56 protein-coding genes and 1 pseudogene (2 of these 57 cut by a window edge) are annotated in these 54479 nt (G+C 66.6%); 25 read left to right on the top strand and 32 right to left on the bottom strand.

The annotated features are described in order from the left end of the window. Window positions 1-335: the 5' portion of a fimbrial protein gene (locus MRS60_RS21915; protein ID WP_131946522.1), read on the bottom strand. Its footprint begins 229 nt before the window's first position; only the first 335 of its 564 coding nucleotides appear in the window; its start codon is at window positions 333-335; its stop codon lies off the left edge, out of view. Between the two features lie 417 nt (window positions 336-752). On the opposite strand from MRS60_RS21915, the gene MRS60_RS21910 reads away from it, so the two are divergent. The 3 genes from MRS60_RS21910 to MRS60_RS21900 are packed head-to-tail and all read left to right on the top strand — an operon-like array spanning window position 753 to window position 3752. Beyond that, window positions 753-1991: an ABC transporter substrate-binding protein gene (locus MRS60_RS21910; protein WP_243566662.1), complete on the top strand. Its 1239-nt coding sequence runs from the start codon at window positions 753-755 to the stop codon at window positions 1989-1991. 34 nt (window positions 1992-2025) lie between these two features. Beyond that, complete coding sequence (locus tag MRS60_RS21905; RefSeq protein WP_131946524.1) at window positions 2026-2895, top strand: carbohydrate ABC transporter permease; 870 nt, start codon at window positions 2026-2028, stop codon at window positions 2893-2895. Continuing rightward, window positions 2892-3752 carry a carbohydrate ABC transporter permease gene (locus MRS60_RS21900; RefSeq protein ID WP_243566661.1) on the top strand — a complete coding sequence of 287 codons (861 nt, stop codon included), beginning with the start codon at window positions 2892-2894 and terminating at the stop codon, window positions 3750-3752. Before MRS60_RS21905 ends, MRS60_RS21900 begins: the two co-directional genes overlap by 4 nt. 32 nt (window positions 3753-3784) lie before the next feature. Here the strand turns inward: MRS60_RS21900 and MRS60_RS21895 are convergent, their stop codons facing one another. Then, window positions 3785-4807, bottom strand: coding sequence for a LacI family DNA-binding transcriptional regulator (locus MRS60_RS21895; RefSeq protein WP_243566660.1), 1023 nt, complete (start codon window positions 4805-4807; stop codon window positions 3785-3787). Between the two features lie 6 nt (window positions 4808-4813). On the opposite strand from MRS60_RS21895, the gene MRS60_RS21890 reads away from it, so the two are divergent. Further along, window positions 4814-5812 (top strand): phosphatidylinositol-specific phospholipase C, encoded by a 999-nt coding sequence (locus MRS60_RS21890; protein WP_243566659.1) that lies wholly within the window; start codon window positions 4814-4816, stop codon window positions 5810-5812. On the opposite strand, the gene MRS60_RS21885 is transcribed toward MRS60_RS21890, so the two are convergent. Together MRS60_RS21885 and MRS60_RS21880 are read right to left on the bottom strand one after the other, a co-directional pair. Continuing rightward, window positions 5790-6065: a hypothetical protein gene (locus MRS60_RS21885; protein ID WP_131946527.1), complete on the bottom strand. Its 276-nt coding sequence runs from the start codon at window positions 6063-6065 to the stop codon at window positions 5790-5792. The two genes, MRS60_RS21890 and MRS60_RS21885, sit on opposite strands and share 23 nt — an antisense overlap. A 96-nt stretch (window positions 6066-6161) precedes the next feature. After that, window positions 6162-6773, bottom strand: coding sequence for a LysE family translocator (locus tag MRS60_RS21880; protein WP_105392651.1), 612 nt, complete (start codon window positions 6771-6773; stop codon window positions 6162-6164). A gap of 87 nt (window positions 6774-6860) precedes the next feature. Here MRS60_RS21880 and MRS60_RS21875 point away from each other — a divergent pair, with 87 nt between their 5' ends. Beyond that, window positions 6861-7388 (top strand): GNAT family N-acetyltransferase, encoded by a 528-nt coding sequence (locus tag MRS60_RS21875; RefSeq protein WP_243566658.1) that lies wholly within the window; start codon window positions 6861-6863, stop codon window positions 7386-7388. 18 nt (window positions 7389-7406) lie between these two features. Here the strand turns inward: MRS60_RS21875 and MRS60_RS21870 are convergent, their stop codons facing one another. The 6 genes from MRS60_RS21870 to MRS60_RS21845 form a co-directional block, all read right to left on the bottom strand. Further along, entirely contained in the window at window positions 7407-8468 is a 1062-nt protein-coding gene (locus tag MRS60_RS21870; RefSeq protein WP_243566657.1) for an alkene reductase, read from the bottom strand. An 82-nt stretch (window positions 8469-8550) separates the two neighbouring features. After that, complete coding sequence (locus MRS60_RS21865) at window positions 8551-8859, bottom strand: ArsR/SmtB family transcription factor (protein ID WP_034180436.1); 309 nt, start codon at window positions 8857-8859, stop codon at window positions 8551-8553. Between the two features lie 301 nt (window positions 8860-9160). Continuing rightward, complete coding sequence (locus MRS60_RS21860) at window positions 9161-9619, bottom strand: MEKHLA domain-containing protein (protein ID WP_131946531.1); 459 nt, start codon at window positions 9617-9619, stop codon at window positions 9161-9163. Between the two features lie 130 nt (window positions 9620-9749). After that, window positions 9750-11285: a phytoene desaturase family protein gene (locus MRS60_RS21855; RefSeq protein ID WP_243566863.1), complete on the bottom strand. Its 1536-nt coding sequence runs from the start codon at window positions 11283-11285 to the stop codon at window positions 9750-9752. Window positions 11286-11416: 131 nt separating this feature from the next. Beyond that, window positions 11417-11926: a pyridoxamine 5'-phosphate oxidase family protein gene (locus tag MRS60_RS21850; RefSeq protein ID WP_243566656.1), complete on the bottom strand. Its 510-nt coding sequence runs from the start codon at window positions 11924-11926 to the stop codon at window positions 11417-11419. A gap of 120 nt (window positions 11927-12046) precedes the next feature. Then, the gene (locus MRS60_RS21845; RefSeq protein WP_243566655.1) at window positions 12047-12436 is read right to left on the bottom strand and encodes a hypothetical protein; all 390 of its coding nucleotides are present in this window, start codon (window positions 12434-12436) and stop codon (window positions 12047-12049) included. 130 nt (window positions 12437-12566) lie between these two features. Between MRS60_RS21845 and MRS60_RS21840 the strand changes: the two genes are divergently transcribed. Together MRS60_RS21840 and MRS60_RS21835 are read left to right on the top strand one after the other, a co-directional pair. Beyond that, a complete protein-coding gene (locus MRS60_RS21840) occupies window positions 12567-13277 on the top strand; it encodes an HAD family hydrolase (protein ID WP_347814853.1) in 711 nt (236 codons plus the stop codon). Window positions 13278-13362: 85 nt separating this feature from the next. Next, a complete protein-coding gene (locus tag MRS60_RS21835) occupies window positions 13363-14517 on the top strand; it encodes an alpha/beta fold hydrolase (protein WP_243566653.1) in 1155 nt (384 codons plus the stop codon). Window positions 14518-14556: 39 nt separating this feature from the next. Here MRS60_RS21835 and MRS60_RS21830 read toward each other — a convergent pair whose 3' ends face one another. The 5 genes from MRS60_RS21830 to MRS60_RS21810 form a co-directional block, all read right to left on the bottom strand. Beyond that, on the bottom strand, window positions 14557-15696 hold the full coding sequence (locus MRS60_RS21830; protein WP_243566652.1) for a patatin-like phospholipase family protein: 1140 nt from the start codon (window positions 15694-15696) through the stop codon (window positions 14557-14559). A 120-nt stretch (window positions 15697-15816) separates the two neighbouring features. Then, window positions 15817-16278 carry a cupin domain-containing protein gene (locus MRS60_RS21825; RefSeq protein WP_243566651.1) on the bottom strand — a complete coding sequence of 154 codons (462 nt, stop codon included), beginning with the start codon at window positions 16276-16278 and terminating at the stop codon, window positions 15817-15819. A gap of 94 nt (window positions 16279-16372) precedes the next feature. Continuing rightward, the gene (locus tag MRS60_RS21820) at window positions 16373-16711 is read right to left on the bottom strand and encodes a cupredoxin domain-containing protein (RefSeq protein ID WP_105392659.1); all 339 of its coding nucleotides are present in this window, start codon (window positions 16709-16711) and stop codon (window positions 16373-16375) included. 19 nt (window positions 16712-16730) lie between these two features. Next, window positions 16731-17675, bottom strand: a complete 945-nt coding sequence (locus MRS60_RS21815) for a metallophosphoesterase family protein (protein WP_034180429.1) — start codon at window positions 17673-17675, stop codon at window positions 16731-16733. 204 nt (window positions 17676-17879) lie between these two features. Beyond that, window positions 17880-18200 carry a hypothetical protein gene (locus MRS60_RS21810; protein WP_217587758.1) on the bottom strand — a complete coding sequence of 107 codons (321 nt, stop codon included), beginning with the start codon at window positions 18198-18200 and terminating at the stop codon, window positions 17880-17882. A gap of 20 nt (window positions 18201-18220) precedes the next feature. Between MRS60_RS21810 and MRS60_RS21805 the strand changes: the two genes are divergently transcribed. Next, window positions 18221-19975 (top strand): ABC transporter permease, encoded by a 1755-nt coding sequence (locus tag MRS60_RS21805; RefSeq protein ID WP_243566650.1) that lies wholly within the window; start codon window positions 18221-18223, stop codon window positions 19973-19975. Between the two features lie 11 nt (window positions 19976-19986). Beyond that, complete coding sequence (locus tag MRS60_RS21800) at window positions 19987-21333, top strand: ABC transporter ATP-binding protein (RefSeq protein WP_243566649.1); 1347 nt, start codon at window positions 19987-19989, stop codon at window positions 21331-21333. Window positions 21334-21360: 27 nt separating this feature from the next. On the opposite strand, the gene MRS60_RS21795 is transcribed toward MRS60_RS21800, so the two are convergent. Next, window positions 21361-22239 carry a MurR/RpiR family transcriptional regulator gene (locus MRS60_RS21795; protein ID WP_034180425.1) on the bottom strand — a complete coding sequence of 293 codons (879 nt, stop codon included), beginning with the start codon at window positions 22237-22239 and terminating at the stop codon, window positions 21361-21363. Window positions 22240-22599: 360 nt separating this feature from the next. On the opposite strand from MRS60_RS21795, the gene ggt reads away from it, so the two are divergent. Next, window positions 22600-24351 (top strand): gamma-glutamyltransferase, encoded by a 1752-nt coding sequence (ggt, locus tag MRS60_RS21790; RefSeq protein WP_034180424.1) that lies wholly within the window; start codon window positions 22600-22602, stop codon window positions 24349-24351. 206 nt (window positions 24352-24557) lie between these two features. Then, a complete protein-coding gene (locus MRS60_RS21785) occupies window positions 24558-25886 on the top strand; it encodes a dicarboxylate/amino acid:cation symporter (RefSeq protein ID WP_034180423.1) in 1329 nt (442 codons plus the stop codon). Between the two features lie 2 nt (window positions 25887-25888). On the opposite strand, the gene MRS60_RS21780 is transcribed toward MRS60_RS21785, so the two are convergent. Next, a complete protein-coding gene (locus tag MRS60_RS21780) occupies window positions 25889-26278 on the bottom strand; it encodes a DUF3331 domain-containing protein (protein ID WP_243566648.1) in 390 nt (129 codons plus the stop codon). Between the two features lie 44 nt (window positions 26279-26322). Then, window positions 26323-27615, bottom strand: a complete 1293-nt coding sequence (locus MRS60_RS21775; RefSeq protein WP_243566647.1) for an NAD(P)/FAD-dependent oxidoreductase — start codon at window positions 27613-27615, stop codon at window positions 26323-26325. Between the two features lie 148 nt (window positions 27616-27763). On the opposite strand from MRS60_RS21775, the gene MRS60_RS21770 reads away from it, so the two are divergent. After that, on the top strand, window positions 27764-28417 hold the full coding sequence (locus MRS60_RS21770; protein ID WP_034180420.1) for a TetR/AcrR family transcriptional regulator: 654 nt from the start codon (window positions 27764-27766) through the stop codon (window positions 28415-28417). A gap of 56 nt (window positions 28418-28473) precedes the next feature. Here MRS60_RS21770 and MRS60_RS21765 read toward each other — a convergent pair whose 3' ends face one another. Together MRS60_RS21765 and soxR are read right to left on the bottom strand one after the other, a co-directional pair. Then, a complete protein-coding gene (locus tag MRS60_RS21765) occupies window positions 28474-28665 on the bottom strand; it encodes a hypothetical protein (protein WP_432206947.1) in 192 nt (63 codons plus the stop codon). Between the two features lie 52 nt (window positions 28666-28717). Next, the gene (gene soxR / locus MRS60_RS21760) at window positions 28718-29197 is read right to left on the bottom strand and encodes a redox-sensitive transcriptional activator SoxR (RefSeq protein ID WP_034180419.1); all 480 of its coding nucleotides are present in this window, start codon (window positions 29195-29197) and stop codon (window positions 28718-28720) included. Between the two features lie 80 nt (window positions 29198-29277). Here soxR and MRS60_RS21755 point away from each other — a divergent pair, with 80 nt between their 5' ends. The 6 genes and pseudogenes from MRS60_RS21755 to MRS60_RS35050 form a co-directional block, all read left to right on the top strand. Further along, the gene (locus tag MRS60_RS21755; RefSeq protein WP_243566646.1) at window positions 29278-30498 is read left to right on the top strand and encodes an efflux RND transporter periplasmic adaptor subunit; all 1221 of its coding nucleotides are present in this window, start codon (window positions 29278-29280) and stop codon (window positions 30496-30498) included. Window positions 30499-30511: 13 nt separating this feature from the next. Then, the gene (locus MRS60_RS21750; RefSeq protein WP_243566645.1) at window positions 30512-33685 is read left to right on the top strand and encodes an efflux RND transporter permease subunit; all 3174 of its coding nucleotides are present in this window, start codon (window positions 30512-30514) and stop codon (window positions 33683-33685) included. Further along, window positions 33682-35217, top strand: coding sequence for an efflux transporter outer membrane subunit (locus MRS60_RS21745; RefSeq protein ID WP_243566644.1), 1536 nt, complete (start codon window positions 33682-33684; stop codon window positions 35215-35217). The genes MRS60_RS21750 and MRS60_RS21745 overlap by 4 nt, the downstream gene beginning before the upstream one ends. A gap of 129 nt (window positions 35218-35346) precedes the next feature. Further along, window positions 35347-35802, top strand: coding sequence for a MarR family winged helix-turn-helix transcriptional regulator (locus MRS60_RS21740; RefSeq protein ID WP_034180415.1), 456 nt, complete (start codon window positions 35347-35349; stop codon window positions 35800-35802). A 226-nt stretch (window positions 35803-36028) separates the two neighbouring features. Beyond that, a complete protein-coding gene (locus MRS60_RS21735) occupies window positions 36029-36676 on the top strand; it encodes a glutathione S-transferase family protein (protein WP_105392042.1) in 648 nt (215 codons plus the stop codon). A gap of 121 nt (window positions 36677-36797) precedes the next feature. Further along, window positions 36798-36890, top strand: a pseudogene (locus MRS60_RS35050) (winged helix-turn-helix transcriptional regulator); the annotation flags it as partial. Window positions 36891-37409: 519 nt separating this feature from the next. Here the strand turns inward: MRS60_RS35050 and MRS60_RS21730 are convergent. Then, window positions 37410-37781, bottom strand: a complete 372-nt coding sequence (locus MRS60_RS21730) for a YXWGXW repeat-containing protein (protein WP_217587744.1) — start codon at window positions 37779-37781, stop codon at window positions 37410-37412. 611 nt (window positions 37782-38392) lie between these two features. Between MRS60_RS21730 and MRS60_RS21725 the strand changes: the two genes are divergently transcribed. Continuing rightward, a complete protein-coding gene (locus tag MRS60_RS21725; protein ID WP_105392044.1) occupies window positions 38393-39511 on the top strand; it encodes a porin in 1119 nt (372 codons plus the stop codon). Window positions 39512-39686: 175 nt separating this feature from the next. On the opposite strand, the gene MRS60_RS21720 is transcribed toward MRS60_RS21725, so the two are convergent. Continuing rightward, a complete protein-coding gene (locus MRS60_RS21720) occupies window positions 39687-40085 on the bottom strand; it encodes a GreA/GreB family elongation factor (RefSeq protein ID WP_105392045.1) in 399 nt (132 codons plus the stop codon). Window positions 40086-40602: 517 nt separating this feature from the next. Here MRS60_RS21720 and MRS60_RS21715 point away from each other — a divergent pair. After that, on the top strand, window positions 40603-40932 hold the full coding sequence (locus MRS60_RS21715) for a DUF4148 domain-containing protein (protein ID WP_034180411.1): 330 nt from the start codon (window positions 40603-40605) through the stop codon (window positions 40930-40932). 157 nt (window positions 40933-41089) lie between these two features. Here the strand turns inward: MRS60_RS21715 and MRS60_RS21710 are convergent, their stop codons facing one another. After that, on the bottom strand, window positions 41090-41551 hold the full coding sequence (locus MRS60_RS21710) for a CBS domain-containing protein (protein ID WP_034180410.1): 462 nt from the start codon (window positions 41549-41551) through the stop codon (window positions 41090-41092). A gap of 176 nt (window positions 41552-41727) precedes the next feature. On the opposite strand from MRS60_RS21710, the gene ribA reads away from it, so the two are divergent. The 3 genes from ribA to MRS60_RS21695 all read left to right on the top strand — a co-directional run bounded on the left by ribA (window position 41728) and on the right by MRS60_RS21695 (window position 43634). Further along, entirely contained in the window at window positions 41728-42378 is a 651-nt protein-coding gene (gene ribA, locus MRS60_RS21705) for a GTP cyclohydrolase II (protein WP_034180409.1), read from the top strand. Window positions 42379-42530: 152 nt separating this feature from the next. Next, window positions 42531-43097, top strand: coding sequence for a GNAT family N-acetyltransferase (locus MRS60_RS21700; protein WP_105392085.1), 567 nt, complete (start codon window positions 42531-42533; stop codon window positions 43095-43097). 246 nt (window positions 43098-43343) lie between these two features. Continuing rightward, window positions 43344-43634, top strand: a complete 291-nt coding sequence (locus MRS60_RS21695; protein WP_105392086.1) for a hypothetical protein — start codon at window positions 43344-43346, stop codon at window positions 43632-43634. Between the two features lie 192 nt (window positions 43635-43826). Here MRS60_RS21695 and MRS60_RS21690 read toward each other — a convergent pair whose 3' ends face one another. The 3 genes from MRS60_RS21690 to MRS60_RS21680 all read right to left on the bottom strand — a co-directional run bounded on the left by MRS60_RS21690 (window position 43827) and on the right by MRS60_RS21680 (window position 45894). After that, window positions 43827-44579 (bottom strand): hypothetical protein, encoded by a 753-nt coding sequence (locus MRS60_RS21690; protein ID WP_243566643.1) that lies wholly within the window; start codon window positions 44577-44579, stop codon window positions 43827-43829. A gap of 51 nt (window positions 44580-44630) precedes the next feature. Next, a complete protein-coding gene (locus MRS60_RS21685) occupies window positions 44631-45239 on the bottom strand; it encodes an acyl-homoserine-lactone synthase (protein WP_131949441.1) in 609 nt (202 codons plus the stop codon). 211 nt (window positions 45240-45450) lie between these two features. After that, window positions 45451-45894, bottom strand: a complete 444-nt coding sequence (locus MRS60_RS21680; RefSeq protein ID WP_034180405.1) for a DUF4902 domain-containing protein — start codon at window positions 45892-45894, stop codon at window positions 45451-45453. Between the two features lie 73 nt (window positions 45895-45967). Here MRS60_RS21680 and MRS60_RS21675 point away from each other — a divergent pair, with 73 nt between their 5' ends. Continuing rightward, window positions 45968-46687: an autoinducer binding domain-containing protein gene (locus tag MRS60_RS21675; RefSeq protein WP_131949442.1), complete on the top strand. Its 720-nt coding sequence runs from the start codon at window positions 45968-45970 to the stop codon at window positions 46685-46687. Window positions 46688-46732: 45 nt separating this feature from the next. On the opposite strand, the gene MRS60_RS21670 is transcribed toward MRS60_RS21675, so the two are convergent. The 5 genes from MRS60_RS21670 to MRS60_RS21650 all read right to left on the bottom strand — a co-directional run bounded on the left by MRS60_RS21670 (window position 46733) and on the right by MRS60_RS21650 (window position 52650). Further along, on the bottom strand, window positions 46733-47440 hold the full coding sequence (locus MRS60_RS21670; RefSeq protein WP_034180403.1) for an MgtC/SapB family protein: 708 nt from the start codon (window positions 47438-47440) through the stop codon (window positions 46733-46735). Between the two features lie 307 nt (window positions 47441-47747). Continuing rightward, window positions 47748-49292: a TolC family protein gene (locus MRS60_RS21665; protein WP_105392089.1), complete on the bottom strand. Its 1545-nt coding sequence runs from the start codon at window positions 49290-49292 to the stop codon at window positions 47748-47750. Next, window positions 49279-51330 carry an FUSC family protein gene (locus tag MRS60_RS21660; RefSeq protein ID WP_243566642.1) on the bottom strand — a complete coding sequence of 684 codons (2052 nt, stop codon included), beginning with the start codon at window positions 51328-51330 and terminating at the stop codon, window positions 49279-49281. The genes MRS60_RS21665 and MRS60_RS21660 overlap by 14 nt, the downstream gene beginning before the upstream one ends. Next, complete coding sequence (mdtN, locus tag MRS60_RS21655; protein ID WP_105392091.1) at window positions 51311-52360, bottom strand: multidrug transporter subunit MdtN; 1050 nt, start codon at window positions 52358-52360, stop codon at window positions 51311-51313. Before mdtN ends, MRS60_RS21660 begins: the two co-directional genes overlap by 20 nt. Further along, the gene (locus MRS60_RS21650; RefSeq protein ID WP_034180399.1) at window positions 52357-52650 is read right to left on the bottom strand and encodes a hypothetical protein; all 294 of its coding nucleotides are present in this window, start codon (window positions 52648-52650) and stop codon (window positions 52357-52359) included. Before MRS60_RS21650 ends, mdtN begins: the two co-directional genes overlap by 4 nt. A 517-nt stretch (window positions 52651-53167) precedes the next feature. Between MRS60_RS21650 and MRS60_RS21645 the strand changes: the two genes are divergently transcribed. Beyond that, window positions 53168-54316, top strand: a complete 1149-nt coding sequence (locus MRS60_RS21645) for a metallophosphoesterase (RefSeq protein ID WP_217587735.1) — start codon at window positions 53168-53170, stop codon at window positions 54314-54316. A gap of 9 nt (window positions 54317-54325) precedes the next feature. On the opposite strand, the gene MRS60_RS21640 is transcribed toward MRS60_RS21645, so the two are convergent. Next, window positions 54326-54479, bottom strand: partial view of a malonic semialdehyde reductase gene (locus tag MRS60_RS21640; RefSeq protein ID WP_131949446.1) — the 3' end only. 434 nt of this gene lie beyond the right edge of the window; the window shows 154 of its 588 coding nt (coding positions 435-588); its start codon lies off the right edge, out of view — the gene reads right to left on this strand; it ends in the stop codon at window positions 54326-54328.

Genomic DNA, 54479 nt, shown 5'->3' with positions numbered 1-54479 from the left:
TCGAGCTTGAGACGGCCGGATGCCTGGTCGACGTTCGAGCCCGACTCGAACACGGCGCTGACCTTCGTCGGATTGCCGGCGCCCGTCGCGCACCCTTGCAACGACAGCGTGAACGGCGTACGGCCTGCCGTCGAACCCGGTGCTTCGAGTGTGTTGGCGCCGACGTGCGGAAGCGCGACAGCCACATTGCCGCCGTTGTCGACCTTGCAGGTCGATGCCATGACATTGCCGGTGAAGGTGATCGTGCCGTCGGATGCGTGTGCCGCCGAAGCAGCCGCGAGGCCGGCCGACACGACGAGGAGGGAGAGCAGTTTGCTGTTGGTCGCGATCTTCATTGATTTTTTTTCCGAGAGGAAAGGAGGTTTGAAATAGTGAAATGGAAATGCGGTTCAGATGAATTGCATTCCGGAAATGATTATCTCGATTTATGAGAAAGTTGTTTATTGGACGAGTACTAGATTATTTAATTGCCGAATAGGACGCGTACTAATTCAAATTAAGACGAGTATTGGGGCGGGTACGGGAATGTCATGGGACTGGTTCGATATCGCGCAACCGATCGCAGCCAGGGAGCGGTCGATGTCGTGCCCCGCGGGAATGCGGACCTACGGGCCGCCTCGGCGCGCTGCCATAAATTCTTAACGATCGGCGTGAACAATGGCGTTCGCTTCAGGCAGCCGGAAGCGTCGCCCGCGTTGCACACGTGTGCAACGCCCGGCTGTCCCGCCACCACGCCGAACGAGAGAGACCTCATGACCTTGCTGAGCCGCCTGCGCGCGCTGTCCGCCGCCCTTGCGCTGTCCTTCGCCGCCACGCACGCCGTTGCCGCGGATCTCGTCATCGCAGGCCGCGACGACATCTACGGCAAGGGGCTGGCCGACGCCGTCGCCGGCTTCAACAAACTGCACCCGGGAACCGAGATCGAGCTGCTCAAGCTGCCGAACGCGAACCTGTACCAGAAGCTCAAGCTGTCGATGCGCGAAGGCACCGGCGGGTACGACCTCGTGATGATGGACGACACGTGGGCGCCCGAATTCATCGGCAACGGCTGGCTGAAGCCGCTGCCGGCGTCGCTCGCGGACGCCGATCTCGTGCCGTCCGCCGTCGCGCTCGGCCGCAACGCAGCCGGCGCGCTGTATGCGCTGCCGATCGTCGGCAACATCGAGATGTTCGCGTACCGCAAGGACCTGCTCGCGAAATACAAGCTGCAGCCGCCGCGCAACTGGGACGACGTGCTGAAGATCGCGCAGACCGTCGGCGGCGCGGACAAGAGCGTGTCGGGCGTCGTGTTTCGCGGCACGAAGGGCAACCCGGTCGTGACGGGCTTCCTGCCGATCCTGTGGGCGTACGGCGGCGACGTGTTCGACCATGCCGGCAACGTGACGATCGATTCGCGCGAGGCGCAGGCCGCGCTGAAGACGTTCCTCGCGCTGAAGGCGTCCGCGCCGAAGGACGTCGACGTGTACGGCGCGGCGGAAGTGCGCGATGCGCTGCAGCGCGGCACGGCCGCGCAGTCGATCGAGGTGTGGCCCGCTTGGGTGCCGGCGCTCGACGATCCGAAGCAGTCGCGCGTGGTCGGGCAGATCGCGCTGCAGCCGCCGCCCGGGCAGACCGCCGGCCCGGCACCGATGCTCGGCATCTGGCAGATGGGCATTCCGAAGGACGCGCCGCATGCGAAGCTCGCGCAGGACTTCCTGGCTTACCTGAGCTCGCGCGACACGCAGACGCGCCTCGCCGGCATCGGCATTCCGCCGACCCGCCGCAGCGTGTTCGCCGATCCGGCGCTGGTGCGCCAGTACCGCTGGTATCCCGATCAACTGAAGGCGCTCGAGGCCGGCCGTGCGCGACCGCGCGTGAAGGACTGGCAGCAGGTGGAAAGCATTCTCGGCGACCAGCTCCAGCTCGCGCTGACCGGGCAGGCTGCGCCCGACACCGCGCTGCGTCAGGCGCAGCAGAAGATCGCACAGGCGATGGCCGCGGCCGGCAAGTGACGGCCCGCCTCGATACGCCGCCCGGAACCCGCGCATGAAAGCCTTCGGCCGCAGCCTGCCGTTCGTCGCGCTGCTCGGTCCCGCGCTGCTGGTGCTCGCCGCGCTCGCGCTGTATCCGGTCGCGCAGGTGCTGATCGACTCGTTCTGCCGGGTCGACTACGCGGCCGGCCGCCGCGCGTTCGCGGGGCTCGCGAACTATCGCGCGGTGCTCGGCGACGACGCGTTCACGGCCGGCTTCGGCAACACGCTGCGCTTCACGATCGTCGCGTCGCTCGCCGAGGTCGCGCTCGGCTTCGGCCTCGCGCTGCTGTTCGTGCGTGCGTTTCCGGGGCGGCGCATCGCGCTGCCGCTCGCGATCCTGCCGATGATGCTGTCCACGCTCGTGTGTTCGGCGATCTGGCGCAACTGGCTCAACTTCGACGGATTCCTGAACAAGTTGCTCGCGGCGTTCGGCATCGAAGGCGTGCGCTGGCTGTCGGATCCGCATCTCGCGCTGTGGTCGCTCGCGCTCGTCGACGTATGGCAGTGGACGCCGATGGCGTTCCTGATCGTGCTGGCCGGGCTGCAGTCGATTCCGACCGAACTGTACGAAGCCGCGCGCACCGACGGCGCGAGCGAGTGGCAGTGCCTGCGCGACATCACGCTGCCGCTCGCGGCGCCGCAGATCGGCCTCGCGCTGCTGCTGCGCTCGATCGACACGTTCAAGCTGTTCGACAAGGTCTATGCGCTGACGGGCGGCGGCCCCGGCAACGCGACGCAGACGCTGTCGACCTATATCTACGACACGGGCTTTCGCTTCTTCAACGTCGGTCCGGCGAGTGCCGCGTCGGTGCTGATGCTCGCGGCGTCCGCGCTGCTGGTCTCGGGGTATGTATGGAAGACGGTTCGCAAGCGGCGCGCATGACGGCGCAACCCGCTGGCATCTCACGCGCGCGAGCGGGCGCCGCATTCGGTCGCGCGATGCCGTGGGCGCTGCGCAGCGCCGCGCTCGCGCTGTTGCTGCTGCCATGTCTGTGGATGGCCGGCGCGGCCTTCATGCCGACGCTCGAACGGCTCGATCATCCGTTGCGGATCTGGCCGGCCGCGCCGACCTTCGAGCATTTCGCGTCGGTATGGTCCAACGGCATCGGCGCGCCGCTCTTCAATTCGCTGCTGGTCGGATTCGGCACGACGCTGCTCGCGCTGGCGCTTGCGTTTCCGGCTGCGTATGCGCTCGTGCGGCTGCGGTTTCCGGCGAGGCTCGACCTGCTGTTCCTGGTGCTCGTGCTGGCGTTGAAACTGATGCCGCCGATCACGATCGCGGTGCCGCTGTTCGCGCTCGCGAAGCGGCTGCACCTGCTCGATTCGACGCTCGGCCTGATGCTTGCGTATCAGATCTACGCGTTGCCGATGGCGATCTGGATGCTGCTCGCGTTCGTGCGCGACGTGCCGGTCGAATACGAGGAAGCGGCATGCATCGACGGCGCGGGGCTGGCCCGACGGCTCGTGCAGATCGTGCTACCGCTGTGCGCGCCTGGGCTGATCGCGACCGCGATCTTCGTGTTCATTGCCGCATGGAACGAGTTCCTGATCGCGCTGCTGTTCGTGTCGACGCCGAGCCGCTTCACGCTGCCGCTCGCGATCGCCGGTTATGTGACGGAGAACGGCATCGACTGGGGCGACCTGATGAGCGCGGGGCTGATGGCGTCGCTGCCCACGCTGGCCGTGGCCGGTTATGTGCAGCGCTACCTGTTGCGCGGGTTCGCGGGCGGGTTGAAGTGATGCGCGGCAACGCCGCGCCCGATTTCACCGTGTCATGCGCAGCTATGCCGCACCACCTGTGTGACCGGCACGACGCGCGTGCGCGACGGGCCGTCGAACGTCTGCATCCGGTCGGCAAGCAGGTCGACCGCCGCATGCGCGAGGCCGCGCGTGTCCTGCCGGAGCGTCGTCAGCCGATAGGCGTCGTATTCGGCGGCCGGGATGTCGTCGAAGCCGATCACGCGCAGGTCGTCCGGCACGCGCAACCCGAATTCGTTGCGCGCGGCGTCGATCACGCCGAGTGCGAGCAGGTCGGACGAACAGAACACGCCGTCGGGCCGCTCGCCGGACGCGAACAGTTGCCGTGCAGCGTCGATCCCGCATGCATGCGTGTCGGACGGCGTGTCGAGCACGCGCGCGAGCGTCGCGTCGTATGCATCGCCGCGCCCGATCGCATGCTCGAACGCCGCGGCGCGCGACTGCGCGCTGTAGCTTGCGCCGCGCGGCCCGACGAACGCGAGCCGGCGCGCGCCGGCCCGCACGAGCCGCTGCGCCGCATGAGCGGCGCCCGCCGCGTTGTCGCTGACGACGACATCCGCGCCCGGCAGGTTCGCGTCGCGGTTGATCATCACGACGGGGATCCGGTGTTCGAGATACTGATGCGCCACCGACAGCGGCGGCGACGCGGACGTCATCACGAGGCCCGCGATCCGGTAGCTGAGCAGTTGCTCGAGCGATTGCCGCACCTGGCGCGGGTCTTCCGCGTTGGTCACGAGCGGCGTGAGTGCACGCTGCCCGAGCGCGGCCATCAGGTCCGTCAGCAGCCGCGCGCGAAACGGATTCTCGAAGCCGGCCGTCACGACGCCGATCATGCTGCTGCGCTGCGTGATCATGTCGCGCGCGATCAGGTTGACCTGGTAGCCGAGCGCACGCGCGGCGACCATCACGCGTTCGCGCGTTTGCGGCGCGATGCTTGCCGTCGGCGAGAACGCGCGCGATACCGCAGAGCGCGATACGCCGGCGCGTGCCGCGACATCCGACGCCGTTACCCACGGCTTTCTTTCCTTGTCATTCATTGAGTCATGATCCGTTCGAGCCACGAAACGTGCACGCCGCCCGCCGACTGGATGTCGGCGCTCGACGATGCGCGACTGCTGCATACGCTGACCCTACCGGGCAGCCATGACACCTGTGCGTATACGGTCGACGATCGGCTCGTGCGCACGCAGCGCGCGCCGCTCGACGCGCAGCTCGCGCACGGCGTGCGGCTGCTCGATATCCGCTGCCGGCACGTGCGCGATGGGTTCGACATTCATCACGGCGGCGTCGCGCTCGGCATGACGTTCGACGACGTGCTGGCAACCTGCACGCGCTTTCTCGATGCGCATCCGCGCGAATGCATCGTGATGTCGGTGAAGGACGAATGGCCGGCGCACGCGTGCACGCGCGGCTTCGATGCGACGTTCGACGCGCATCGCGCGCGCCACCCGCGGCTGCGCTGGCATGCCGGCGGCACGCTGCCCGCGCTCGGCGACGTGCGCGGCGCGGTCGTGCTGCTGCGGCGCTTTCGCAGCGGCAGGCCGCTCGGTATCGACCTGACCGCGTGGCCCGACAACGCGACGTTCACGATCGATCATCCCGACGGTGCGTTCGTGATCCAGGACGAATACCGCGTGCCGGTGGCCGCGTCGATCGGCTGGAAGTGGCGCGCGATCGACACGTTGCTCACGCATCTGCCGACGCCGGAAAGCGGCCGATGGGCGATCAACTTCTGCAGCGGGACGGGGATGGGCGCGAATCCGTCGACGGTCGCGCACGGCGACGGCCGGGTGCAGGGCATTCATGCACGGCTGGCCGAACGATTGCGCGAGCAGCGCGGTTCGTGCGGTGCGATGCTGCTTGATTTCTGCGATGACGACGACTGGGCGCTGGTGCGCGCGCTGATCGGGTGCAACGACCATGCGCCAGGTTTTCATGATGAATCCCTACGGGGGCAACGATCGGATTGCCGTTGCGGATCGCCGGCCGGGTGCCGGTGCGATTGCACGGTTACGACGATCAGCGCGCGTTGCCGATCGTGATGCAGAAATGGAGCCGGTCGGTCGTTTCGGGGTACTCGTCGCGCCACGCCTGTGCGTCGGACACCATCGTGCTGCGGCAGAACGCGGCGGCATCTTCAAGCGGCAAGTCTTCAAGACTCACGGTGCCCTGCGGCGCGCTGCCATGTCCGACTCGTCCGTCGGCAGTCAGAACCCAGCCTTCCCACCCGTAGATCGGAATGCGATGACGCTCGCAATAATCAATGCATTCGAGCGCGGCGTCGAGCGGAAGCACGATCTCGCGACGGGAAATCGATTGCGCGGCGAGTGCGGCAGGAATCTTCCCGAGTTGCGACATGGCGGGCGGTAGGGGGGGCGCGGGATCGGCCGGCTACCGCGTCGCGATCGCCACCGCCGCACCGGCCATCGCGGTCGCGCTCGTGCGGTTCGCGATCCGTTTCGCGCGCGCCGAAGTGAGAAAAGCCCGCGCGCGCACCGCGAGCAGCGACCAGAAACAGTCGGCGAGGATCAGCACCGCGAGCATCGTGCCGACGAGTTCGGCCCACGCGAGAACGCCCACGTGCGTCAGATCGACGATGGTCGGCAGCAGCGCGAGATAGAACAGCATGATCTTCGGATTGCCGAGCGTGACCAGCATGCCCGCGACGAACATGCGCCACGGCGACTGACCGCGCGGCAGGTCGTCCGCGCCCGTCCCGGTAGGCGCGGTCCACATCTTCCACGCAAGGAACAGCAGGTACGCGACGCCGAGCAGTTTCAGCACGATCAGGCCCGTCTCGAACGTGCGTGCGAACGCGGACAGCCCGGCGACCGCGAGCGTGAGCCACAGCGCTTCGCCGAGCCACATCGCCGCGAGGAACGGCAGTACGTCTCGCACGCCGTTCGTCAGCACGCGCGCGACGAGCGCGGCAACGCTCGGGCCGGGCGTGCCGGCGGTGACGAGCAGGGCGAAGGCGAAGACGGCAAGCGCGGACAACGTCATGACGGACCTCGTGGGTAGAGCGTTCGAAACGTATGAAGTTTCGATTATAGTGACGGCCGTTCCAGACTGTCTGCCTGAATTGCCGTCATGACTGCATCGATCCTGATCCGTCCCGCCACGCGGGAAGACGCGGCTGCAATGGCCGCCGTGGAAGTCGCCGCCGCGCAGCGGTTTCGCGAGATCGGCATGACCGGCATCGCCGATGGCGAGCCGACCGATACGGCCGACGTGCTCGCACGCATCGACGACGGCCGCGCGCTTGTCGCGGTCGATGCGCAGGGCGCGTGCGTCGGGTTTGCGTTCTACCGGCTGCTCGATGCGCAGCGGCTGTATCTGGAGGAACTGGATGTCGCGCCGTCGCATGCCGGACAGCGGATCGGCGCGCGCCTGATCGAAGCGATCAACGCGCGCGCGGCGGCGGGCGGGATCGCGCAGGTCGTGCTGTCGACGTTCCGCGATGCACCGTGGAACGCGCCGTACTACGCGCGCCTCGGTTTCCGGATCATCGACGACGCATCGCTCGACGACACGCTGCGCGCGGTCCGCGCGCATCACGTCGCGCGCGGGCTCGACGAGACACAGCGCGTGTTCATGCGCGCGGACGTGCGCGCCTGAACACGTGCTGCCCGGCCGTCAGGCCGCGTCGCTCAGCGCCGGGTAGTCGGTGTAGCCTGTTTCGCCTTCCGCGTAGAACGTCTCCGGCACCGGCTGGTTCAGCGGCGCGCCGAGTTCGAGGCGGCGCGGCAGGTCGGGATTCGCGATGAACAGCTTGCCCCATGCGATCGCGTCGGCGCTGCCGCTCGCGAGTGCGGCCTGCGCGGTGTCGAGCGTGAACTGCTCGTTCGCGATCAGCGAGCCGCCGAACGCTTCCTTCAGGCGCGGGCTCAAGTGGTCGCCCGAATACGATTCGCGCGTGAAGATGAACGCGATCTTGCGGCGGCCGAGCTCGCGCGCGACATAGCCGAACGTTGCCGCCGGATCGGAATCGCCCATCGTGTGCGCGTCGCCGCGCGGCGCGAGGTGCACGCCGACACGGCCGGCGCCCCACACGTCGATCGCCGCGTCGACCACTTCGAGCAGCAGGCGCGCGCGGTTCTCGATCGGGCCGCCGTAGGCATCGGTGCGGCGATTGGTGCTGTCCTGCAGGAACTGGTCGAGCAGGTAGCCGTTCGCGCCGTGGATCTCGACGCCGTCGAAGCCGGCCGCCTTAGCGTTTTCGGCACCCTTGCGGTATGCGGCGACGATGCCCGGAATTTCGTCGAGTTCGAGCGCGCGCGGTGTCACGTACGGACGCTGCGGACGCACGAGGCTCACGTGGCCGCCCGCGGCGATCGCGCTCGGCGCGACCGGCAGGTCGCCGTTCAGGAATACAGGATCGGAGATGCGGCCGACGTGCCAGAGTTGCAGCACGATGCGCCCGCCGGCCGCGTGCACGGCCTGCGTCACTTGCTTCCAGCCTTCGACCTGCTCGTCGGACCAGATGCCGGGCGTGTCCGCGTAACCGACGCCCTGCGGCGTGACCGAGGTCGCCTCGGTAATGATCAGGCCGGCCGATGCGCGTTCGGCGTAATAGCGGGCCATCAATGCGTTCGGCACGCGCGTCGCGCCCGCCCGGGAGCGGGTGAGCGGCGCCATCACGATGCGGTTCGGCAGGGTCAGGTCGCCGAGGGTAACGGGATCGAACAGCGTGGGCATGACAGATAACCTCTTCACGAAAGGCGGGCACGCCATCGCGTCATGCGCAACGCGGGCCCGCGTGGCCGATACGGCCGGTTGGCTAGAGATCGCGGCGCAAAGCGTCGTGAAATGCGTCGATGACGGCCTCGTTGCGCCGGAAGAACGCCCACTGGCCGATCCGCGTCGACGTCACGAGCCCCGCGCGCTGCAGCGTCGCGAGGTGCGCGGAAACGGTCGACTGCGACAGCCCGCAGCGCGCGTCGATCTGCCCCGCGCAGACGCCGTGGTCGTACGGCAGCGTCTGCGCCGGAAAATGCTCGCCCGGCGTTTTCAGCCAGTTGAGGATTTCGCGGCGCACGGGGTTCGAGAGCGCTTTCAGGATCGCGTCGATGTCGATTTCGGTCGGCATGGATGGAGCGGTTGTTTCGGTCGGGCAGACGGGTATCGTCGATGGGCGAATCATATATCGGAATTTGACGATATGTTTGAAAGCCCTGCTGGCTATGGGGGCGATAGCTGTCGATCGAGGCGATTCGCTATCGCCGCGCGAGGTTGACCGGCACATGCCATGGGGCCAGAGCCAACCAGCGATCACGATGCGCCGGGTGGTCGGACGCTGCACGCACGATCGCCGCACGTGCTCCTTCTCCGGTTGGGGGCGCAATCAAGTCCGGCTTTGCGTTGTGTCGCGCGGACCGCGGGTAATGCAATCAGATGTCACGTGTACGGGGAATGACGACTGCCTGGCCGTGCAATCCGCCATCCGTATCGAGAAGTTGCCACAGGGTTGCTTCCTCGATCATGAAGCGCTGGCCGGATTTCGTGATGCGAACCCCTTTGTATCCGGTCTCGTAACCGAGCCGCTGTACGCGTGCGAGGAATTGCTGCCGTTCCTCGCGATTCGGCGCTTCGGCGGAGAGCCGGGACGGAAGCCGGGTGATTTCATCCCAGCCATATCCGAATCGGCGCTGCGCGGCCTTGTTGGCATAGATAAAAAGCGGATCGGGGTCGGTGTTGTGTGCAAGCACTGCGAACGGGGCGCTCTCATAGAGCCACTCGGTTGCGTCATTCTCGGGAACGGTGGCCGGCACGAGCGGGCGACCGAGCAGTCGAGCATGGCTGTCGGCAAGCAACTGATAGAAGGCTGGATTGCGAAAGAGCGGAGTCATCTGACACATCACACCCGGAAATATCGGAAGCCGTTACGATACAGCAGCTTCGTTCGACGCTGGGGTGGTCACCGATTCTCCCGGATAGTTCGAAAACGCCCGGATGAAGATCCTGCTCAAGTTTTCCGCTTCACTGGATCGACCTGCCCGAAGTCATGCAAGGCGCAACCCGCACATGCCCCCGCATGTCCTGCACGACCGCTTCCGCAGCCTGGACGCCGGAGAAAATTGCCGTGGGTACGCCATACCCCGGGAACGTCGTTTGTCCTCCGAGATAGAGGCCGCGCAGCCCGGTCCGATGCGGAAAGAACTTGTCGGGCGTGGTGCCCGGCGCAATGCCGTAGAGCGCTCCTTCGTATAGGTGCCGTCCGTGCGCGAAATCCTGCGGATCCGATACGCGGACGTCTTCCAGGCAAAGGCCGGGGAGATGGGCCTGTATCGCGTCGAGATAGTCGCCGACCACGGCCTGCGTCATCGCGTTCGTCCAATTCGATGCAGAGTCGACTCCCGTTGCCGGCGCATACAGTTCCAATACTGCCTTGCCGTTTGGCGCAAGCCCTGGCAGCACCTGTGACGGACACGTGTAGGCGAGCCAGCGAGGAACCCCGGGCGTCGATACATGCATGGCCGCCTGTTGTGGCATCGGGGGAACATGATTGGTAATGAAGGCGCGTGGCAGCACGGCTCCGGAGCAACCGATCTGGATTGAAATCGCGCGATGCGAGAGCGGTGCCGCTCGAGCCTTGTGCGCTAGCCGCCGAGGGAGGGCGTGGGCGGGCAACAGGTGGCGGACCACTTCGAAACCTGAACACGTCGCCACGACGCAATCGGTCGAGATGCGCTCGCCGTCTGCAAGAACGATGCCCCGGGCGGCCCCGTTCTCTACGAGGATTTCGCGTACATGGGCACCGAACCTGATCGGCACCGACCGTCTGGACAGTTCGCGAGCCATCACGGAGCTGATGGCGCCCATGCCTGCGCGAGGCAAATGGAATCCCTCCTCCAGCATGGCCAGCAAGCCGATGATCTGCGTTGCCGGAAGGCGATCGGGCGGTTGCCCGGTGTAGAGCAGTGTCGATGCAACCGCCGCCTGCAGGTCCGCATCGGCGAAGTGCGACGTGATCAGGTGGCTGACATGCCCGTTCATGCGGGGCAGGTAACGCCACAGTTTGCTTAACGTCCGTAGAAGCGAAGGCTCCTGCGGCAGAACTTCGTCAACCAGCGTGCGGTAGACAGGGCCCCATTGCTGTTGGAGCCTGCCAAGGCCGTCACGCAGTTGCCGTGTCCGCGTATCCTCCCTGTCGCCTTCCACATACGACGTGCCGGCACTGGATAGATGAACGGCCGTTCCATTCTCCAGATGCGTAACGTGAGGCCGTTCAATGGCCACCATCGGAACCTCGCGATCGAAGTCGAGACCAAGGCGCCGGAACGACGCACGAATGAGCGAGGGCACCGCGACATACATCGCGCCGTTATTGAATGTGAACCCATTGGCCGTCGTGGTGGAACAGCAGCCGCCGGCCTCGTTCGAGGCCTCCAGTACGACGACGGGTCTGTCATTGCGTGCCAGCGTCAGCGCGGCAGCCAGGCCGGCCAGGCCTGCGCCGATCACGACGACGGGTTCCTTGCGATTGCTCGTCATACGATCCTTCATGACTTGCACGATGAGCAATATTGCGTATCGTGCATAAATAGTGAAGTTGCGGCAAGTCTCGACCGCATCGAACGCCAGCGAACAGAACTTGCCGCCACAGGGCAGCGATCGACGCGTAGCTCGCCGCGTCGAGAGGGCGGTCAGGGATGCAACGGTTCGCCTTCGGTCGGGAACGTATGCCGGGCGTGCCAACCACCATCGTTCCGAGTCAGCCGGACCGAGTTGAGGCCCAGCGGATCAGGAGCAACCCCCCGCATGTGCGACCACAGTTCAACCCAGGCGGGCTCACAGGTAACGGTCACTACATAAGGATCGTCCGGCCCGTTGGGGAACCAGGTGCGCAGTGATTCTTTCCAGATGCGTTGCTTCAGCGCAGTCTCCGCGGAGACTGTCGGGACGGTCCCGATCGTGACGTATCCTCGGTCAGCCATGCTGAGGAAGGACAGACTGATCGTCTTCCCCTGGCGAATCTCCAGCGCTTTGCGCGTTCTCGGGTCGGTCATGAAACGAATCGTGAGGTCCTTCCCGATCTCCAGAACCTCGACGACTCTGGAGTTGATCTGACCGGACGCGTCGTTCGAAGAGACAAAACAGAAGGCGCAATGACTGGCGATTTCAGTTGCTTGTTGAAAGAGTTCGCTTGCATTCATGATGATGTGCGACAGCGTTTCAGGAAGCCCCGGAAACCGGGGAAACCCGGTGGAAAAAGGTCAGTTGGCGCATGTTCGTGCACCTCGATCTCGATACGTCGTCAGTTCTCGAAGCCGCTTTCACGACAGCGATCTACCGGACGACAGTATTCCGATGCCCGCCTCCATGGAGGTAAGGTACGTGGCGACGTGCAGGCCTGCGCCAAGAGCGAACACTGAAACCAAGCCGAGCGACACCCCATAGGCGAAGAAATGCACTACATACAAATGTATACGACGTGCATTATTGTGGCAACATGCATTCGAGGTGCCGGCCTGATTTTCCGTGCGCGCTGCAATCCGGGAGCCAATCACGTCGCCTTCTTGATTCACCGAGCTGCGCACGTAGCTTGTGGAGCGTTTTCGGGTCGTCGCTTGACGTGCCGCGAGTTCCGACGGCTGCCGCCCGGTAATGGCTGCGCCGGCATCGGTGTGGTGATCGACGGTATGCGTTCGCAGTGGCGGCCGCATACTTGAAGCACACGTGTTTCAGTACGGACGTCTGCACCTCGATATGCGAACCGTTCGCTGACCTCTTTGGCTATGCTGTGAAATGGTCTGTGCGTCGCGCGCGGGCCTTTCTTGTTTGAGGGGATCTTTCATGCCTGTTCGGGCCGTCATATTCGACTTCGATCTGACGTTGGCGGATTCGTCCGCCGCGATCATCGAATGCACGGAGTACGCGTTGCACCAGCTTGGCGCCGCCGGCGCGACGCCTGCGCAGATCGGCTTCGTGATCGGGCTGCCGCTGCGCGAAATGTTCCGTTCGTTGACAGGCGAAACCGACCCCGCGCGGGCCGACGCGTTCGAGCGGCACTTCGTGGCGCGCGCCGACGAGATCATGGTGCACGGCACGCGCATCTATCCCGAAGTCCCGCCGCTGCTCGCGCGTCTGCGCGAGCAGGGTCTCGCGGTCGCGATCGTTTCGTCGAAGTTTCGTTACCGGATCGACGCAATCCTCGCGTTGAACGGATTGCAGTCGCTGGTCGACGTGCTGATCGGCGGAGAAGACGTGCAGTGTCACAAGCCGGATCCGGAAGGGCTCGAGCTGGCGCTGGCACGGCTTGGCTTGCCGGCCGCTGCGGCGATCTACGTGGGCGACCATGCGGTGGACGCGCAGGCGGCCGAGCGCGCCGGCGTGCCGTTTGTCGGCGCGGTGAGCGGGATGACGTCGTTCGACGCATGGGCGCGCGCGGGCAAGCAGGCGGTGACCGCGCATATCGGCGAACTGGCCGCGATCGTGCGGCGGATGCAGCGTGCTCCGGGTGAAGCCCGCGTCGACGCCGAACATGGTGCAGAACCGGCCGACTGAACCGCTTTCCGCAACGGGTCGGCAGCGCGCGACGGATTCTGCGACCATCGCCGTTAAAGTCATATCCGCATCCAGGTCCGTCGCCATGTCACTCATTTCCGTCGCCTTTGCAAGAATCCGGCTCTCGCGCGTGCTGCCGGCCGTCCGAAACCTGTCATACGCGATTACGCTCGCGGCAGCCGGTGCCGTAATCGGCGTGCTGGGCGGCGCGCGTCCGGCCGATGCCGCCACGCAGCGCGAACGTCTCGAGGCCCCGGTCAAGGCCGTCGCCGACCAGCGCGTGGCCGTCGCTACGCCGCAGGGCAGCGCAGTGTTGCCCGTCTACGCCGATCATCCGCTCGACACGGTCGCGCCCGATGTCACGCGCGTGTTCATCGTGATTCACGGCACGCTGCGAAATGCCGACGCGTACTATGCGTCGGGGCTCAAGGTCGTCGAGAGGGCCGGCGCGGCCGGGCAGGGCACGATGGTCGTCGCCCCGCAGTTCCTGACGCGCGCCGATACGCGCGCGTTCTCGCTGCCCGCGCAGACGCTGGCCTGGACCCAGGAAGGATGGAAGGGCGGCGAACCGGCGCGCCAGCCGGGCCCGGTCAGTTCGTTCGCCGCGCTCGATGCATTGCTCGCGCATTTCGCCGATCGCAGCCTGTATCCCGCGCTGTCGACCGTGGTCGTGATCGGTCATTCGGCCGGCGCGCAATTGTTGCAGCGCTACGCGGTGGCCGGGCACGAAGGCGATGCGCTGGTGCAGGCCGGCATCGCCGTGCGCTATGTGGTCGCGAACCCGTCGAGCTACCTGTATTTCGACGACGAACGGCCGGACGCGCAAGCAATCGCGGGCGGTGCCTGCCCGCGTGCGACGGAATGGAAATACGGGCTGAAGTCGGCGCCGCCTTACGTCGCGTCGCAGGACGTGCGCGATCTCGAAACGCGCTACGTCGCGCGCCATGTCGTGTACCTGCTCGGGCAGGCCGACACGAACCCGTACACGCATTTCATCGACCGTTCGTGCGCAGCGATGGCGCAAGGACCGTACCGGCTCGCGCGCGGGCTCGCGTATTTCGACTACCTGAAGAAGCGGCATCCGGACGATCTCGCGCAGCAGGTCGTCGAAGTGCCGGGCGTCGGGCACGACAATCTCGGCATGTTCACGTCCGCTTGCGGGCTGGCCGTGCTGTTCGGCCGGGCGTTGCCGCAAGCGTGTCCGGTCGTCGCCGGAACCGCGCCGGCCGCGCCCACCTGATCGCGCCGATGCAACCGGCGCGCGGTGCGACGCCGCACGTCATGCCGTTTTTTCAGCAACCGGCGGCGCGTCCGGATCGAATACCGTCAATCCTTCCGTCGGGTCCATCGGCAGGTCCCACGGACGGGCGGCGATGGCCCGTTTCGCGGCGTCGTAGCCGGCCTGCCGGCGGGCCGCGATGCCGGCCGGCGTGAAATCGATGTCCTTCAACTGATTGTCGCCGTCGAGCCGCGGCGCGGCGAGCTTGATCAGGTGCATCGTGGTTTCGCACCCCCACGCGGCCAGCCGGTGCACGGCCGGCGACGCGCGTTCGGCTTCCGGCACGTGCCGGACCAGCTCGCGGATCACGTGGCGCAGCCGGTGGATCTGCTGCTGGCGCGCGATGTGGCTGTCGGTGCGGCTCGCGTACTGGATGTCCTTCTGCCGTTCCGACACCTGCCAGATGCTCTCGGGCTCGGGGCCGGCCGGATTCCACATCTGTACCGAGAAGATGATCGAACTCCGGCGCGGATTGTCGTCGAGCACGACCTCGACCGGCGTATTCGAATACACGCCGCCATCCCAGTACGGCTCGCCGTCGATCCGTATCGCCGGGAACGCGGGCGGCAGCGCGCCCGAGCTCATGATGTGGTCGATGCCCAGGTGCGTGTCGCGCGAATCGAAATAGCGCATCGTGCCCGTGCACGCATTGACCGCGCTGACGGTCAGGCGCGGGTGGCCCGCGTTCAACAGGCCGGGATCGATCAGCGACGCGAGCGTGTCGCGCAGCGGCGCGATCCGGTAGTACGACGCGCGATCGACGCCGAGGCGGACCATCGGCCCGAGCCACGACGCCGGATTGGGCTGGAAGAAGCCCGTGATGCCGCCGCCGATGATCATCAGCTCGGCCAGCATCTTGTCCCAGCCGGGCAGCAGCGCGGGCACGTCGAAGCGGGTCCGCTCGGTCACGCGCCGCCAGAACGCCAGCATCTTCTCGTAGCGCCGCTCCGGCGGATTCCCGGCAATCAGCGCGGCGTTGATCGCGCCGATCGACGTGCCGACCACCCAGTCGGGCCGGATGCCGGCTTCGTCCATCGCCTGGAACACGCCGAGCTGGTACGCACCCAGTGCGCCGCCGCCCTGGAGCACGAGCACGACTTGCCCGGGGAGATCCATTCGTGTCGGCTGGCTCGCGGTCATGACTTGCCTCGCTGCGTGTGACGGTGGGTCGGATCCGAACAGTTCGATTCAGTGTAGGCGATCGGCGGCGGGGGATCGACCGATGCGCATCGGCAGGCATGCGCCGCGGTGCGGCGGGCGTCACGCGTCCGGGTACGGTGTGCCGTCCTTGTGCAGGAACCGGCCGTCGCGGCTCGGGCTCATCATGTCGATGTCGGGGCAGGTGATCACGTCGTCCGGCGAGCGCGAGCCAACCTCGAGATAGACGGCGACCGCGTCCGACCGGTTGACGAGGTGATGGCCGTTGCCGGAGCCTTTCGGGAACGCCGCGCAGTCGCCCGCGTGCAGCACGGTCTCGCCGCCGTCCTCGATCATCACGAGTTCGCCTTCGAGCACGTACACGAATTCGTCTTCGTCGGAATGCCAGTGGCGCTGGCTCGACCAGCCGCCCGGCGGCACGCGCATCAGGTTGACGCCGAAATCGCGCAGCCCGCCGGCGTCGCCGAGGCGCTGGCGGATGCGTTGCGCGCACGGCGCGTCGAACGGCCGCGGATAGCCGCTGCCGCGGCGTTCGGGCACGGCGCTGAGGTCGATCCTGGGCATGGGCGGCTCCGTCTGCCACGCGGGCGAATGGGACGGTTGCCATTGTAGGCGGCCGCCGCCCGCCGTTCGTCCGCGCGTTTCGTGGCGGACCGCTTCATTCGACGGTGATCGTCTCCTTCATGTACGGATGAATCCCGCAGAACACCTTGTAGACGCCCGGCTTGTCGAAGCGGAACGAGTACGTCTCGTCCTGGTCGAGCGCCTTCGAATGAAAGATGCCGGCGTCGTTGACGACGGTGTGCGGCTCCCCGTCGAGGTTCTTCCACGTGATCGTCGTGCCGGCCTTGATCGTGGTCGACATCGGCGAAAACATGAAGTTTCGGATCGTGACCAGCGGGCCGTCCGGGCCCTGCGCGAACGCGGCGAGCGGCGTGCCGGCGGCCGCACACAGGATCAGCGCCGCGATGATTTTTGGTTGCTTGAAGCGGGTCATGTCGGTCTCCTTATGTCTATCAGGCCAGCGTCGCGTCGTGCAGCGCCGACGCAGCCGGGTGGCCGGCGAACTCCACCGTCGTCACGCCGAGCATCTTCGGCAACTGGTCGCGCGGCACCGTGAGCGGCACGGGGCCCGGGCCGTTGCCGGCCGTCGGCTGCGGGAAAGCGGTCGAGCGCGCGGTGTGGAAGGTGATGTTGCCCTCGACCTTCGACACGATCTGATGGATGTGCCCGTTCAGCACGGTGACCGAGCCGAAGCGGCGCAGCATCGCCATCGTCTGCGGTGCGTCGCCGGTGCCCCAGCCCCACGGCTCGTAGATGGTCCACATCGGCATGTGCGAGAACACGACGATCGGCGTGCTCGACGAGCGGCCCTTCAGATCCTGCGCGAGCCACGCGAGCTGGTCGTCGCCGAAGCTGCCGAGCCCGTTCGGCTTGAAATGCATCACGTTGACAAGGCCGATGAAGTGCACGCCCGCGTGATCGAAGCTGTAATAGCCGCGGTTGTCCGACGCCTTGCCGAAGCGGCTGAAATATTCGGCGCCCGAACCGTCGGTGACGTCGTGCTCGCCGGGCACCGTATGCAGTTCCGACACGCGCAGCGCGGACAGCAGTTGCGACGCGCGGTCGAATTCCTCCGGCTTGGACAGGTGCGTGATGTCGCCGGTATGGATGGTCAGTGCGGGCATCGCCGGCATCCCGTTGACGAGTTCGATCGTCTGCCGCAGCGTGGCCGACACGTCGGGGTTGGCATCCTTGTTGAAGCCGATGTGCGTGTCGCTGATCTGCACGAACAGCGGCCGGCCCGCGTCGGCCGGGCGCGCGTCGCCGGTTTGCGCGAGCGCGAGGTCGAACGGCGTCAGGATGCCGCCCGACAGCGTAAACAGCGTGCCGAGGCCGCCGAAGGCCATGCACTGCAGGGCCTTGCGGCGCGACGGGCGGGTGGGATTCGATGAAGACATGGGAGCCTCGCAATCGTATGACGAAACGGGACGGCCGGGTCGTCCTGGAATAAACCGGCGCCTTCGTGTGCCATACCGGCGCGGCGACGGTTTTATTCCCGAGATGTGCGAATTCGGCCACCGGTGCCGGCGACCCGCGAGACGGCCGTCGGGATGCCGAACGATGACTTGTTAATGTCCTGTAATCGATACGTCACATTTGCGTCATGGCCGCCCGATAGCCTGCGACACCGAGTCACCTATCCGGAGCCCCTTCATGCCGAATCTCGCGGCAACGGAAACCAGCGGCGCGGTCAGCCACCGCACGCGCACCCTCAGCTTCGCGCTGTTTTTCCCGATCATTGCCTGCGGCATCACCTGGCCGTGGTCTGGTCGGGCCTCTGGAACCTGTTCGGCGTGCTCGTGTCGAGCGGCGCCGTCGCATTCGGCATCGTGCAGCTGCTGCCCGTCGAGCTGATCCTGCAGGTCGGCAGCGGCGCCGGCCGACGCAACGCCCGGCCCGCGGCCGGTCCCATCGAATTTCAATCCGACACAAGACGCTACCGATGGATATCAGGTTCTTCGATCCGAATCGCACCGCGAACGCCTCGGCGTGGCGCGTGCTCCCCAATCGCTGGGATGCTATCGCGTTTCCGCTGATCATCTGCCTGCTGGCGATGGCGATCGTCGGCTTCCATCAGACGATGGCGCCGATCGGCGTGCTGCAGACGCAGAAGATCTCGCTCGATCCGTCGAACCTGCCCGAATACGCGCTGCGCACCACACTGCGGATGCTGGCCGCGATGGTCGCGTCGCTCGTGTTCACGCTCGTCTACGGCACGCTCGCCGCGAAAAGCCGCCGTGCGGGCATGGTGCTGATCCCGATCCTCGACATCCTGCAGTCGGTGCCGGTGCTCGGCTATATCTCGTTCACGGTCACGTTCTTCCTCGCGCTGTTCCCGGGCCGCGTGCTCGGCGCGGAACTCGCGGCGATCTTCGCGATCTTCACGAGCCAGGCATGGAACATGACGTTCAGCTTCTACCAGTCGCTGCGCACGGTGCCGCGAGACCTGAGCGAAGTGTCGCGCGGCTTTCACCTGACGCCGTGGCAGCGCTTCTGGAAGCTCGAGGTGCCGTTCTCGATGCCGGGCCTGATCTGGAACATGATGATGTCGATGTCGGGCGGCTGGTTCTTCGTCGTCGCGTCGGAGGCGATCACCGTCGGCAATCAGACGATCACGCTGCCGGGGGTTGGCGCGTATCTCGCGCAGGCGATCTCGGCCAAGAATATCGGAGCGATCGGCTGGGTGATCGTCGCGATGTCGGTCGTGATCCTGGCTTATGACCAGTTCCTGTTTCGCCCGCTCGTTGCGTGGGCCGACAAGTTCCGGATGGAGAACACCGCGTCCGGCGATGCGCCGCAATCGTGGCTGCTCGACATGATGCGCCGCACGCACCTGATTCATCAGTTGCTGGTGCCGGCCGGCTGGCTGCTGTCGCAGGCCGCGCGGATTCCGCTGCGCGTGCCGTCGCTGAAGGGAGCGCGCTCGCGCGGTGCATCGGCACGCCGCTCGTCGCGCATCGGCGACATCGTGTGGGGCGTGTTCGTGATCGTGCTGACGGTGTACGTCGTGTGGCGCGTCGTCAGCTTCGTCGCGACCGGCGTGACGATGGGCGAAGTCGGGCACGTGCTCGTGCTCGGGCTCATCACGCTGCTGCGCGTGATGGTGCTGATCGCGATCGCGTCGGTGATCTGGGTGCCGCTCGGCGTGCTGATCGGGCTGCGCCCCGCGCTGGCCGAGAAGATCCAGCCGCTCGCGCAGTTCCTCGCCGCGTTCCCGGCGAACCTGCTGTTCCCGGTGTTCGTGATCGTGATCGTCCGCTTCGACCTGAATGCGGACATCTGGCTGTCGCCGCTGATCGTGCTCGGCACGCAGTGGTACATCCTGTTCAACGTGATTGCCGGCGCGATGTCCTATCCGAACGACTACAAGGAAGCGACGAAGAATTTCCGCATCCGCGGCTGGCAGTGGTGGCGGCAGGCGGTCCTGCCCGGCATCTTCCCGTACTACGTGACCGGCGCGATCACCGCATCGGGCGGCGCGTGGAACGCGAGCATCGTGTCCGAGTTCGTGCAGTGGGGCGACACGAAGGTCGTCGCGCACGGCCTCGGCGCGTACATCGCGCAGATGACTGCCGCCGGCGATTTCCCGAAGATCATCCTCGGCATCGCCGTGATGTCCCTGTTCGTTACCTTGTTCAACCGTCTGTTGTGGCGTCCGATGTACGCCTATGCGGAATCCCGGCTCCGTCTCGATTGAGAGTAAGCGCGATGCAAAATTCGACCGTTATCAACGCCCCTGCCAAGACATCTCAGCCGCTGCAGCCGCCGCGCCTCGGCGAGGAAATCCTGCGCGTCGAGCATGTGAACCGCGGCTTCAACAAGTCGCAGGGCGAACTGCTCGTGCTCGACGACGCGAACCTGTCGCTGCGCGAAGGCGAGATCGTCGGGCTGCTCGGCCGCTCCGGCTCGGGCAAGTCGACGCTGCTGCGAATCATCGCCGGGCTGATCGAGCCGACCGGCGGTGAAGTGACTTACCTCGGCCAGCCGCTGCGCGGCCCGGCCGAAGGCGTCGCGATGGTGTTCCAGACCTTCGCGCTGTTCCCGTGGCTGACCGTGCTGCAGAACGTGGAGGCCGGCCTCGAAGCGCTCGGCGTCGGCGCGCGTGAGCGGCGCGAGCGTGCGCTGGCCGCGATCGACCTGATCGGTCTCGACGGTTTCGAGAACGCGTACCCGCGCGAGCTGTCGGGCGGCATGCGCCAGCGCGTGGGTTTTGCGCGCGCGCTCGTCGTCGATCCGACGATCCTGCTGATGGACGAGCCGTTCTCGGCGCTCGACGTGCTGACGGCCGAGACGCTGCGTACCGACCTGCTCGACCTGTGGACGCAAGGGCGGATGCCGATCAAGTCGGTGCTGATCGTCACGCACAACATCGAGGAAGCCGTGTTCATGTGCGACCGGATCCTCGTGCTGTCGTCGAATCCGGGCCGCGTGATCGCCGAGATCAAGGTGCCGTTCAAGCACCCGCGCAACCGGCTCGACACCGATTTCCGCAAGCTCGTCGACGACATCTACGCGAAGATGACGGCCCGCCAGACCGGCGAGGCGACGAAGAAGGGGCTCGAGCTCGGCAGCTGGCTGCCGCAGGTGTCGACCAACCTGATGGCCGGCCTGATCGAAACGCTCGCGATGGCGCCGTACCATGGCCGCGCGGACATGCCGGAAATCGCGCGCACGCTGCATCTGGAAGTCGACGAACTGTTTCCGATCGCCGAAGTGCTGCAGTATCTCGGCTTTGCGGACGTGCGGGAAGGCGACGTGTTCCTGACGCCGCCCGCGCGCGTGTTCGCGGAATTCGGCACGCAGGAGCGCAAGCTGATGTTCGCGGATCATCTGCTGAAGCACGTACCGCTCGCCGCACGGATCAGGAAGGTGCTGAACGAGCGTCCGGGCCATCGTGCGCCGCGTGTGCGCTTCGAGCAGGAGCTCGAGGATTTCCTGTCGGACGAAGCGGCCGAGGAAACGCTCGACGCGGTGATCGACTGGGGGCGTTACGGCGAAGTTTTTTCGTATAACGACAAGACCGAGGTGTTCAGTCTCGAGGATGTCGAGAGTTGATGCCCGCACCCGAATGGCGAGCGATCGTCATTCGGGCAAATCGCGCTGGTTGGCGTCCAGATCGATCCCGCCGGTACTGAGATGCTCGATCTTCTCCATCCGCTGCCGCGCCAACTCCGGCAGCCGGTTCGTCACGCCGATCACGAGCGCTTCCGCGAGCGCCAGCGCCGGCACATTGGTCTGCAGCATCGCGAACGGGCGCCCGTGGATCCGCAGCACGATCTCCGCGAACTTGCCGATCGGCGACATCCATTCGTCGGTGATCAGCAGGATCCGCGTGCCGAGCCGGTGCGCGGCCTGCGCGAAGCGGATGCTGTCCTTCTGGTAGCGGCGAAAGTCGAAGATGACGAGCACGTCGTTGCGCCCCATGTCGGTCAGTGCGACCGACGCGAGATTCACGTTCGGTTCGACGTACTGCACGTGCGGGCGCGCATAGGCCAGCGTGAACGAAAACAGCGACGCGAGCGGCGCCGTGTAGCGCCCGCCGCCGCAGAAGATGCGGATGTCGGTATCGGCCAGCAACGCCACGGCTGCGTCGAACGCCGCCGCGTCGAGCCCTTCGATCGTGGCCGCGAGCGATTCGGACAGCCGCTGGAAAATCGCCGAATGGCTGTCGCGCAGGCCCGTTTCCGAATGGAACGCATCCATTCGCGCGAGCGGCGAATTCATCGCCGTGTCGATCTCGTCGTACAGCGCCTGCTGGAACGACGAGTAATTCGGAAAGCCGATCCGGCCGACAAAGCGGAACACGGTCGGATCGCTGACTTCAGCCTGCTTCGCGAAGCTCGCGATCGGCCCGAGGCCGAGGCTCGGATAGCGATCCAGCAACGCCTGCGCAACCTTCTGTTCCGACGGCGTGAAGCTATCCATCTGGGATAACAGCAACGCCCTGATGCTCGTCCCCATCGGGCACTCCAGCTCTCTTATCTGAATGACAAACGGCAGACGTGCGTCTGCCGGGACTCCACGCATGTTAGCCGATCGACGTGCGGCGGGCCGCGCGCGGGCCGAAATTAGAGGGACGCATCGCTCGGCCAGCTGGTCCGCCCATCAATGTAATGAAACGAACATTTGGCGGGTCGTGTTTCCGTGTGTATTCGCTTCAAATTCAGTAGTAACCCTAGGTTTTTACGTGAAAAAGCGAGTGCTATGATCGCGGCCTCGCCGGAATGTACCGTTTATTACATGCCGGATCGGCAGCGTTGGCACGCGATGACGCGGCGGCGCATCCCGGCATGGTCCGGTTATTTGTCTGGAGGATTCCGCATGAGGCGGCTCGTCGTACTCACCCTGTTGTCGGCTTTGAGCGTGTGCGGGTTCGCCGCTTCAGACCCCGCGGTTGAAGCGAAGAACGGCATGGTCGTGTCGTCGCAGCACTTCGCGTCGCAGATCGGCGTCGACATCCTGAAGCAAGGCGGCAACGCGGTGGACGCGGCGGTGGCGGTCGGTTATGCGCAGGCGGTGACCAATCCGTGCTGCGGCAATATCGGCGGCGGCGGCTTCATGACCGTGCACCTGGCCGACGGCCGCGACCGCTTCATCAACTTCCGCGAGACTGCACCGGCCGCGGCGACGGCGAACATGTATCTCGACGCGTCGGGCAACGTCCGCCCGGGCGAAAGCCTGTACGGCTATCGCGCCGTCGGCGTGCCGGGCACGGTCGCCGGCCTCGATCTCGCGCAGCGCAAATACGGCAAGCTGACGCGCAAGCAGGTGATGGCACCCGCGATCCGGCTCGCGCGCGACGGCTTCATCCTGACGCGCGGCGATACGGACATCCTCGACACGACGATCGAGCGCTTCAAGAAGGACCCGGACGCGGCGCGCATCTTCCTGCGGCCGGACGGCACGCCGCTGCAGCCGGGCGACCGCCTGGTGCAGAAGGATCTGGCCCGCACGCTGGAGCGGATCGCGGCGCAGGGGCCCGACGCGTTCTATCACGGCGAGATTCCGAAGATCGTCGAGGCGGCGTCGAAGCAGGCGGGCGGCCTGATCACGGCGGCCGATTTCGCGTCCTACCGGGCCGACGACATGGCCCCGCTGAAGTGCACGTACCGCGGCTACGAGTTCGTGTCGGCGCCGCCGCCGAGCTCGGGCGGCGTGACGATGTGCGAGACGCTGAACATCCTCGAAGGGTATGACCTGCGCAAGCTGGGCTATCACTCCGCGGCGTCGGTCCACTACATGACCGAAGCGATGCGGCACGCGTACGAAGATCGCAACACGCTGCTCGGCGATCCGAACTTCATCGACAATCCGATCGCGAAGCTGACGAGCAAGGAATACGCGGCGCAAATCCGCAAGAGCATCCATGCCGATACGGCGACCCCGTCGGTCGACGTGCAGCCCGGCGTCGGCATGCACGAGAAGCCGGAAACGACGCATTACTCGATCATCGACCACGACGGCAATGCGGTATCGACGACCTATACCGTCAACGGCCGCTTCGGCGCCGTGGTCATCGCGCCGGGCACGGGCTTCTTCCTGAACGACGAGATGGACGACTTCACCACGAAGGTCGGCGCGCAGAACCTGTTCGGCCTCGTGCAGGGCACGCGCAACTCGATCGCGCCAGGCAAGCGTCCGCTGTCGTCGATGGCGCCGACCATCGTGACGAAGGACGGCAAGGTGTTCATGGTGGTCGGTTCGCCGGGCGGATCGCGCATCATCACGATCACGCTGCAGACCGTGCTGAACGTGATCGACTACGGGATGACGCCGCAGGACGCGGTCGCCGCGCCGCGCATCCACCACCAGTGGCTGCCCGACGAGGTCTATTACGAAACCTACGGCCTGTCGCCGGACACGCTCGCGATCCTGCGCAACATGGGCTACAAGATGGTCGAGCAGACGCCGTGGGGCGCGGCCGAGCTGATCATGGTCGGCCTGCCGGGCACCGAAGCGGCGAGCCGCCAGAGTTCCGGGAACGATTCGTCCGTGTCCGGCAACGTGCGCGCCGGCTTCATATACGGTTACAACGATCCGCGCCGTCCGGCCGGATCGGCGATCGGCTACTGACCTGATCGCATCATGCTGACCCGCTGCCGCCGCCCGCATTCGCGTTTTCGCGAAGGCCGCGACGGCGGCAGCGTGTCCGTTCGCGGACATCCGCAAGCACGATCGGCGCCTGTGCGTGGCATTCCGCGTACGACCGGCTTGCCACACACGTGCGCTGACACGCGCCTTTCATCCGTCAACCCCTTCACCGTGCGACGAATCCCGTTATGAACAAACGAATGTCTGCGGCAGGCTGGATCCTGCTCGCGATGGCGGCCGGCATCCTCATCGGCTACCTGATCTTCACGCAGCTTCCCGACAAGCAGTCGGCCGCGGAAATCGCCGGCTACATCTCGCTCGTGTCCGATGTGTTCCTGCGGCTGATCAAGATGGTGATCGGCCCGCTGGTGTTCTCGACGCTCGTCGTCGGCATTGCGCATATGGGCGATGCGTCGTCCGTCGGGCGCGTGTTCGTGAAGGCGCTCGGCTGGTTCGTCACCGCGTCGCTGATCTCGCTGCTGCTCGGGCTGCTGATGGCGAACCTGCTGCGGCCCGGCGAGAACCTCGGCCTGCCGCTGCCGGACATCGGTGCGTCCGCGCATCTCGCGACGTCCAAGTTCACGCTGAAGGATTTCGTCGGCCACATGGTGCCGAAGTCGTTCGCCGAGGCGATGGCGAACAACGAGATCCTGCAGATCGTCGTGTTCTCGCTGTTCTTCGGCGTTGCGCTGGCGGCGCTCGGCGAGCGCGGCAAGATCCTCGTCGCCGCGATCGACCAGTTGTCGCACGTGATGCTCAAGATCACCGGCTACGTGATGAAGCTCGCGCCGCTCGCGGTGATGGCGGCGATGGCGTCGACCGTCGCGATCAACGGGCTGTCGATCCTGCTGAAGTTCGCGGTGTTCATGGGCGACTTCTACGTGAGCCTCGTGCTGCTGTGGGCCACGCTCGTCGCCGCCGGGCTGCTGTTCCTCGGCCGCCGCGTGTTCAAGCTGCTCCTGCTGATCAAGGAAGCGTTCATGCTGTCGTTCGCGACCGCCAGCTCCGAGGCCGCGTATCCGAAGATCCTCGACGCGCTCGACCGTTTCGGCGTGCGGCGCAAGATCGCGAGCTTCGTGATGCCGATGGGCTATTCGTTCAACCTCGACGGCTCGATGATGTACTGCACGTTCGCGTCGCTGTTCATCGCGCAGGCCTACAACATCCACCTATCGCTCGGCACGCAGGTCACGATGCTGCTGATCCTGATGCTGACGTCGAAGGGGATGGCCGGCGTGCCGCGCGCATCGCTCGTCGTGATCGCGGCGACGCTGCACCAGTTCAATATCCCGGAAGCCGGGCTGCTGCTGATTCTCGGCGTCGACACGTTCCTCGACATGGGGCGCTCGGCCACGAATGCGGTGGGCAACTCGATCGCCAGCGCGGTGGTCGCGAAGTGGGAAGGCGAGCTGATGTCGGAAGCAGAGGCGGAAGTGCATGCCGCGCATCTCGATGCCGAACTGGAACGGCAGAACCGCGATCAGGCCTACGGCGCCGGTCAGGCTACGTCGAGCTGACCTCAAGCGGTGCAGGCTTCGTCGATGCACGCCGCCAGCACCATCGCGGCGGCGTTGCCCGGCGTCGAGCCGAGCAATTGCGGCGCATAGACGCTGTCGCCGATCCCGATCGACCGCCCCGACAGTGCGCAGACGCCGCGCTTGCGCGTCGTGAACAGCCGCCACTTCTGGTAGCCGTAGTGCCCGGTGCACGCATCGCACCACGAAATCATCACGGTGTCGGCCGTGGGCCGCTCGAGCACGCTGATGGTCGGCCGGCTCGTCGCGTCCCACGACGGCAGGCGATCGCGCGTGACGCTGCGTCGCCGCGGCATGCCCCACGATAAGGACGTCATGTCGAAGCTGCCGATCGCGGCGACGGTCATGAGCCAGGGCGCTGCACTGTCGTTCATGTCTGTTTTCCTCGAAACGTTACGCGACACCGCGACGCGCGGCATCACGACAGGCGGATGCGCGGCTGCACGCAGCCGTTGATCCGTTCGGCGATCCACAGCAGGGTCGCCTTGGAGAAACCGTGCAGCGCCTGCTGGTGCCGCCGGTAGAGCATCAGGTGGCTGAACTGCGCGAAACGCCCCTGGATGAAGCCGCCGCGGAAGAACCCGAACTGCCCGAGCGTGCCGAACGCGTCGTAGTCGCTGATCGACACCAGCGCGCCGAAATCGTGGAACGCGAACAACGGCATCGGCTTGCCGTCGAGCCACGCGGGCAGGTGCTTCGCGAGATGCTCGGCCTGCTGCGTCGCGACCTGCGCGGTCGGCGGCAGCGGCCGTTCGTGGCCGTCGGGCAGCAGGCTCGCGCAATCGCCGATCGCGAACACGTGCTCGTCGCCCGTGGCCTGTAGCGTCGGCCCGACGACGATCTGGTTCGCGCGGTTCGTGTCGAGCCCGCCCAGCGCCTGCATGAAATCGGGCGCCTTCACGCCCGCCGCCCAGACCATCAGATCTGCTTCGGCGTACGAACCGTCGCCGTAGTGGAAGCCGTTCGCGTCGGCCGACGTGACGCGCGTCGACGTCAGCACGTGAAAACCGATCTGTTCGAGCCGCCGCTGCGCCGACGCGGAAATCCTCGGCGGAAACGCGGCGAGGATGCGCGGTCCGCTTTCGAGCAGCGTCAGCTGCAGCCGTTCGCGCACCGTCGCGTCGCCATACGCCTGCGCCACTTCCAGTAACCGGCTCAACTCCGCCGCGAGTTCCACGCCCGTCGCGCCCGCGCCGACGATCGCGACGCGAAACGGCTCGTCGCGCGCGATGCTGCGGAACACGCGCATCCGCAACGCTTCGTTGAAGGTCTCGGCCTGCTGCTGGCTGTCGATGAAGTAGCAGTGCTCGCGAACGCCCGGCACGCCGAAATCGTTGGCCTGGCTGCCGAGCGCGAGAATCAGCACGTCGTATTCGAGTTCGCGGGCCTCGATCACCACGTCGCCGTCCTGCGAGCGGATCTCGCCGAGCTGCACGCGACGGCGCGCACGATCGAGCCCCTTCAGTTCGCCGGGCTGGTACGTGTAGCCGTGGTCGCGTGCATGGGCGAGGAAGTTCACCTGTTGCTGCTGGACGTCGCGCGTGCCGGCCGCGATCGTGTGCAGCATCGGCTTCCAGATATGCGTCGGACTGCGGTCGACGACGGTGACCTGCGCACGCCCGGACCGGCCGAGGCGCTCGCCCAGGCGGGTCGCGAGCTGCAGTCCGGCGATCCCGCCGCCGACGATGACGATGCGTGTAGGGGTTGTCATGAATAAATCATCACGTGATGAATAAGGTATGATCCTAGCGCTTCCCGGCTTCGCGTGTCAACGGAGCGGGGCAGGCAGCCCGGTTCCGGCGACGTGAAACCGGGGTCCGAACACGGGCATTCGAACCATTCAAGGGGAGCAGGAAAACGTGGCTGAAGTCACTGAGCGCGCGCCGTCGAAGCGGCGTTCGCGCGGGCGGCCGCTGGCGGGTGCGTCCGTCGGTCCGGACGTGATTTTGCGGGCCGCGCGCCGCACGTTCGCGAAGCGAGGCTACGACGCGACGAGCGTGCGCGAGGTCGCGCGCGAACTGGGCGTCGACGCGGCGCTGATCGCCCATCATTTCGGTACGAAGGAAACGTTGTGGCTGGCCGTCGTCGAGCAGATCGTCGACCTGGCGACGCCGATGTTCGACGCGCTGCGTGCGTTGCGCACGTCGTCACTGCCGCATCGCGACCGCGTGCGGCGCGCGCTCGAGCTGTGCGTCGATCACGAATTCGACGAGCCCGACATCGGCATGTTCTTCTCGACCGCGGCGACCGAGGTGGGCGGGCGGCTCGATCGATTGCAGGAGCGGATCGTGCGGCCGTATCACGACGTGATGTTCCCGCTGCTGTCGGACGCCGTGCAGGCCGGCGCGATCCGTGCGGTCGATCCGAACGTGCTGTTCTTCATGATCGCGAGCGCGATCGGCACGACGGTGTCGTACAGCCACATGATGCTGGCGTTCACGTCGCTGCCGACGCAGCGGGACGCGTTCAAGCAGGCCGTGCTCGCCGCCGCGCTCAACATCATCGGCGACTGAACGCCGCCGCGTGAACGATGCGCGCGGTCATGTCGCGGCAACCAGACCCGGTTCGCTCACGGCGTTCCGTGCAGTGCATCGACGAGCGGCGACAGCGTCCGGTACGCGATCGCCAGCTTGTACGCGAGCAGGCTGCCCGCATCATTCAGTTCGCAGAACGTAATGCATTGCGGCTGCATCGGCACGAACAGGCGCGGCATCAGCGCGACGCCGATGCCACCCTCGACGAGCCCGGCCGTCGTCTGCATCTGGCGCGTCGGGTGACGCGATCCGCGCCGGCGGCCGGGTGCGGCCCGCGCATCATTCGACGTCCGTAGGCGGCTTGTCGCCGAGCCAGCGCCGCGCGCCGGGCCCGTTGCGGCCCGCGCGGTCTTCCGGGTTGGTCAGCTTGCAGCGCTTCAGCGACAGGCAACCGCAGCCGATGCACTCGTCGAGGTTGATGTAGAGCCGCTGCAATTCCTCGATCCGGCTCGCGACGCGCTGCTTCCAGCCGCGCGACAGCCGCTGCCAGTCCTTGTTGCTCGGCGCGGTGTCCTCGGGGAGGCTGACGAGCTGCTCGGCAATCTCGTCGAGCGAATAGCCGATTTTCTGCGCGAACACGATGAACGCGATCAGCCGCAACACCGCGCGCGAATAGTGGCGATGGCTCGAGCCGTTCCGGTGCGACTTGATGAGCCCGCGCGTTTCGTAGAACCGCAGTGTCGACGCCGGCACGCCGCTGCGCGCGGCCACTTCGCGAATCGACATCAGCGGCCATTTCGGTTCTTCCGGGGTACCCATGGCGTTCTCCGGGAAAAGCTTGACTTGAAGTTAACTTCAACTTTTATGCTACGCGGCAGTTTAACCCGTCGCGAGGCATCATGCTCTCCTTATCCCTACGCAGGACGTCGCCTTTGGGCGCGACCTGTGCCCTGTTGCTGGCATTGTCGGGCTGTCACGACGGCAAAGGCGCAGCGTCAGCCCATCCCCTTCCCGAAGTCGGCGTCGCAACCGTCGCGCCGCGCACGGTCCGCCTCGCTGACGAATTCAACGGACGCGTCGAAGCAGTCGACGCGGTCGAACTGCGGCCGCGCGTAAGCGGCTATCTGCAGCGCGTCGCTTACAAGGAGGGCGATCTCGTCGCGCAGGGCGCGCTGCTGTTCGAGATCGACCCGCGCCCGTACCGGATCGCGCTCGACCGCGCGAACGCGCAGCAGCAGCGGGCCCGCGCGGCCGCGAGCCTCGCGAACGTACAGCTCAAGCGCGTGCAGACGCTGATCGATGCGCATGCGACGTCGCAGGAAGAGCTCGACAACGCGCGAGCCACCGCCGAGCAGGCGCGTGCCGACCTGCAGGCGGCCGACGCGGCCGTTGCCGATGCCAGACTCAATCTCGGCTTCACCGAAGTGCGCGCACCGATCGCGGGCCGTGTCGGCCGCGCGGTCGCGACCGCCGGCAACCTCGCGCGCGCTGACGACACGCTGCTGACGACCGTCGTGTCGCAGAATCCGGTCTACGTGTATTTCGACTGCGACGAGCAGAGCTACCTGCGCTACAACGCGCGGCGTGCCGATCCGAAGCATCGCGCGATCGGCGCCGATCCGGTGCGCGTGGGTCTTGCGAACGAGACGGGCTTCCCGCATGCGGGCACCGTCGACTTCCTCGACAACCGGCTCGATCCGCAAACCGGCACGATTCGCGCGCGCGTGCGGCTGACGAACGCGGACCACACGTTCACGCCGGGCCTGTATGCGCGCGTGCAGCTCGTCAGCGGCCGCGACCAGGATGCGCTGCTCGTCGACGACAAGGCCGTGCTCACCGACCAGGACCGCAAGTACGTGTACGTGATCGGCCCCGGCGACAAGGCGCTGCGGCGCGACGTGACGATCGGCCGCGAGCTCGAAGGCGAGCGGATCGTCGAGAAGGGGCTGCAGGCGGGCGACCGCGTGGTGGTCGACGGCGTGCAGCGGATCTACTATCCGGGCGCGCAGGTGAAGCCGAAAGCGCTGCCCGCACGCGCCGATGCCGGTTCCGGCAATGGCAGTGGCACGGGCGGTGGCACGCAGGCCGTGGCCGACGCCGGCGCGTCGGCCGCGCAATGACGGGAGACAGATAATGGATTTCTCCCGATTCTTCATCGACCGGCCGATCTTCGCGGTCGTGCTGTCGATCGTCATCTTCGCGATCGGCCTGATCTCGATTCCGATGCTGCCGGCCGGCGAATACCCGGAAGTCGTGCCGCCGAGCGTCGTCGTGCGTGCGACGTACCCGGGCGCGAACCCGAAGGAAATCGCCGAATCGGTCGCCGAACCGCTGGAAGAGGCGATCAACGGCGTCGAAGGCATCATGTACATGAAGTCGGTCGCCGGGTCGGACGGCAGCCTGCAGGTCGTCGTCACGTTCCTGCAGGGCGTCGATCCCGACACGGCCGCCGTGCGCGTGCAGAACCGCGTGAGCCAGGCGCTGTCGCGCCTGCCCGACGAGGTGCGCCAGTACGGCGTGACGACGCAGAAGCAGTCGCCGACACCGCTGATGTACGTGAGCCTCTATTCGCCGGACAACAGCCGCGATTCGCTGTACCTGCGCAACTACCTGACGCTGAACGTGAAGGACGAACTGTCGCGGCTCACCGGCATCGGCGACGTCGGCGTGTACGGCTCGGGCGACTACGCGATGCGGCTGTGGCTCGACCCGAACCGGCTCGCGTCGCGCGGGCTGACCGCGAGCGACGTGATCGCGGCCGTGCGCGAGCAGAACGTGCAGGTGTCGGCCGGCCAGCTCGGCGCGGAGCCGTCGCCGAAGGCGAACGACTTCCTCGTGTCGATCAACGTGCGCGGCCGCCTGCGCACGGTGCAGGAATTCAGCGACATCGTGCTGCGCAACGGCGACGACGGCCAGGTCGTGAAGCTGTCCGACGTCGCGCGCATCGAGCTCGGCGCGGGCGACTACACGCTGCGCTCGTATTTCAACGACAGGCATTCGGCCGTGGTCGGCATCTTCCTGTCGCCGGGCGCGAACGCGCTCGACGTCGCGAAGGCCGTGTATGCGAAGCTCGACGAACTGTCGAAGCGTTTCCCGCCCGGCGTCGCGTACCGCCCCGTGTGGGACCCGACCGTGTTCGTGCGCGAATCGATCCGCGCGGTGCAGCACACGCTGATCGAGGCCGTCGTGCTGGTCGTGCTCGTCGTGATCCTGTTCCTGCAGACCTGGCGCGCGTCGATCATTCCGCTCGTCGCGGTGCCCGTGTCGGTGGTCGGCACGTTCGCGTTTCTCCATCTGCTCGGCTATTCGATCAACACGCTGACGCTGTTCGGGCTCGTGCTCGCGATCGGGATCGTCGTCGACGATGCAATCGTCGTCGTCGAGAACGTCGAGCGCAACATCGCGCAGGGGCTCAGCCCGCGCGATGCCGCGCACCAGGCGATGCGCGAGGTGTCGGGCCCGATCGTTGCGATCGCACTGGTGCTGTGCGCGGTGTTCGTGCCGATGGCGTTCATGTCGGGTGTCACGGGCCAGTTCTACAGGCAGTTTGCGGTGACGATCGCGATCTCGACGGTGATCTCCGCGATCAACTCGCTGACGCTGTCGCCCGCGCTCGCCGCGAAGCTGCTGCGCCCGCACGGCGCACCGAAGGATGCGCTCACGCGCGCGCTCGACCGCGCATTCGGCTGGCTGTTCCATCCGTTCAACCGCTTCTTCGAGCGCAGTTCGGACCGCTATCACGGTGTCGTCGCGCGCACGCTGAAACGGCGCGGCGTGGTGTTCGCGGTCTATGCGGCGCTGCTCGCGGCCACCGCGCTGCTGTTCAACGCGGTGCCGGGCGGCTTCATCCCCGTGCAGGACAAGCTGTACCTGTTCGCGGGCGCGAAGCTGCCGGAAGGCGCGTCGCTCGCGCGCACCAGCGCGGTGACCGAGCAGATGACGAAGATCGCGCTCGGCACCGACGGCGTCGAGATGGTGCCGGCGTTTGCGGGGCTGAATGCGCTGCAGGGCGTGAACACGCCGAACATCACGAACTCGTACGTGATCCTGAAGCCGTTCGACCAGCGTCACCGCAGCGCCGCGCAGATCAACGCGGACCTGAACGCGCGCTTCGCGGCCATCGGCGGCGGCATCACCTACGCGCTGATGCCGCCGCCGATCCAAGGGCTCGGCAACGGCTCCGGCTACTCGCTGTACCTGGAGGATCGCGGCGGGCTCGGCTACGGCGCATTGCAGAACGCGCTCACCGCGTTCCAGGCGGCGGTTGCGAAGACGCCGGGGATGAGCTACCCCGTCAGCTCGTACCAGGCGAACATCCCGCAGCTCGAGGTGAAGGTCGATCGGCTGAAGGCGAAGGCGCAGGGCGTCGCGCTGACCGACCTGTTCAACACGCTGCAGGTCTATCTCGGCTCGATGTACGTGAACGACTTCAACGTGTTCGGCCGCGTGTATCGCGTGATGGCGCAGGCCGATGCCGGTCATCGGCAGACGGCCGCCGACATCGCGAACCTGCGTACGCGCAACGCGAAGGGCGAGATGGTGCCGATCGGCTCGATGGTGACGGTGGGGCCCGCGTACGGGCCGGACCCGGTCGTCCGCTACAACGGCTATCCGGCCGCCGACCTGATCGGCGACGCCGATCCGAAGGCGATGTCGTCGTCGCAGGCGATCGCGAAGCTCCAGCAGATCGCGAAGGAGGTGCTGCCGCCCGGCATCACGCTCGAATGGACCGACCTCAGCTACCAGCAGGTCACGCAGAGCAACGCGGCGATCGTCGTGTTCCCGCTCGCAGTGATGCTCGTGTTCCTCGTGCTCGCGTCGCTGTACGAGAGCTGGACGCTGCCGCTCGCGGTGATCCTGATCGTGCCGGTGTGCATGTGCGCGGCGCTGTTCGGCGTGTGGCTGTCGGGCGGCGACAACAACGTGTTCGTGCAGGTAGGGCTCGTCGTGCTGATGGGGCTTGCATGCAAGAACGCGATCCTGATCGTCGAGTTCGCGCGCGAGCTCGAAATCCAGGGCAAGGGCGTGATCGAGGCCGCGCTCGAAGCGTGCAAGCTGCGGCTGCGCCCGATCGTGATGACGTCGGTCGCGTTCATCGCCGGTTCGGTGCCGCTGCTGATCGGCCGCGGCGCGGGCAGCGAAGTGCGCGCGGCCACCGGCGTCACCGTGTTCGCGGGGATGCTGGGCGTCACGTTGTTCGGGCTGTTCCTGACGCCCGTGTTCTATGTGGCGATCCGCAAGCTCGCGGGCGGCACGCCGGCCATCTGGAGCGAACAGCACGGCACCCTCGAAGGAGAAAACCGATGAGCGCCGCTTTCCGTCTTTCCGCGCTCGCGATGTCGGTGACGCTGGCCGCGTGCGCGGTCGGCCCCGATTTCAAGCGGCCCGATACGGCCACGGCCGCGCGGTTCGCGCGCGACGCGCAGCCGGCGACGCAGCGCGAGGGGCCACCGTCCAATACGACGTCCAATCCGACGTCCGATACGCCGCCCGACGCGTCGGCCGATGCCGATGCCGCGTTCTGGCGCGGCTTCGGCGATCCGGCGTTGACGCGGCTGATCGACACGGCGCTCGCGGCGAACCAGGACCTGCAGGTTGCCGTGTCGCGCTACGACGCATCGAACGCGCTGCTGTCGCAGGCGACGTTCGACCGCTATCCGACGATCACCGCGAGCGGTCAGATCGGCCATCAACTGACGAGCAAGGACCAGGCGTTCGGCGCGCCGCGCAGCCAGCGCGATACGCCTATATCCAGCGTCGGGATCAACGCGGCGTGGGAACTCGACCTGTTCGGCCGGGTGCGCCGCTCGATCGAGTCGCAGCGTGCGGAAACGGCTGCGAGCGCGGCGGACGTGCGCGCGGTGCGTGTCGCGATCGCCGGCGAGGTCGCGAGCACGTACGTCGATCTGCGCGGCTCGCAGGAGCGGCTGCGGATCGCGCGCGACAACGCCGACAACCAGAAGCAGACGCTCGCGCTGATCAATGCGCGCGTCGACGCAGGGCGCGGCTCCGAACTCGATGCGGCGCGTGCGCGGGCGCAGTACGAATCGACGACGTCGCGGATTGCCGTGTATGAAGCCGCGATCGGCGTCGACGAGCACCGGCTCGCGGTGCTGACCGGGCAGATGCCGGATGCGCTGATCGGCCGGTTCGATCTCCCGAAGGCCGTCGCTTCGGCGGGCACGCCCGTGCCGCTGCCGACGCTTGCCGCCAACATCGATCCCGGCACGCCGGGCGACCTGCTGCGGCGGCGCCCCGACGTCGCGGCCGCCGAGGCACGGCTGCACGCGGCGACCGCGCGTGTCGGCGTCGCGACGGCCGACCTGTTTCCGCGCTTCACGCTGTCGGGATTGCTCGGCAGCGCGACGAGCAGCTACGGGTTCTTTCGCGCGGGCAGCGACACGAACCTGATCGCGCTCGGCATCGACTGGTCGTTCCTCGACGTCGGCCGCGTGCGTGCGCGGATCGCCGCGAGCGATGCGGAAGCGGCCGGCCAGCTCGCGCAGTACCGGCAGACCGTGCTCGGTGCGCTGGAGGAAACTGAGAACGCGCTGCTGCGCGTCGCACGCACGCGTGACGAGACAACGCACCTCGTGCGTGCGGCGGACGACAGCGCACTTGCCGCGCAGCTCGCGCAGACACGCTTCTCGGCCGGCGCGATCGACTACTACGAAGTGCTCGACGCGCAACGGACGCTGCTGCAGGCGCAGGATGCGGCGGCCGACGCGCGCACGCGCAGCGCGGCATCGACGGTCGCGCTGTACAAGGCGCTCGCGGGCGGCTGGCCGTCGGGAACGGCGCAGCGCGCGCAAGGGCCGCTCGCGCAGTCGGGACGGTAGCGCGGGCAGGGCGGCGCGGCAGGCCGGAACTGTGGTGCCTGCCGCGCGGAGCACGACTATATGTGGAGGGGAACCGTATCGAGGTAAGATTTAATTGCAACTGCAATTAAACGAAAGGAACGACCTGACATGAGCGCACCCGAACCCGATCTGTGGTTCTCGTTCGTCCGCGCGCACCGGACGATGATTCGCGAGATCGAGCGCCGCCTTGCGGATGCCGGCCTGCCCGCGTATGCGTGGTACGACGCGTTGTGGGGCCTCGAAAGCGGGCCCGACGGCACGCGCCGCATGCACGAACTGGCCGACGTGCTCGCGATCGAGCGCTACAACCTCACGCGGCTCGTCGACCGGCTCGAACAGGAGGGGCTCGTCACGCGCGCCCGTTCGGCCGACGACGGCCGCGCCGCATACGCGAGCATCACCGACAAGGGGCGGGCACTGCGCAAGAAGATGTGGAAGGTGTACCAGTCGACGGTCTCGGAACTCTTTCTCGGGCAGTTCACCGGCAAGGAGCAGGTGGCGATGGCCGCCGCGCTCGATCGCGCGACCGCCGCGGCGCGTGAAGCGACGGCCGACGCGAAGTAGCGGAGGCCTGCTCGCGCGTCGGCCGCGCGCATACCGGTGCATCGCCTGTGCGGCAGGCACCGCACAGCCGGATTTGCGCTCGCTGTCGAGCGCCTGCCTGCCCCGGATCGCACAGTCTACATATCCCTCCTTCGAGTGCTGGCATGTATCGGAGCCCTCGGTCTCGGCGTAGGATTGCAATTGCAACGATTGCAGTTGCAATGATAACCGGATGATAAGGACCGACATGACATCGACGCACTCCCTCACGTTCTATACGGCCGACACGCCGAACGGGCACAAGATCGCGATCTATCTGGAAGAGGCGGGGCTCGCGCACGACCTTGTGCACGTGAACCTGTCCGCCGGCGAGCAGCGCAGCCCGGCGTTTCTCGCGATCAACCCGAACGGCAAGATTCCGGCCATCGTCGACCACGACACCGGGCTGGCCGTGTTCGAATCCGGCGCGATCCTCGGCTATCTCGCCGCGAAGACGGGCTGTCTGCATCCCGAAACGCTGGCCGAGCGTACGGCGGTCCAGCAATGGCTGCACTTCCAGATCGGCGGGATCGGGCCGATGCTCGGCCAGCTCTGGTGGTTCCTGCATGCATCGAAGACGGTCAATGCCGAAGCGATCGACCGCTATCGGAACGAAGCGCGGCGCCTCTATGGGGTCGTGAACGGCCGATTGTCGGAATCGGCGTATCTCGCATCGTCGCGATACTCGATCGCCGACATCGCCGCGTTTCCGTGGCTGCGCTCGGCGGCCGAACTCGATCTCGACGTTGCCGATTACCCGCACGTCGAGCGCTGGCTTGCCGACATCGCCGCACGGCCGGCCGTTCAGCGAGGCCTGGACGCCTGCCGCGCGCCGGCCGCAGCGCCGGCGCACTGACGGATGCAGCGCCCGCGCCGCACGGGCGGCGCGGGAACCAGCCGCCCGCCCGCCGGGAAACATTGTTCTCCTTCGTCGTAAACGTCTCGACGGGCTGTCGGGCTGGTCGATCAGCCGGTGCGTGACCGACCTCGGGCGTTCGTTCCTGACGCCGATACAGGCGATGATCCGGTGGGCCGACGAACATCATCGCGCGATCTGCGCCGCGCGCTGAGGGGATGCGCGCGCCGTTCTTTCGCTTGTCGGGCTGTTGCGGACGAAGCGCGATGCGGTGACGCATGTTCGATGCATTCGCATCGACATCGCATGATTTCGTTATCCGAATGATTTGGTCGGAATGGACGGCTTGACGATGCTTTGCCGTATTCGTCGCGAATGCTGCGATGCGCTTGCAACACCGCGCCCGGAGAATGGACCTGGCATCGGCGCGACCGAAACATTCGGTCGTCTAATTGCGCGGCATGCGATGCGCACGATAAGAGAGTGGCAGGAATTCGGTCGATGCACGATGACGCGCCTGAGATCGGCGGGCATGTTGCATGTCGACGTTGCCTGATTGGACGCCCGGGCATCGGCTTTGGCGGTCGGGATCGTTCCAGGGAAAGGGCGAGCGTCGCAGCAGAGTCGCGAGTACGCCTGTCGGGCACCCATGAATCCGGAGCCGAACGGCGCGGGTTCGCAAGCCGTCCGGCTCCGGGTCCGGGCGCGCCACGGGCCGGAGCCGCGCAACCGCCTATCGCCACGAACCGTCGACGTAGACCCACACCTGCCCCTGGCGACGCCAGTAGCCGGGCACCCAGCGACGCCCGGGGCGCCGTGCGACCCAGCGACCGGATACCCATATATAGCGGCCGCGCTGCCAGCGCCAGTAACCGTCGGTCCATATATAGCCGTGCGGCCGTGGCGGCGGCGGGCGGCGGTCGTGCCGGGCCGCCGGCGGCCCGAAGCCCGGGCGGTCGTCATAAGGCGGCCCGCCGGGCACGCGGTTCGGGCCGGACGGCCGGTACCCCGGCGGTGCGGGCTGGGCCGAGGCGGCGCGGAGCCAGCCGGTGCCGACGAAGGCGGCGGTCAATCCGATGGCGCGCAGCAACGAGCGTCGATTCATGGCGTGTCCCTGTTCTGTATTGGAGGCGGCCTCACATTAGCGTGCCGGTACGCCGGCCGGGTTACGCCGGCGGTTAAGGCTGTTACCGCGTGTCACGGCACACGGTTGGGCGGCCCAGCCGGTGGAGATCGACCTTCCCGTTTCTGCGGACTGACAGGCGGACATCGCCCGCTGCACGGGCGTCGCTCCCTGTTTACTGGTCGACCGACACGGTTTAGACGATCGAAGCTCGGCATTTGAGGCTGAAATGGGTAAAAATTGCCGACTTCGGGGTTTCAGTCGAACCTGTTTGTTGTTTCTATGCAACCGTCAAGACGGCGACATGAAAGAATGGTGCGATGAAAGCCTCCAAAAAGTCCCCGTCAAGAAGTCAAAAACAGACATCAAAACAAATACTTATAATGTTTCCCCACTTTCATTATTTCTAGTTCTGGAAAAGCTTATTTCTTTATTTGCGGATCGCGCCCCTAGGGTACACCCCTAAACTCACGGTTCCCAAACGGGCAACTATCCGGGCGCGGCCAGCAGGACCGATGGCGTTCCCGGGCGGTTGAGACCGTTTATGAAACAAGGTCGCGAGACCTGCCTCTTTTTAGAAGGGAGCTCCACGAATGAACAAGACTCTGATCGTTGCAGCAGCTGCAGCATCGTTCGCTACCGTCGCTCACGCGCAAAGCAGCGTCACGCTGTACGGCGTGCTGGACGCAGGCATCACCTACCAAAGCAACATCGCAACGGGCGTCAACGCAGCTGGCCAGCCGGTCAACGGCAAGTCGCAGTGGGCGATGGGTTCGGGCATTGACCAGAGCCGTTTCGGCCTGCGTGGCTCGGAAGACCTCGGTGGTGGTCTGAAGGCAATCTTCACGTTGGAAAGCGGTTTCAACATCGGTAACGGCCGCTTCGCAAACGGCAACGGCGGCATGTTCAACCGTCAGTCGTTCGTTGGCCTGTCGAGCCAGTACGGCACGGTCACGCTGGGCAAGCAGTACGACGCAACGCAAGACTACCTGGCGCCGCTGACGGCAACGGGTTCGTGGGGCGGCACGTACTTCGCGCACCCGCTGAACAATGACCGTCTGAGCACGAATGGCGACGTCGCGCTGAACAACACGGTCAAGTACACGAGCGCGAACTACGCTGGTCTGCAATTCGGCGGCACGTACTCGTTCTCGAACAACACGAACTTCGGCAACAACCGTGCATACAGCGGCGGTGCGTCGTACCAGTTCCAAGGCCTGAAGCTGGGTGCAGCATACTCGCAAGCGAACATCGGTTCCGTGGCTAACCCGTCGGGCGCAGTCAACGCATTCGCCGCTCAAGGCCGTAACCGCACGTTCGGTGCAGCTGCAGCATACGCATTCGGCCCGGCGCAAGTCGGTGCAGCATGGACGCAATCGCGTCTGGACAACCAAGCGAACGGCGGCGGCTCGCTGCGCGCTGACAACTACGAAGTCAACGCAAAGTACAACCTGACGCCGGCTCTCGGCCTGGGTGCTGCTTACACGTACACGAACGCGAAGGTTGACGGCAGCAGCGCGCACTGGAACCAGTTCGGCCTGCAAGCTGACTACGCTCTGTCGAAGCGCACGGACGTGTACGCACAAGCTGTGTACCAACGTGCATCGAAGAACGCCGGCGGCGCTTCGATCTACAACGGCGACGTCACGACGGCTCCGAGCTCGTCGATCAACCAAACCGCAGCAACGGTTGGTCTGCGTCACCGCTTCTAAGCGTGACGGCGGGGTAACCCGCTTCGCAGCATCGAAAAAGGCGCCTTCGGGCGCCTTTTTTCGTCTGCGGAATGTGATGTCGACGATTCGCATCGTCCGGATGCAAAAAAGCGAGGCACGGGCCTCGCTTTTCTCGTTGTGCGCCGTCGCGGGGGCGGTACCCGTGGCAGATGGCTCAGCGCGTGTATTCGCCGTTGGCTTCCGGCTGGAACACGATCGCGGCGACCTTCATCAGCTTTTCGGTGCCGCTCGGCTGCATCACCTTGACCATCTGGCCGCGCTGCGTACCCAGCAGCGCCATGCCGACGGGCGAGAAGACGTTCAGGCGGCCGAGTTCGAGATTGGCGGCGTCCGGATAAACAATTGTCCAGGTGGCCTGTTCCTGGGTCGCTTCGTCGAGCAGCGTGATTTGCGAGTTCATCGTGACGACGTTCGCCTTGATGGCGTCGGGCTGGACGATATCGGCGCGTTCGAGCAGCGTGTCGAGCATCGTCTGGAATCGCGGGTTGTGTTCGGCGTGCTTCTCGAGGCGAGCGACGTCGAGTTCAGTCAACTGGTAAAGGCGTTGTTTCATGGCAGTTCTCCAAATGATCGGCAGGGGCAGGCGTGGCGTGCCTATGAGGATCGCCCGGAGCCTGTCTGACCTGGCTCCGGGAGGAGACTGAGCCGTCAGATCAGGCGCCGGGCAGGGGCGAGCGGCGCCTGGGCCGTGCGTCGAGCGAGTGGATGCGCCGGATGGCCGGCGCGTGCGCGCGCGCCGGCCGGGCCGGACAGCGAAACCGAGAGGGGCGTGAGCGCGTACATGGTGGATGGAATATCGAATCGACTGGCGAATAAAACCTTACGATTTTACAACACAACCTTCGGGATATGTGATCTGGCTGTTGGCGTTTCGTCAGTGATTGTTGTGCGGATGAAGCAAGTGGCGATGCCCTGGTCCATAAACAGTGGGCGATATTTTCCAAAATCGCAACGCTGTATGTTCAAACCAAGGGTTTTCCCTTGAGGCGGCGAGAACTACACTGGATTCAATCGCTTCAGACAGTCCTGCCGAGGCGACGTCAAAACAGAACATATTCCGGAGGTAAATCATGAAGTCGATCATCTACGCAGCCATCGCCGCATCCGTCCTTGCCGCCCCGATCGCATCGTTTGCACAGTCCGACCAAGGGCTGACCCGCGACCAGGTCAAGGCCGAACTCGTGCAACTCGAACAGAACGGCTACAAGCCGCTGGCGAGCGATTCGCAATATCCGAGCGATATCCAGGCCGCCGAACAACGGATCCAGCCGAACCAGCCGATGCTCGCGCAGGCCGATACGAGCGGCTACGGTGCGGTGGCGACGGGTGCCGGACAAACTGGCCGTCGCATGACGCGGGAAGCACCGAACCCCGTGAACTCGGTCTACTTCGGCAACTAAGCGAACGTCCCCGGTCTGCCCGAGCGCACCACTTAATCGACGAGGCGCGCGCCGTCCGCGCGCGTCGTTCGCCCGCAGGAGCAGAACCTCCGTCGCCGCATTCCGGCGGCTTTCCGCCCAGATGCTTACGCGTTTGGGCCTTTTTTGCTGGAGCGGGTCAGACGGACGTAACCGAGGGCGTGCCGTGGATGTAGTGTTCGAGCTGGCTGATCGTGAACTGCTGATCGGCAATCACGCTCTTCACGAGGTCGCCGATCGAGATGAGGCCGATCAGCTTGCCGCCGTCGAGGACGGGCAGGTGGCGCATCCGGTGCTCGGTCATCAGCGCCATGCACTCGTCGGTGGATTGCGACGGCTCGACGTAGCGCACCTTCGCCGTCATGATTTCCTCGACGCGGGTGGCTTTCGATGAACGGTCCTGCAGGACGATCTTGCGCGCATAGTCGCGCTCGGTGACGATGCCTGCGATGTCGTCGCCGTCCACGACCAGCAAAGCGCCGATGCCCTTTTCCGCCATCAGCTTGATGGCGTCGTAGACGAGGTCGTTCTTCTTGACGGTGTAGATGGTTCGGCCCGAATCCGGCTTGGCCTTGAGAATCTGCGCGACAGTCGTGCTCATTCGCTTTCTCCGTGTGCAGGTCGATGCAGGGAAGGCAGGCGTGATGCGCGTCACCCGATGGGCCCAGTATAGCCGGGCAGGCGGCGGCAGTCGCGTGACGTTTCCAGATTAGCGGTAAACTCCCGTCACGCACTATCCACACAACTCCTACATTCCTGAACGTTTCGATTGAATTCATGATGTCTTTGCGTCCCCAATCGCCCACGCCGGGCAATGGCCAGGCCGACGAGTGCGTGACGCTCGTCGCCACTGCGTCGCTGCCTACGCGCTACGGTACGTTCACGTCATACGCATTCCGCGTATCGGGCAGCGATGCCGAACATCTCGCGCTCGTGATGGGCGACGTGACCGGCGAGCAGTCCGTGCTGACGCGGCTGCATTCCGAATGCCTGACCGGCGACGTGTTCGGCTCGTACCGCTGCGATTGCGGCGAGCAGCTCGATCTCGCGTTGCGCTACATTGCGGCCGAAGACCGCGGCGTGCTGCTGTATCTGCGCGGCCATGAGGGGCGCGGGATCGGCCTGAGCAACAAGATTCGCGCATACGCGTTGCAGGAGCAGGGGCGCGATACCGTCGAGGCGAACCTCGACCTGGGCCTGCCCGACGACGCTCGCGAATACGACTCGGCCGCCGCGATCCTCCGGATCCTCGGCGTGACGTCGGTGCGCCTGATGAGCAACAACCCGAAGAAGTTCGACACGCTCGCGAAGCACGGCATTCCCGTCTGTGAACGCGTGGCGCTCGCGGTGCCCGTGCGCGAGGAAAACGAGCGTTATATCCGTACGAAGCAGACGAAGTTCGGGCATTACTTCGAGGAAAACGAGTAATTACAGCGGGCGCACTGGCGCCCGTTTCTCGCTGCTTGTTCTTCCGGTCGTCGTCGGCTGACGCGACGATCGCGATTTCCCCTTCATTCGTTCTGTATCCGGGTTCGTGACGTTACCGCGTTGCACCGCAACCCGTACGATCCGTATCACCCATGACCACGCCATCGAGGATCGAAACCGAACGCCTGACGCTGCGTCGCTGGCGACCGGCGGACGCGGACGCACTTGCGGCGATGCATGCGCGTCCGGACGTGACCGCGTGGCTCGCACGCGGCCCGATGTCCATCGATGAGGCGAACGACGCCATCGCGCGCTTTGAAGCGCATTTCGATGCGCACGGTTTCGGGCTCTGGGCGGTCGAGCGTCGCGCCGACGCGATGCTGATCGGGCTGTGCGGCTTGTCGCACGAAGCGCGCGCAACGCATCCGATGGCGCCGTGCGTCGAGATCATGTGGCGGCAGGCGCGTCACGCTTGGGGGCAGGGTTACGTTGCCGAAGCGGCGGCCGCGGCTTTGGTCGACGGATTCGACCGGATCGGACTCGGCGAGATCTTCGCATGGACGGCCGATACCAATCTGCGATCGCAACACGTGATGCAGCGGCTCGGTATGCAGCGCGAACCCGCGCACGATTTCGATCATCCGGCGTTACCGGAAGGGCATGCGCTGCGGCGGCACGTCGTGTATGTCGCGCGCCCCGGCGGCGGCGTCGGCGCGTAATGGCTCACGTACATCGGGCCGTCAGCGCCATGCAGCGTTCTGCAGCACGATCCTGTAAATGTGGATCCGTTCCGGCCGAAACGTGCCGCCGAACCTCATCTCACGAAAGAAAACAGCATGACGCTCAGATCGCGTGCGCGAACCCCATCGCTGCAGTTGCTCTTCCGGAAAACTGTCGAATCCCTGCCTTCGACGGAGCCTGTCCGTCGACGTGCGGATACGCGCATGCCGTACGGGAGGTGAGGAATGGGTAAGCCCGACCTTCGTCGGCCGGTTGCCGGACCTTATCGCCAATCCCGATGGGCGGCCGTGCTGGATGCTGCCTTTGGGTGGGTGGCAAAGGGGACGATGGTGCTGGCCGGGCTGGCGATGGTCGCGTTGATGGCCCTGACGGGCGACCTGGGCGGTCTAACAGATCTGCCGACGACCAGAAAGGGTTGGCTGTACCTGCTGCTGATACTTGTCGTAGCGGTCGCGCTGATATTTGCGGTGCGCCATTACTGGTTGCCGCCGGCCAGAGCACGTCCGGCAGGTTAGCCGGAACGGAAGGCGATGCGGCCCCGCAATTCACGCAGGCAAGAAAAAGCCCGCTGCTTGAGCGGGCTGAATCCATGTTTGGAGACATGGAGGAGACAGACATAAATTTAAGGGAAAACCCGAGGGTTGGCAAGCCCCCGTTGTATCGATGCAACTTGCTGCCGTTCCGGTCGCCTCGCGTCGATACCACACTCACATGCCGCCGGCCCGCGCGTGCGCCGCAAACGCACCGAACCGCTCCTGCGCGACAGACAGCGCGTACTTGTCGCGCATCTCCGTCTCGATCCACGCACAGGCCTCGCGCGCGCAGTCGGTCAGCGCGTGCCCGTCGATGTCGTAGACGAAGCGCACGCCAACCTCGTCGTCGGCAACTTTCCGCTCGAGCTGGTTGAGTTGCAGTTGCGGCCCGTGTTGTTGCGACAGCGCACGCAGCTCGTCGAAGTGATATTCGAGCCAGTCCGCGAAGAACAGCGCGTCGCTGTGGCACGGCAGGCGGAAAGCCGCGCTGCGCGACGGGCGCGGCCCGGCTTCGCCGGCCGCCGCGCGCGGTTCGTTGTTCGCGGCGAGGGGCGCGTCGACGGGCGCGAGCGGATGCTGAATTCGCCGGTACGGCGCATGGTCGCGCAGCGCATGCCACAGCAATTCGTCGCCGACGGCGCCGGACGGCTGCATCGTCAGGTCGTGGCGGCCGTCGCCGGCAGGGGCGATGTCGCGGATCACGAGGCGCAGCGAGCACAGCGGCTCGTCCGCGACCAGCAGCGTCGCCGCGCGCGGCAGCCCGCAGACGAGCGGCGCGGCGCCGGCGGCACGAAACACGAGCCCGCGGCGGTCGAGCCGAACGAGCGGCAGCGGCCTGGGAAACGACGGATAGGCGACCGCGATGCGGGCGCCGTTGGCGCTCGTCAACCCGGGCATCATCGCGCGAAAGACCTGAGACTGGTCCACGTTGGTTCTCCTTCGTTACGATGCCGCCCGGACGGAAACGCGCGTTCCGGCTCAGGCGGCGATGGCTTGCCGGGCTGCCTGCCCCGGCTTGATTCCTAATGCCGCAAACGTTTGCGGATCAATATCGATCCAGCATGCGACCACCAGACGTCCGTCCACCTGCTTCGGCGGGCCTGCGCGGTGCGCGTGTATGCCGATCCGGCGGAACAGCCGCTCCATGCTCGCGAACGTCACGCCGATCAGCTGCCGCGCGCCGAGCTGCGCCGCGCATTCGACCACGGCCGCGAGCATCGGCCGCACGGCCCACTCGGCATTGCCCGACCCGCCTTCGTCGTCGGTCGCCGCGAACCTGGACAGCTCCCAGACGGCCGCCGATTGCGGCAGCGGCATGTCTGCGGCGATCAGGTCGGCGAACAGCGACTGCAGCAGATACGGGCGCGTCGTGGGCAGCAGGCGCGCACATCCGCACACGTCGCCGCCGGCATTTCGCGCGAACACGTACACGGTATCGTCGCGATCGAACTGGTCGCGCTCGAAGCTTTCGTTCGCCGACGGGAGCTCCCAACCGAGTTGTTCGACGAACACGCGGCGCCGGTAGCGCCCGAGATCCGCTGCAAGTTCGTGTGGTAACCGCCCTTCTTCGTGAACGAAGGTCCGCATGGTGTCCTCGGATTTGTGCTTTTGTATGCATGCATTACATCGCGCGGCACGAGGGGGCGGTAACTGGTAACTCTTACAGGTTGGGCGGCGCAAAAGCGCCATTTAGGACGTGGTAACGGTTTCTTGATCGACGGGATTGAAAAACCGGGCGCTTTTGCTTATAAAGAGCGCCAGCATCTTGGAAATTGTCAGAGGAATGCGCAGCCGGTTGTCACTGGAGCGTCGGACCGGCATGATAGGCGTCGTTGCAACCGAGCAGGGCAGACGCGACCGCGGCGTGCCAGTCGATGCAGGCGAGCCGCGCGACGAGCGCGGCGGCCGTGCGGAACATGCCGATGTCGGCACCCGTGGCGTCGACGGCCATTACGTTGCTGCGGACGTCGCCGCCGGCGATGACGAACGTGCCCGTTGCGCGTTCGAGGTACCAGTCCCAGCCGACCGTCACGTAAGGGACGCCGGCACGGGCCGTGCGCTGCCATTCGGTATAGCCGGCGAGGCGTGCGTCGATCGCGTTGTCGCGCAGTTCCGCGAGCAGTGATGCGTCGAGGCCGCTTGTGACATGATCGAGTGCAAGCGCGGCCAGTGCGCCTTTTGACAGGCGCACGTAGCCGTCCGGGGACGGGCCGGGAACCGGGTGCAGCAAAGGTAAAGTCATGCGCGGAATGTATCAGCCTCGAACCGGAGCTGGCACCTGACAAGTATGACAGCGTGACGTTGTCGGAGAACGAATGGAACTGCGCTGGCAGGATGCCTATCAACAATTCAGCGCCGCGGAAGACGAGCAGCAGCTCTTCCAGCGGATCGCCACCTATTCCAGGCGGCTGGGATTCGAATATTGCTGTTACGGCATTCGCGTGCCGCTGCCGGTGTCGAAACCGTCGGTCGCGATCTTCGATACCTATCCGGACGGCTGGATGGCGCACTATCAGGCGCGGAACTACATCGAGATCGATTCGACGGTGCGCGACGGCACGCACAGCACCAACATGATCGTCTGGCCGGATGTCGACCGGATCGATCCGAACCCGCTGTGGCAGGACGCGCGCGAATTCGGGCTGTCGGTGGGTGTCGCGCAGTCGAGCTGGGCGGCCCGCGGTGCGTTCGGGCTGCTGAGCATCGCGCGCCACGCCGACCGGCTCACGCCGGCCGAGATTAATATGCTGACGCTGCAGACGAACTGGCTCGCGAACCTGTCGCATTCGCTGATGAGCCGCTTCATGGTGCCGAAGCTGTCGCCCGCGGCGGGCGTCACGCTGACCGCGCGCGAGCGCGAGGTGCTGTGCTGGACCGCCGAAGGCAAGACCGCATGCGAGATCGGCCAGATCCTCAGCATCTCGGAGCGGACGGTCAACTTCCACGTCAACAACATCCTCGAGAAGCTCGGCGCGACGAACAAGGTCCAGGCGGTCGTCAAGGCGATCTCGGCCGGGCTCATCGAGGCACCCTGACGCAAGCGAGGGCGGCGGCGCCGAATCCGGCGGCCGCCATGCCGCTCACTCCATCAACGGCTCCGCTTCCTTCGCGGTCCAGCTCACGCTGGAAATGCTCTTCTCCATGCTCATCCGGCTCGCGATCTGCTCGAGCTTCTGCTGATCCTTCGGATGCAGCTTCAGCGTCGCGGTCACTTTCAGCCGGTCAGGCTGGTCGGGCACGTCCTCGCTCGTCAGGCTCTGGAACGACAGCGGCTTCGCGTACATCGCGTTCGACAGCAGCGTGCGGATGTGCACCTCGTCGGCGGCGAGGCAGATCACGGTGATCTGGTATTCGCGCACGAGATCGGCATTCGACACGGGCGTTGCGTTGATCGCCTGGCTGACGCCGCGCAGCAGGGTATTGGTGAGCAGCACGACGCCGGTGCCGGCGAGCGCGGGCACGTAATGGCCGGAGCCGGCCAGCACCCCGACGGCGGCCGAACACCACAGCGTCGCGGCCGTGTTGATGCCCTGGATCGAGCCCTTGTCGCGCATGATCACGCCGCCGCCGAGAAAGCCGACGCCCGACACGACGTACGCGGCGATCTGCGTGACGCCCGCGACGCCGTTGCCGGTCAGCACGCCGAGCGTGACGAACAGGCACGCGCCGCTCGCGACGAGCGTGATCGTGCGCAGGCCGGCCGTGCGCTGGCGCATCTGGCGCTCGAGGCCGATGGCGACGCCGCAGGCGAACGCGGTGAAAAGACGGAGTGCGAAATCGAAAGTCATGGTTGTCCTGCCGTGCAAGGCGCGCATAGCGGCTCGCATCGCCGTGGCGCAATGCCGAAGGCGACGCGAAGATAGCCGTCATCGCGCGGTACTGTACCGCGCGTATGCGTCATTCAGTGTGAAACGGTAGGCGTGCGGGCTCGCGGAACGCGAGCCGGGGCAGGAGAACTGCGTCGGACAGGCGTTCAGGCGGCAAGCGGCGCACGCAACGGAGTGCTGCAACTGTCCACGATGGTTCCTGAAGGAAGAATGGGCGGCATTCTAGTGGGCGGCGTGCGCATGCGTCAACCGCCCGGCGGCGGTTGCGCTACTGCGCGGAGCCGATCGTCCCGGTTGCGAGCGCGAGCGCGGCAGCCGCCGACAGCGCGCCGGCGTAGCTGTCGACCTCCGCATTCCGCGCTGCGAGCAGCTGGCTTTGCGCGATCGTCGTATCGGTGACCGAGCCGACGCCGTTCCGGTACGCGGTCAGCGCCGCATCGTAGCTCGTCTGCGCGGCATCGACGAGCGCGGTCGCGGCGTCGTGCGACGCGAGGCTCGTCTGCACCGCGTTCTGCGCGGCGACGACCTGGCGGACGGCTTCCTCCTTGGTCCGCGTGAGGCGCGCGGATGCGCTTTGCGCGTCGTTGCGCGCCTGCATCAGCACGGCCGAACGCAGGCCGCCGTCGTACAGCGGGATCGTCACGCCGAGGAACACGCCGCCGCCGTAGCGGCTGCCGTTCAGGTTGACGGTCGGCGCCTGGTCGCCGATCGCAGGCAGTGCGGTGATGGCCGTGCCGCCGCTCGCATACGACGTCGAAGCGGACAGGAATATCTTCGGCATGAACGCGGCTTCGGCGGCCTTGATCTTCGCGCGATTGGCTTTTTCGAGCGCAAACGCGCCCTGCAGGTCGGGGCGGCGCGCGATCGCGTCCGACACGATCGCGTCGACCGACGAACCGAGCGCGGGCGGCAGCGGCCGCTTCGGCAGCGCGGCGATCGTCGGTTTCGACAGCGGCGAGATGCCGAGCGCGGACACGAGGGCGAGGTAGCTGTCGCTCTCCGTGCCGCTCGCCTGTACGAGCGCGAGGTTCGCCTGCGCACGGTTCTGCGTCGCCTGCGCGAGCTCGACGACCGTGCCGACGCCATGCTTGAGCCGCGCGCGGGACGCCGCGAGGATCGCGTCCGCGTTCGCGAGGCCCTGCTGCGCGCTGAGTGCGCGCGAGCGCGCGGCTTCGTACCGGTAGTACGCGACGGTCACGTCGTGGATCACTTGCTGGTGCACGGCCGTGAACGCGACGTTCGACGCGATCGACGCCTGTTCGGCCGCTTCGACGCGCGCCGCGCGCCCGCCGAAATCGAACAGCAGCCATTGCAGCGACAGCGCCGAGATCGTGCCGTGCGCGGTCGTGTCGCTCGACGAGTCACCGAGTATCGTCGACGTCGAGCCGTGGCTCGCCTGGTACGCGCCCATGGCCGTTGCCGACAGCTTCGGCAGGTAGGCGGATTTCGCGATGCCGACCGCGAGCGCCGCATTGCGCGCGTCGTTCCATGCGATGCGCGTCAGCGGGTTCGCCGATTCGGCGAGGTCGATCAGTTCGGGCAGCGTGTACGCATGCGCGGCATCGAGCGCGGCAGGCGGCGCTACCGACGCGAGCGCGGGCGTGGCCGGCAGCGTGTAGTCGTGCGCACCTTGCGCGGTCGCGCGCGGCGGTGCGGGCACGATGTCGCCCGCGGCCGAGGTCTGCGGCTGCCACGGGCGGTCGGACGCCTCCGGCGCCAGATCGATCGACGACGTCGCGCAGCCGGCCAGCGCGACGGCGGTCGCGAGGGCGGCGGCGGCGATCGACGCGGCCGGCGGTTCAGGTAGGCGCATGGGGGGCAGGCTCCTTCGGTGTGTCTTGACGGGCGGCGTCGGCGACGTGCGCGAGCCGCGTGTCGATCAGGTTCAGCAGCGCGTCGCGTGCGGGGTCGGTGGGGGCGGCATTCGGCGGTGGGGCCGGTGGCGCGGGGGAATCCGCGCGAGGCGCGGCTTCGTCGTCGTGCAGGTCGACCACGCGTGCGAGCCGCGCGCCGATCGCGGCGTCGCCCGGTGCGCGCTCGGCGAGCAGGAACAGCGGGCCTTCGATCGCGCCGAGTTCCGCGAGTGCGCGCCGCCGTGCGGCGAGCCACGTGGCGGCCGGCCGCACCCACGACGGTTCGTAATGGATCAGGCCGAGCTCCTGCGCGATCGCGCCGTGGCGTGCGAACGCTTCGGCGGCCAGCGCGCGCCGTTCGGCCGGCTGTGCGATCTGCGCGACGCGCCGCCACTGGTCGAGCAGCGCCGCGAGCGCCGTGTCGATCTGCTTGCCGATGCTGACGGGCCAGATGCGCGTAAACACGAGATACACGACCACGTTGCCGAGCAGGATGCCGATCGTGCGATCGCGCGCGAGCGTCAGGTCGAAGCCGGGGCCCGCGCCCTGGATCACGCACAGGAAGAACGCGAATGCGACCTGGAAGCCCGCGTAGGCGATGCGCGGCGACCCGAACGCGATCCACGCGGCGAGCCATGCGCCGGCGAACACGAGCGCCATCAGCTCGCCGATCGACGACAGCGACGGCACGACGAACACGAGCGCGGCCGTACCGAGCAGCGCGCCGACGATGCAGCCGGCGATGCGCAGCGTGAGCTTCTCGACCGTTTCGGCCGTCGAGCCGAGCGACACCATGTAGCAGGTGATGAAGCAGGTATGGATGCCCGACCAGTCGAGCTGCGAGTACAGCAGGTAGCAGAACATCGCCGCTGCCGTCGTTTTCAGCGCATAGCGGACGTGGTCGGGATTGGTGCGCGCGTCGGGCAGGAAGAAGCCGCCGCCGGGGGCAGGCGGTGCGGCGGGTTCGGCAGGCGTGTCGGCGGCGTGCGCGTGGGCTGTGTCGGTCGAAGCATCGGCCTCGGCCGGTTCCGCGAAGAGTGTGATCGCCGTGTGCAGATCCGTCGCGACGACGCGCGCGAGCGGCGGCAGCGCATCGGCTGCCGGCAGCGTGAGCGTCACGTCGACCGGATAGCCGCCGCGTTCGAGGATGGCGGCCATCTCGTCGAGCGTCGTCGCGATCGGCTTGACAAACGCGTCGGGCAGCCGCGCGTCGGGTTCGCGGTCGGCGAGCGCGACCGCGACGAGCAGCGTGGTGCTCGATGCGATGGCCTGCCGCAGCGCGACGACGTCGGCGGCTGCCGACGAGCCTTCGAGCTTCGACAGCTTGAGCCACGTGAGCAACTGCTTGTCGCCTTCGCGCAGGCTCGCGTCGAACGCGGCGCGAGAGTCGCCGCTGTCATCGCCGCGCAGCCGCCGCGCGGCGAGCCGCAGCCGTTTCGCGAGCTGCGCGTGCACGAGCTTGCGCGGCGACGGCGCGATCAGCAGGTTGACGACGATCGCGACACCGACCGGGATCGCGACCATCAGCCATGCATAGAGCAGCGCGCGCGTCGCGGCTTCGCCGAACGGCGCCAGGCCGAGCTGGTCGAGCCCGAAGCCGACGATCATCGCGAGGATCGCGCCGACCGGGCGCAGCTTGCTGGCGGATGTCAGGTAGAGCAAGCCGATCGACATCACGGTCATGCAGGCGACTCGAAGGATCGAATAATCGATGCTGAAGATCGCGACGCCCATCACGAGCGCGATCACGACCGTGACGAGCAGCAGCATCGCGACCGCGAGCACGACGCTCGTCACGCGGTCGGCACGGTTCAGGAAGAACACGACATACGCGGAGATCGCGGCTTCCGGCGTGCCGTAGCCGCTCGTCACGAGCACGACCAGCGCGCAGATCAGCGCGACGCGCACGGCGATCGCCGTGCGCCCCGGAAACGGTGCCAGCAGCCGCAGGACTTCGCGCGGGCCCGGCGAGCGGACGTCAGCGGCAGGCAGTGCCATGCCGGACCTCGACGATCGCGCTGGCGCCGACGCGCACGAGCTTGCCGTCGGGTTCGTCGAGCTTCACGCGCACGGGGAAGCGCTGCGCGACGTGTACCCAGTTCACCGAGTTCTGCACGATCGGCAGCGAGCGCGGCAGGTTGATGCGGGCACTGTCCGCGATGCCCGCGCCGATGCCGACGACCTTGCCCGTCATCGGGCGGCTGCGGTCGATCATCGAATAGACGGTCGCGCAGTCGCCGACCTCGATGCGGTTCAGCGACGTTTCGCGGAAATTGCCGACGGCGAACCATTCGCTCGCGTCGATCAGCGTGAAGATCGACTGGTTCGGCGCGAGGGTTTCGCCGGCGAGCACGGTCAGGCCCGTCACGAGCCCGTTGTGCGGCGCACGCACGATCGTATCGTCGAGCGCGTGCTGCGCGCGGGCCAGCGCTGCCTCGCGCGCATGCAGCGTCGCGATCGCGTCGGCTTCGTCGCCGATCGTCTGCGCGGACGCGCGCTGCTGTTCTTGCGCCTGCGCGAGCGACACGGCCGCGTCGCGCTGGCGGACCTTCGCCTGGTCGAACTGCTGCGCGCTGACGTAGCCCTGCGCGGCGAGCGGCGCGAGCCGGTTCACGTCGCGCGTCGCGAGGTCGGCGTTCTGCGTCGCGCGCTTGACCTGCTCGGCGGCGACTGCAGCATTCGAACGCTCGCCGATCAGCGAACGGCGGCGCGTGTCGAGCGATGCGCGCGCGAGCTCGAGGTCGGCTTGCGCTTGCGCAACCGTCAGCCGGTACGGTACGGGATCGATTTCGTACAGCAGGTCGCCTTTCGCGACGCGCTGGTTTTCATGCACAGCGAGCCGCACGATGCGCCCGCCGACAGGCGATGCGACATGCACGACGTCCGCGTCGATCGATGCGTCGTCGGTGGACGGGTAGGCCGTCGTGCGGTGGTATGCATACGCGAGCGCCGCGATGCCGAGCGCGACGATCGCGAGCGCGATCACGCGGCCTTTGAAGGAGGGGCGGGCGGTTCCGGCGGCCTTCATGCGAACGGCCCCGTGCCGGTGAGCCAGACGATCACGGCGATCACGAGCCCGATCGCGGTGCAGACGGCAAGCTGGTAAGGGACCGTGGCGGCCCAGCCGGTCGCGACGAACACGCGGTGCGCAACGATCGCGCCGACGATGCCGACGATCGCGCTGACGAGCCAGAGCGGGAAATACGCGCCGAACAGCACGTACGACGGTGCGCCGCGCGATGCGCAGCCCGCGAGCGGCAGGGCTGGCGCCAGGACGGCGGCGACGCGCAGGGGCGCGCGCGGCGTTGTTTTTCTCATGGTGTGACGAGCTCGACGATGGGGGGGGGATGCCGGGCACGGCGCAATGCGGTTCGTCGCCGCGACGACGATTCCGAGATACGGGGCCGATAATAAAGCAGCGCGATGCGGATCGCCAGCCGTCCGTCTCGAGGGGGGCGGTACGGGCCATGGCCGGTCGCGGTCGCGTTGGCGGTGGTGCCGGCCAGTCCGGCATCGCGTTTCGGCGGCGGGGCGGCGGGGCGGCCGGATCGCCGTGATTCTGCCAGCGCAAGCTCGTGTAGGGTTGCTAACGGACTGTAAAGGATCGTAAGACGAAAGAGGGCTGGCGAAATTTGCCGCGCCGATGCGGCGGAATCGGCGTGGAAACGGCCGATTACCGCGCGAAGCCGCGCGAGTCACCACCGGCGGCCGCGACCGGTCGTCGCGGCCGGGATCTGTGTACCATCGTACGTATGGCGCGAAGCGCGGCCCGGGGCGTCACGGCCCCGTACGACGCGCGTCGCGGAAGCCGTATCGCAACGAAGGTGAGCGCTCCATGCGAAGTTTCTTTGTCCGGTTCATTGCAATCGGCGTGCTGTTCCATCTGTATGTCGGGATGCGGATCATTCCCGACGCGTTCGCGTCGCCGGTCGCGCGCACGATCGCCGCGCTCGTGCTGGCGAGCTTCGTCGTGCTGATCCCGGTCGGCATGTTCTCGCGCCGCTTCGACGAAGGCTGGGCCGCGACGCTGGCAGGCTGGACCGGCTCGCTCCTGATGGGTTTCTTTTCGTCGCTGCTGGTGCTGACGTTCCTGCGCGAGTTCGTGCTGCTCGGCGTGTTCGCGTGGCGGCAGCTCGGGTACGACGGCGCGTGGAGCGGCGCTGCGGCCGACACGGCGCTCGGCGTGCTGGCGGCCGCGGTGCTCGTCACCGCGATCGGGTTCGTCGGCGCGCGCCGCACGGCGGCGGTCAAGCGCGTGTCGATTCCGGTCGCCGGGCTGCCGGCCGCGCTCGACGGGCTGACGATCGTGCAACTGTCCGACATTCACGTCGGGCCGACGATCAAGCGGCCCTATATCGAACGGATCGTGCGTGCGGTCAATGCGCTCGATGCCGACCTCGTCGTCGTGACGGGCGACGTGGTCGACGGTTCGGTCAAGCGCCTGCGCGAACACACCGCGCCGCTCGGCCGCATGCAGTCGCGGCACGGCAGCTTTCTCGTGACGGGCAACCACGAGTATTACGCGGGCGCGCACGCGTGGATCGACGAATTCCGGCGCATCGGGCTGACGGTGCTGCTGAACGAGCACGTGCTGATCGAGCACGACGGCGCGCGCGCGGTGCTCGCGGGCGTGACCGACTTCACGGCGGGCGGGTTCGATCCCGCGCATCGGAGCGACCCCGAGCAGGCGCTGGCCGGCGCGCCGCACGACGTCGGCACCAAGATCCTGCTCGCGCACCAGCCGCGCAGCGCGGAAGCGGCGAACCGCGCGGGTTTTACCGTGCAACTGTCGGGGCACACGCACGGCGGCCAGTTCCTGCCGTGGCCGCCGTTCGTGCGGATGCAGCAGCCGGTGATCGGCGGGCTGAGCCGCTTCGGCGATCTGTGGCTCTATACGAGCCGCGGCACCGGATACTGGGGGCCGCCGAACCGCTTCGGCGTGCCGTCCGAGATCACGCTGATCCGGTTGACGAGCGGCGGCTAGCGAGCCCCGTCATTCGATGCGGGCGATATCGTCGAAGTCGAAGCGCGGGCTGCGCGGGAACAGGCCGGCCGGATCGCCGTAGCCGAGATTCACGAGGAAGTTGCTCTTGATCGCGGTGCCCGCGAAGAATTCGGCATCGACCTTCGCGTTGTCGAAGCCCGAC

Source organism: Burkholderia pyrrocinia (genome assembly GCF_022809715.1).
GTDB classification, from domain to species: domain Bacteria; phylum Pseudomonadota; class Gammaproteobacteria; order Burkholderiales; family Burkholderiaceae; genus Burkholderia; species Burkholderia pyrrocinia_C.
The sequence above is the reverse complement of the archived record's forward strand: the minus strand, read 5'-3'. Positions and strand labels throughout refer to the sequence as shown.

What these genes read in the sequence shown, in the direction of transcription:
- MRS60_RS21910 (WP_243566662.1), top strand. Translation starts at nt 753, where the DNA reads ATGACCTTGCTGAGCCGCCTGCGCGCGCTGTCCGCCGCCCTTGCGCTG.
- MRS60_RS21905 (WP_131946524.1), top strand. Translation starts at nt 2,026, where the DNA reads ATGAAAGCCTTCGGCCGCAGCCTGCCGTTCGTCGCGCTGCTCGGTCCC.
- MRS60_RS21900 (WP_243566661.1), top strand. Translation starts at nt 2,892, where the DNA reads ATGACGGCGCAACCCGCTGGCATCTCACGCGCGCGAGCGGGCGCCGCA.
- MRS60_RS21895 (WP_243566660.1), bottom strand. Translation starts at nt 4,807, where the DNA reads ATGAATGACAAGGAAAGAAAGCCGTGGGTAACGGCGTCGGATGTCGCG.
- MRS60_RS21890 (WP_243566659.1), top strand. Translation starts at nt 4,814, where the DNA reads ATGATCCGTTCGAGCCACGAAACGTGCACGCCGCCCGCCGACTGGATG.
- MRS60_RS21880 (WP_105392651.1), bottom strand. Translation starts at nt 6,773, where the DNA reads ATGACGTTGTCCGCGCTTGCCGTCTTCGCCTTCGCCCTGCTCGTCACC.
- MRS60_RS21875 (WP_243566658.1), top strand. Translation starts at nt 6,861, where the DNA reads ATGACTGCATCGATCCTGATCCGTCCCGCCACGCGGGAAGACGCGGCT.
- MRS60_RS21870 (WP_243566657.1), bottom strand. Translation starts at nt 8,468, where the DNA reads ATGCCCACGCTGTTCGATCCCGTTACCCTCGGCGACCTGACCCTGCCG.
- MRS60_RS21865 (WP_034180436.1), bottom strand. Translation starts at nt 8,859, where the DNA reads ATGCCGACCGAAATCGACATCGACGCGATCCTGAAAGCGCTCTCGAAC.
- MRS60_RS21860 (WP_131946531.1), bottom strand. Translation starts at nt 9,619, where the DNA reads ATGACTCCGCTCTTTCGCAATCCAGCCTTCTATCAGTTGCTTGCCGAC.
- MRS60_RS21850 (WP_243566656.1), bottom strand. Translation starts at nt 11,926, where the DNA reads ATGAATGCAAGCGAACTCTTTCAACAAGCAACTGAAATCGCCAGTCAT.
- MRS60_RS21845 (WP_243566655.1), bottom strand. Translation starts at nt 12,436, where the DNA reads ATGCGGCCGCCACTGCGAACGCATACCGTCGATCACCACACCGATGCC.
- MRS60_RS21840 (WP_347814853.1), top strand. Translation starts at nt 12,567, where the DNA reads ATGCCTGTTCGGGCCGTCATATTCGACTTCGATCTGACGTTGGCGGAT.
- MRS60_RS21835 (WP_243566653.1), top strand. Translation starts at nt 13,363, where the DNA reads ATGTCACTCATTTCCGTCGCCTTTGCAAGAATCCGGCTCTCGCGCGTG.
- MRS60_RS21830 (WP_243566652.1), bottom strand. Translation starts at nt 15,696, where the DNA reads ATGACCGCGAGCCAGCCGACACGAATGGATCTCCCCGGGCAAGTCGTG.
- MRS60_RS21825 (WP_243566651.1), bottom strand. Translation starts at nt 16,278, where the DNA reads ATGCCCAGGATCGACCTCAGCGCCGTGCCCGAACGCCGCGGCAGCGGC.
- MRS60_RS21820 (WP_105392659.1), bottom strand. Translation starts at nt 16,711, where the DNA reads ATGACCCGCTTCAAGCAACCAAAAATCATCGCGGCGCTGATCCTGTGT.
- MRS60_RS21815 (WP_034180429.1), bottom strand. Translation starts at nt 17,675, where the DNA reads ATGTCTTCATCGAATCCCACCCGCCCGTCGCGCCGCAAGGCCCTGCAG.
- MRS60_RS21805 (WP_243566650.1), top strand. Translation starts at nt 18,221, where the DNA reads ATGGATATCAGGTTCTTCGATCCGAATCGCACCGCGAACGCCTCGGCG.
- MRS60_RS21800 (WP_243566649.1), top strand. Translation starts at nt 19,987, where the DNA reads ATGCAAAATTCGACCGTTATCAACGCCCCTGCCAAGACATCTCAGCCG.
- MRS60_RS21795 (WP_034180425.1), bottom strand. Translation starts at nt 22,239, where the DNA reads ATGGGGACGAGCATCAGGGCGTTGCTGTTATCCCAGATGGATAGCTTC.
- ggt (WP_034180424.1), top strand. Translation starts at nt 22,600, where the DNA reads ATGAGGCGGCTCGTCGTACTCACCCTGTTGTCGGCTTTGAGCGTGTGC.
- MRS60_RS21785 (WP_034180423.1), top strand. Translation starts at nt 24,558, where the DNA reads ATGAACAAACGAATGTCTGCGGCAGGCTGGATCCTGCTCGCGATGGCG.
- MRS60_RS21780 (WP_243566648.1), bottom strand. Translation starts at nt 26,278, where the DNA reads ATGAACGACAGTGCAGCGCCCTGGCTCATGACCGTCGCCGCGATCGGC.
- MRS60_RS21775 (WP_243566647.1), bottom strand. Translation starts at nt 27,615, where the DNA reads ATGACAACCCCTACACGCATCGTCATCGTCGGCGGCGGGATCGCCGGA.
- MRS60_RS21765 (WP_432206947.1), bottom strand. Translation starts at nt 28,665, where the DNA reads ATGCAGACGACGGCCGGGCTCGTCGAGGGTGGCATCGGCGTCGCGCTG.
- soxR (WP_034180419.1), bottom strand. Translation starts at nt 29,197, where the DNA reads ATGGGTACCCCGGAAGAACCGAAATGGCCGCTGATGTCGATTCGCGAA.
- MRS60_RS21755 (WP_243566646.1), top strand. Translation starts at nt 29,278, where the DNA reads ATGCTCTCCTTATCCCTACGCAGGACGTCGCCTTTGGGCGCGACCTGT.
- MRS60_RS21750 (WP_243566645.1), top strand. Translation starts at nt 30,512, where the DNA reads ATGGATTTCTCCCGATTCTTCATCGACCGGCCGATCTTCGCGGTCGTG.
- MRS60_RS21745 (WP_243566644.1), top strand. Translation starts at nt 33,682, where the DNA reads ATGAGCGCCGCTTTCCGTCTTTCCGCGCTCGCGATGTCGGTGACGCTG.
- MRS60_RS21740 (WP_034180415.1), top strand. Translation starts at nt 35,347, where the DNA reads ATGAGCGCACCCGAACCCGATCTGTGGTTCTCGTTCGTCCGCGCGCAC.
- MRS60_RS21735 (WP_105392042.1), top strand. Translation starts at nt 36,029, where the DNA reads ATGACATCGACGCACTCCCTCACGTTCTATACGGCCGACACGCCGAAC.
- MRS60_RS21730 (WP_217587744.1), bottom strand. Translation starts at nt 37,781, where the DNA reads ATGAATCGACGCTCGTTGCTGCGCGCCATCGGATTGACCGCCGCCTTC.
- MRS60_RS21725 (WP_105392044.1), top strand. Translation starts at nt 38,393, where the DNA reads ATGAACAAGACTCTGATCGTTGCAGCAGCTGCAGCATCGTTCGCTACC.
- MRS60_RS21720 (WP_105392045.1), bottom strand. Translation starts at nt 40,085, where the DNA reads ATGAAACAACGCCTTTACCAGTTGACTGAACTCGACGTCGCTCGCCTC.
- MRS60_RS21715 (WP_034180411.1), top strand. Translation starts at nt 40,603, where the DNA reads ATGAAGTCGATCATCTACGCAGCCATCGCCGCATCCGTCCTTGCCGCC.
- MRS60_RS21710 (WP_034180410.1), bottom strand. Translation starts at nt 41,551, where the DNA reads ATGAGCACGACTGTCGCGCAGATTCTCAAGGCCAAGCCGGATTCGGGC.
- ribA (WP_034180409.1), top strand. Translation starts at nt 41,728, where the DNA reads ATGATGTCTTTGCGTCCCCAATCGCCCACGCCGGGCAATGGCCAGGCC.
- MRS60_RS21700 (WP_105392085.1), top strand. Translation starts at nt 42,531, where the DNA reads ATGACCACGCCATCGAGGATCGAAACCGAACGCCTGACGCTGCGTCGC.
- MRS60_RS21695 (WP_105392086.1), top strand. Translation starts at nt 43,344, where the DNA reads ATGGGTAAGCCCGACCTTCGTCGGCCGGTTGCCGGACCTTATCGCCAA.
- MRS60_RS21685 (WP_131949441.1), bottom strand. Translation starts at nt 45,239, where the DNA reads ATGCGGACCTTCGTTCACGAAGAAGGGCGGTTACCACACGAACTTGCA.
- MRS60_RS21680 (WP_034180405.1), bottom strand. Translation starts at nt 45,894, where the DNA reads ATGACTTTACCTTTGCTGCACCCGGTTCCCGGCCCGTCCCCGGACGGC.
- MRS60_RS21675 (WP_131949442.1), top strand. Translation starts at nt 45,968, where the DNA reads ATGGAACTGCGCTGGCAGGATGCCTATCAACAATTCAGCGCCGCGGAA.
- MRS60_RS21670 (WP_034180403.1), bottom strand. Translation starts at nt 47,440, where the DNA reads ATGACTTTCGATTTCGCACTCCGTCTTTTCACCGCGTTCGCCTGCGGC.
- MRS60_RS21665 (WP_105392089.1), bottom strand. Translation starts at nt 49,292, where the DNA reads ATGCGCCTACCTGAACCGCCGGCCGCGTCGATCGCCGCCGCCGCCCTC.
- MRS60_RS21660 (WP_243566642.1), bottom strand. Translation starts at nt 51,330, where the DNA reads ATGGCACTGCCTGCCGCTGACGTCCGCTCGCCGGGCCCGCGCGAAGTC.
- mdtN (WP_105392091.1), bottom strand. Translation starts at nt 52,360, where the DNA reads ATGAAGGCCGCCGGAACCGCCCGCCCCTCCTTCAAAGGCCGCGTGATC.
- MRS60_RS21650 (WP_034180399.1), bottom strand. Translation starts at nt 52,650, where the DNA reads ATGAGAAAAACAACGCCGCGCGCGCCCCTGCGCGTCGCCGCCGTCCTG.
- MRS60_RS21645 (WP_217587735.1), top strand. Translation starts at nt 53,168, where the DNA reads ATGCGAAGTTTCTTTGTCCGGTTCATTGCAATCGGCGTGCTGTTCCAT.